The sequence below is a fragment of the Pseudomonas migulae NBRC 103157 genome (assembly GCF_002091715.1).
Taxonomy (GTDB): Bacteria; Pseudomonadota; Gammaproteobacteria; order Pseudomonadales; family Pseudomonadaceae; genus Aquipseudomonas; species Aquipseudomonas migulae_A.
The window spans coordinates 1-50828 of sequence record NZ_BDAG01000046.1 but is presented as its reverse complement, the minus strand read 5'-3'; the positions used below and the strand labels follow the sequence as shown (position 1 = coordinate 50828).

Annotated in this window: 36 protein-coding genes and 2 pseudogenes; 22 read left to right on the top strand and 16 right to left on the bottom strand. The window is 60.0% G+C overall.

Going from position 1 to position 50828, the window contains the following annotated elements:
* Positions 1–151: 151 nt before the first annotated feature.
* The 7 genes and pseudogenes from PMI01S_RS32555 to pdxJ form a co-directional block, all read left to right on the top strand.
* Positions 152–259 (top strand): annotated as a pseudogene (locus tag PMI01S_RS32555) (hypothetical protein); the annotation flags it as partial.
* A gap of 261 nt (positions 260–520) precedes the next feature.
* Positions 521–2320, top strand: coding sequence for a translation elongation factor 4 (lepA, locus tag PMI01S_RS26455; protein WP_084323046.1), 1800 nt, complete (start codon positions 521–523; stop codon positions 2318–2320).
* A 5-nt stretch (positions 2321–2325) separates the two neighbouring features.
* Positions 2326–3180 carry a signal peptidase I gene (gene lepB / locus PMI01S_RS26450; protein WP_084323045.1) on the top strand — a complete coding sequence of 285 codons (855 nt, stop codon included), beginning with the start codon at positions 2326–2328 and terminating at the stop codon, positions 3178–3180.
* A 184-nt stretch (positions 3181–3364) separates the two neighbouring features.
* Positions 3365–4054, top strand: a complete 690-nt coding sequence (gene rnc / locus PMI01S_RS26445; protein ID WP_017340629.1) for a ribonuclease III — start codon at positions 3365–3367, stop codon at positions 4052–4054.
* Positions 4047–4949, top strand: a complete 903-nt coding sequence (gene era / locus PMI01S_RS26440) for a GTPase Era (protein WP_008026691.1) — start codon at positions 4047–4049, stop codon at positions 4947–4949. The genes rnc and era overlap by 8 nt, the downstream gene beginning before the upstream one ends.
* A gap of 171 nt (positions 4950–5120) precedes the next feature.
* Positions 5121–5807, top strand: a complete 687-nt coding sequence (gene recO, locus PMI01S_RS26435; RefSeq protein ID WP_084323044.1) for a DNA repair protein RecO — start codon at positions 5121–5123, stop codon at positions 5805–5807.
* Between the two features lie 49 nt (positions 5808–5856).
* Complete coding sequence (gene pdxJ, locus PMI01S_RS26430; RefSeq protein WP_084323043.1) at positions 5857–6600, top strand: pyridoxine 5'-phosphate synthase; 744 nt, start codon at positions 5857–5859, stop codon at positions 6598–6600.
* Between the two features lie 128 nt (positions 6601–6728).
* Here pdxJ and mltF read toward each other — a convergent pair whose 3' ends face one another.
* On the bottom strand, positions 6729–8189 hold the full coding sequence (gene mltF / locus PMI01S_RS26425; RefSeq protein ID WP_084323042.1) for a membrane-bound lytic murein transglycosylase MltF: 1461 nt from the start codon (positions 8187–8189) through the stop codon (positions 6729–6731).
* Positions 8190–8463: 274 nt separating this feature from the next.
* Here mltF and purL point away from each other — a divergent pair, with 274 nt between their 5' ends.
* Both purL and PMI01S_RS26415 read left to right on the top strand, forming a co-directional pair.
* Entirely contained in the window at positions 8464–12360 is a 3897-nt protein-coding gene (gene purL / locus PMI01S_RS26420; protein ID WP_084323041.1) for a phosphoribosylformylglycinamidine synthase, read from the top strand.
* Between the two features lie 5 nt (positions 12361–12365).
* A complete protein-coding gene (locus tag PMI01S_RS26415) occupies positions 12366–12677 on the top strand; it encodes a YqfO family protein (RefSeq protein ID WP_084323040.1) in 312 nt (103 codons plus the stop codon).
* 242 nt (positions 12678–12919) lie between these two features.
* Here the strand turns inward: PMI01S_RS26415 and PMI01S_RS26410 are convergent, their stop codons facing one another.
* Both PMI01S_RS26410 and PMI01S_RS26405 read right to left on the bottom strand, forming a co-directional pair.
* Complete coding sequence (locus PMI01S_RS26410) at positions 12920–15328, bottom strand: glucose/quinate/shikimate family membrane-bound PQQ-dependent dehydrogenase (RefSeq protein ID WP_084323039.1); 2409 nt, start codon at positions 15326–15328, stop codon at positions 12920–12922.
* A gap of 212 nt (positions 15329–15540) precedes the next feature.
* On the bottom strand, positions 15541–16923 hold the full coding sequence (locus PMI01S_RS26405) for a carbohydrate porin (protein WP_084323038.1): 1383 nt from the start codon (positions 16921–16923) through the stop codon (positions 15541–15543).
* A gap of 390 nt (positions 16924–17313) precedes the next feature.
* Between PMI01S_RS26405 and PMI01S_RS26400 the strand changes: the two genes are divergently transcribed.
* Positions 17314–17544, top strand: coding sequence for a VF530 family protein (locus tag PMI01S_RS26400; protein ID WP_007903672.1), 231 nt, complete (start codon positions 17314–17316; stop codon positions 17542–17544).
* Positions 17545–17546: 2 nt separating this feature from the next.
* Complete coding sequence (locus tag PMI01S_RS26395) at positions 17547–18200, top strand: Pr6Pr family membrane protein (RefSeq protein ID WP_084323037.1); 654 nt, start codon at positions 17547–17549, stop codon at positions 18198–18200.
* A gap of 108 nt (positions 18201–18308) precedes the next feature.
* On the opposite strand, the gene PMI01S_RS26390 is transcribed toward PMI01S_RS26395, so the two are convergent.
* From PMI01S_RS26390 to PMI01S_RS26380, 3 genes are all read right to left on the bottom strand, one after another.
* Positions 18309–19091 carry a siderophore-interacting protein gene (locus PMI01S_RS26390; RefSeq protein WP_084323036.1) on the bottom strand — a complete coding sequence of 261 codons (783 nt, stop codon included), beginning with the start codon at positions 19089–19091 and terminating at the stop codon, positions 18309–18311.
* Positions 19088–19663: a PadR family transcriptional regulator gene (locus PMI01S_RS26385; RefSeq protein WP_084323035.1), complete on the bottom strand. Its 576-nt coding sequence runs from the start codon at positions 19661–19663 to the stop codon at positions 19088–19090. Before PMI01S_RS26385 ends, PMI01S_RS26390 begins: the two co-directional genes overlap by 4 nt.
* A gap of 156 nt (positions 19664–19819) precedes the next feature.
* Positions 19820–22936, bottom strand: a complete 3117-nt coding sequence (locus tag PMI01S_RS26380; protein ID WP_084323034.1) for a transglycosylase domain-containing protein — start codon at positions 22934–22936, stop codon at positions 19820–19822.
* A 667-nt stretch (positions 22937–23603) separates the two neighbouring features.
* On the opposite strand from PMI01S_RS26380, the gene PMI01S_RS26375 reads away from it, so the two are divergent.
* The gene (locus PMI01S_RS26375) at positions 23604–25016 is read left to right on the top strand and encodes an amino acid permease (RefSeq protein ID WP_084323033.1); all 1413 of its coding nucleotides are present in this window, start codon (positions 23604–23606) and stop codon (positions 25014–25016) included.
* A gap of 67 nt (positions 25017–25083) precedes the next feature.
* Here PMI01S_RS26375 and PMI01S_RS26370 read toward each other — a convergent pair whose 3' ends face one another.
* Positions 25084–26232 carry an OpgC family protein gene (locus PMI01S_RS26370; RefSeq protein ID WP_084323032.1) on the bottom strand — a complete coding sequence of 383 codons (1149 nt, stop codon included), beginning with the start codon at positions 26230–26232 and terminating at the stop codon, positions 25084–25086.
* Between the two features lie 249 nt (positions 26233–26481).
* On the opposite strand from PMI01S_RS26370, the gene PMI01S_RS26365 reads away from it, so the two are divergent.
* Positions 26482–27423 (top strand): glycosyltransferase family 2 protein, encoded by a 942-nt coding sequence (locus tag PMI01S_RS26365; protein WP_084323031.1) that lies wholly within the window; start codon positions 26482–26484, stop codon positions 27421–27423.
* Position 27424: 1 nt separating this feature from the next.
* A complete protein-coding gene (locus PMI01S_RS26360) occupies positions 27425–28933 on the top strand; it encodes a glucosyltransferase domain-containing protein (RefSeq protein WP_084323030.1) in 1509 nt (502 codons plus the stop codon).
* 15 nt (positions 28934–28948) lie between these two features.
* Here PMI01S_RS26360 and PMI01S_RS26355 read toward each other — a convergent pair whose 3' ends face one another.
* Positions 28949–30568, bottom strand: a complete 1620-nt coding sequence (locus tag PMI01S_RS26355) for an FMN-binding glutamate synthase family protein (RefSeq protein WP_084323029.1) — start codon at positions 30566–30568, stop codon at positions 28949–28951.
* A 159-nt stretch (positions 30569–30727) separates the two neighbouring features.
* Positions 30728–31528, bottom strand: a complete 801-nt coding sequence (locus PMI01S_RS26350) for a helix-turn-helix transcriptional regulator (protein WP_008032237.1) — start codon at positions 31526–31528, stop codon at positions 30728–30730.
* A gap of 126 nt (positions 31529–31654) precedes the next feature.
* Between PMI01S_RS26350 and PMI01S_RS26345 the strand changes: the two genes are divergently transcribed.
* Together PMI01S_RS26345 and PMI01S_RS26340 are read left to right on the top strand one after the other, a co-directional pair.
* Entirely contained in the window at positions 31655–32476 is an 822-nt protein-coding gene (locus tag PMI01S_RS26345) for a carbon-nitrogen hydrolase family protein (RefSeq protein ID WP_084323028.1), read from the top strand.
* A gap of 224 nt (positions 32477–32700) precedes the next feature.
* A complete protein-coding gene (locus PMI01S_RS26340) occupies positions 32701–34026 on the top strand; it encodes an APC family permease (protein WP_084323027.1) in 1326 nt (441 codons plus the stop codon).
* A 117-nt stretch (positions 34027–34143) separates the two neighbouring features.
* Here the strand turns inward: PMI01S_RS26340 and PMI01S_RS32550 are convergent, their stop codons facing one another.
* The 6 genes and pseudogenes from PMI01S_RS32550 to PMI01S_RS26315 all read right to left on the bottom strand — a co-directional run bounded on the left by PMI01S_RS32550 (position 34144) and on the right by PMI01S_RS26315 (position 42494).
* The gene (locus tag PMI01S_RS32550) at positions 34144–34812 is read right to left on the bottom strand and encodes an ATP-binding protein (RefSeq protein WP_371850940.1); all 669 of its coding nucleotides are present in this window, start codon (positions 34810–34812) and stop codon (positions 34144–34146) included.
* A gap of 57 nt (positions 34813–34869) precedes the next feature.
* Positions 34870–34956: pseudogene (locus PMI01S_RS32545) on the bottom strand (hypothetical protein); the annotation flags it as partial.
* 590 nt (positions 34957–35546) lie between these two features.
* Positions 35547–37358, bottom strand: coding sequence for a DAHL domain-containing sensor histidine kinase (locus PMI01S_RS26330; RefSeq protein ID WP_084323025.1), 1812 nt, complete (start codon positions 37356–37358; stop codon positions 35547–35549).
* A complete protein-coding gene (locus PMI01S_RS26325; RefSeq protein WP_084323024.1) occupies positions 37355–38314 on the bottom strand; it encodes a cytochrome-c peroxidase in 960 nt (319 codons plus the stop codon). The genes PMI01S_RS26330 and PMI01S_RS26325 overlap by 4 nt, the downstream gene beginning before the upstream one ends.
* 44 nt (positions 38315–38358) lie before the next feature.
* A complete protein-coding gene (locus PMI01S_RS26320) occupies positions 38359–40233 on the bottom strand; it encodes a putative bifunctional diguanylate cyclase/phosphodiesterase (RefSeq protein ID WP_084323023.1) in 1875 nt (624 codons plus the stop codon).
* Entirely contained in the window at positions 40230–42494 is a 2265-nt protein-coding gene (locus tag PMI01S_RS26315) for a putative bifunctional diguanylate cyclase/phosphodiesterase (RefSeq protein ID WP_084323022.1), read from the bottom strand. Before PMI01S_RS26315 ends, PMI01S_RS26320 begins: the two co-directional genes overlap by 4 nt.
* A gap of 258 nt (positions 42495–42752) precedes the next feature.
* Here PMI01S_RS26315 and nosR point away from each other — a divergent pair, with 258 nt between their 5' ends.
* From nosR to PMI01S_RS26295, 4 genes are all read left to right on the top strand, one after another.
* Entirely contained in the window at positions 42753–44132 is a 1380-nt protein-coding gene (gene nosR, locus PMI01S_RS26310) for a response regulator c-di-GMP phosphodiesterase, NosR family (protein WP_084323021.1), read from the top strand.
* Between the two features lie 202 nt (positions 44133–44334).
* Positions 44335–44769, top strand: coding sequence for an NUDIX hydrolase (locus PMI01S_RS26305; RefSeq protein ID WP_084323020.1), 435 nt, complete (start codon positions 44335–44337; stop codon positions 44767–44769).
* Between the two features lie 24 nt (positions 44770–44793).
* Entirely contained in the window at positions 44794–45432 is a 639-nt protein-coding gene (locus PMI01S_RS26300) for a LysE family translocator (RefSeq protein ID WP_084323019.1), read from the top strand.
* Positions 45433–45434: 2 nt separating this feature from the next.
* Positions 45435–45932, top strand: coding sequence for a GNAT family N-acetyltransferase (locus tag PMI01S_RS26295; RefSeq protein WP_084323018.1), 498 nt, complete (start codon positions 45435–45437; stop codon positions 45930–45932).
* 116 nt (positions 45933–46048) lie between these two features.
* Here PMI01S_RS26295 and metR read toward each other — a convergent pair whose 3' ends face one another.
* A complete protein-coding gene (metR, locus tag PMI01S_RS26290; protein WP_084323017.1) occupies positions 46049–46966 on the bottom strand; it encodes a transcriptional regulator MetR in 918 nt (305 codons plus the stop codon).
* A 107-nt stretch (positions 46967–47073) separates the two neighbouring features.
* Between metR and metE the strand changes: the two genes are divergently transcribed.
* The gene (gene metE, locus PMI01S_RS26285; protein WP_084323016.1) at positions 47074–49386 is read left to right on the top strand and encodes a 5-methyltetrahydropteroyltriglutamate--homocysteine S-methyltransferase; all 2313 of its coding nucleotides are present in this window, start codon (positions 47074–47076) and stop codon (positions 49384–49386) included.
* 243 nt (positions 49387–49629) lie between these two features.
* Positions 49630–50664, top strand: a complete 1035-nt coding sequence (locus PMI01S_RS26280; RefSeq protein WP_084323015.1) for an alpha/beta fold hydrolase — start codon at positions 49630–49632, stop codon at positions 50662–50664.
* The last annotated feature ends 164 nt before the right edge of the window (positions 50665–50828 follow it).

The window sequence follows — 50828 nt, the reverse complement described above, 5'->3', positions numbered from 1 at the left end:
GGCGGGTGTCTTCCTGCTGCGCCGAGCCGGTTGATTGCACTCTATAAAACACACGAACTTGTAGGAGCCGGCTTGCTGGCGATGGGTGCTCGGCGGTCATCCAGACCCACCGCGGCGCCTCTATCGCCAGCAAGCCGGCTCCTACAGAGACCGCATCGTCCAGGATCTGCTGGGGCCTTGGAGTCTGGTGTTCGGTTTCTCGCCGCTGTTTACGGTGCTGGTGCCGGCGGGTGTCTTCCTGCTGCGCCGAGCCGGTTGATTGCGCTCTATAAACCACACGAATTTGTAGGAGCCGGCTTGCTGGCGATGGGGGCGCCGCGGTGGGGCTGGATGACCGCGGAGCGCCCGTCGCCAGCAAGCCGGCTCCTACAAAAGTCGTCTAAAACGCCCCTGTCGCAAGACCGGGGCGTTTTTGTAGGTGCCGTCTGACCTGCGAACGTGACGCTTGCGCCGTGGATCAGGTACAATTCCCGGCTATTTTTCGGCGGGCTATGCCTGCAGCCTTTTTGAGTGTTGATCCGTGAGTGATTTGAGTCATATCCGCAATTTCTCCATCATCGCCCACATTGACCATGGCAAGTCGACGCTGGCCGATCGCTTCATCCAGATGTGCGGCGGCCTTGCCGAGCGCGAAATGGAAGCCCAGGTGCTGGACTCCATGGACCTGGAACGTGAACGCGGGATCACCATCAAGGCCCACAGCGTCACTCTGTATTACACCGCTCGCGATGGCATCAAGTACCAGCTCAACTTCATTGACACCCCGGGCCACGTTGACTTCACCTATGAAGTCAGCCGGTCGCTGGCGGCCTGTGAAGGTGCGTTGCTGGTGGTCGATGCCGGTCAGGGCGTTGAAGCGCAATCGGTAGCCAACTGCTACACGGCCATCGAGCAGGGCCTGGAAGTGATGCCGGTCCTGAACAAGATCGACCTGCCACAGGCCGACCCGGAGCGCGTCAAGGAAGAAATCGAAAAAATCATCGGCATCGATGCCACCGACGCAGTCGAGTGCTCGGCCAAGACCGGCCTGGGCGTCGATGAAGTGCTCGAACGTCTGGTTCACACCATTCCTGCGCCGACCGGCAACATCGAAGATCCGCTGCAAGCGTTGATCATCGACTCCTGGTTCGACAACTACCTGGGCGTTGTTTCCCTGGTACGCGTGCGCCACGGCCGTGTGAAGAAGGGCGACAAGATCCTGGTCAAATCCACCGGCAAGATCCACCTGGTGGACAGCGTCGGTGTATTCAACCCGAAACACACCCCTACCGCTGACCTGAAGGCCGGTGAAGTGGGCTTCATCATTGCCAGCATCAAGGACATTCACGGTGCGCCAGTGGGCGACACCCTGACCTTGAGCTCGACGCCAGACGTCGACGTGCTGCCCGGCTTCAAACGCATTCAGCCGCAGGTCTACGCCGGTCTGTTCCCGGTCAGCTCCGACGACTTCGAAGATTTCCGCGAAGCCCTGCAAAAGCTCACGCTCAACGACTCGTCTCTGCAGTACACCCCGGAAAGCTCCGACGCCCTGGGCTTCGGCTTCCGTTGCGGGTTCCTCGGCATGCTGCACATGGAAATCATCCAGGAGCGCCTGGAGCGCGAGTACGACCTGGACCTGATCACCACGGCGCCGACGGTAATTTTCGAGCTGTTGCTGAAAACCGGTGAAACGATTTACGTCGATAACCCGTCGAAGCTTCCCGACCTGTCCTCGATCGAAGACATGCGCGAACCGATCGTGCGGGCCAATATCCTTGTGCCGCAAGAGCACCTGGGCAACGTCATTACCCTGTGCATCGAGAAGCGTGGCGTACAGCACGACATGCTGTTCCTCGGCACACAGGTGCAGGTGACCTACGATTTGCCGATGAACGAAGTGGTCCTGGACTTCTTCGACCGTCTCAAATCCACCAGCCGCGGCTATGCTTCGCTGGACTACCATTTCGATCGTTATCAATCGGCTAGTCTGGTGAAACTGGATGTGCTGATCAACGGTGACAAGGTCGACGCCCTGGCGCTGATCGTGCACCGTGACAACGCGAACTACAAAGGTCGCCAGTTGACCGAGAAGATGAAAGAACTGATTCCGCGGCAGATGTTCGACGTGGCAATCCAGGCCGCCATTGGCGGTCAGATTGTGGCGCGGACAACCGTCAAGGCACTCAGAAAGAACGTATTGGCCAAATGCTACGGCGGTGACGTCAGCCGTAAGAAAAAACTGCTGGAGAAGCAAAAGGCCGGTAAGAAACGCATGAAGCAAGTCGGCAACGTGGAAATTCCACAAGAAGCCTTCCTTGCAGTGCTCAGGTTGGATAGTTAGGTCCTATGTCACTAAATTTCCCGCTGTTGCTGGTCATCGCCGTGTTCGTCTGCGGCCTGTTGGCGTTGCTCGATCTGATTTTCCTGGCGCCGCGTCGGCGTGCCGCCATTGCCTCCTATCAGGGCAGCGTCAGCCAGCCTGATGGGATGGTGGTCGAAAAACTGAACAAAGAGCCGTTGCTGGTCGAGTACGGCAAGTCGTTCTTCCCGGTGTTGTTCATCGTGCTGGTGCTGCGTTCGTTCCTGGTGGAGCCGTTCCAGATTCCTTCCGGCTCGATGAAACCGACCCTGGACGTCGGCGACTTCATTCTGGTGAACAAGTTTTCTTACGGGATCCGCCTGCCGGTGATCGACAAGAAAGTCATCGAAGTCGGTGATCCGCAGCGCGGCGATGTGATGGTGTTCCGCTACCCAAGCGATCCGAACGTCAACTACATCAAGCGTGTGGTCGGCCTTCCGGGCGACCAGATCCGCTACACCGCCGACAAGCGTCTGTTCGTCAACGGCGAGTCGATTGCCGAGCAACTGGTCGGCTCCGAGCCGGGCACCCTGGGCAGCGCAGAGCTCTACAAGGAAAAACTCGGCGTCGCCGAGCACTTGATCCGCAAGGAAATGAGCCGCTATCGCGCATCGCCGGACCATACGTGGACCGTGCCTGCCGGGCACTACTTCATGATGGGCGACAACCGCGACAACTCGAACGACAGTCGCTACTGGGATGATCCGAGCATTCCCAAGGATCTGCTGGGCATGGTTCCCGACAAGAATATCGTCGGCAAGGCCTTCGCAGTCTGGATGAGCTGGCCGGAACCCAAACTCAGTCACCTGCCGAATTTTTCGCGGGTTGGCCTGATCAAGTAATCACACACGGCGCTGTTGAACACAGCGCCGAATGCATTTCTGGAACCGCCACAATCGGCGCCAGACGCATGAAAACAATGATATTCAGGACGTAATTTTTGAACACAGCGTTAATTGTCCCAAGCCTGCGCCACACCACGGCGATGGCGGTGGAATCCAGCCACGAACTCAGCGTGGGTAAACCGTGAGCGTCTCCTTAAGCCGTCTAGAGCGTCAGCTCGGCTACACCTTCAAGGATCAGGAACTGATGGTCCTGGCCCTGACTCACCGCAGCTTTGCCGGGCGCAACAACGAACGCCTGGAATTCCTTGGTGATGCCATCCTCAACTTCGTTGCCGGCGAGGCACTGTTCGATCGCTTCCCGCTGGCCCGCGAAGGCCAGTTATCGCGTTTGCGCGCACGTCTGGTGAAAGGTGAGACGCTGGCGGTACTGGCCCGCGGTTTCGATCTGGGTGAGTACTTGCGTCTGGGTTCCGGCGAGTTGAAAAGCGGTGGTTTCCGTCGCGAGTCGATTCTGGCCGATGCCCTGGAAGCGTTGATCGGTGCGATCTACCTGGACGCGGGCATGGACGTGGCGCGCGAGCGCGTGCTGGCCTGGCTGGCCGGAGAGTTCGAAGGCCTGACGCTGGTCGACACCAACAAAGATCCAAAAACCCGCTTGCAGGAATTCCTGCAGTCGCGTGGTTGTGAGCTGCCGCGTTACGAAGTGGTGGATATCCAGGGTGAGCCGCATTGCCGGACGTTCTTCGTCGAATGTGAAATCACCTTACTGAATGAAAAAAGCCGAGGTCAGGGTGTGAGTCGTCGTATTGCCGAACAGGTAGCGGCCGCCGCAGCACTGATTGCCCTGGGTGTGGAGAATGGCAATGACTGATTCAACCGCAACACGCTGTGGCTATGTTGCCATCGTCGGCCGTCCCAACGTGGGCAAGTCCACGCTGCTGAACCACATCCTCGGCCAGAAGCTGGCGATCACCTCGCGCAAGCCGCAAACCACCCGCCACAACATGCTGGGCATCAAGACCGAGGGCGCCGTTCAGGCGATCTACGTCGACACCCCGGGCATGCACAAGGGCGGCGAAAAGGCCTTGAACCGCTACATGAACAAGACCGCTTCGGCGGCGTTGAAAGACGTCGACGTGGTGATCTTCGTGGTGGATCGCACCAAGTGGACCGACGAAGACCAGATGGTCCTCGAGCGCGTCCAGTACGTGACCGGCCCGCTGATCGTGGCGCTGAACAAGACCGATCGCATCGAAGACAAAGCCGAGCTGATGCCGCACCTGACCTGGTTGCAGGAGCAGCTGCCGAACGCGCAGATCATGCCGATCTCGGCCCAGCACGGGCATAACCTCGACACGCTGGAGCGAGTGATCGCCGAGCACCTGCCGGAAAACGATCACTTCTTCCCGGAAGACCAGATCACCGACCGCAGCAGCCGCTTCCTCGCCGCCGAACTGGTGCGTGAGAAAATCATGCGTCAGCTGGGCGCCGAGCTGCCGTACCAGATCACCGTGGAAATCGAAGAGTTCAAGCAGCAGGGCAAAACCCTGCACATCCATGCCTTGATCCTCGTCGAGCGCGATGGCCAGAAGAAAATCATCATTGGTGACAAGGGCGAGCGCATCAAACGCATCGGCACCGAGGCGCGCAAGGACATGGAGCTGCTGTTCGACTCCAAGATCATGCTCAACCTCTGGGTGAAAGTGAAAGGCGGCTGGTCCGATGACGAGCGCGCCTTGCGTTCACTGGGTTACGGCGACTTGTAAACCCGATCGCCGCCGCACCGTATAACCCTGTGGGAGCGGGCTTGCCCGCGATGAGGATGTAACATTCAACAGAGACGTTGAATGTAAGTCCGCCATCGCGGGCAAGCCCGCTCCCACATTGGTTTTTGTTGTTTGTAAAACTGCGCTCTTTCATTGAGAACCCTGACTTTCATGTCTCAAGCACCCATCGGCCAACCCGCCTACGTCCTCCACTCCCGCGCCTACCGCGAAAGCAGCGCGCTGGTGGATTTCCTCACGCCGCAAGGTCGGCTGCGGGCGGTGTTGCGCAGTGCACGGGGCAAGGCAGGGACGCTCGCGCGGCCGTTCGTACCGTTGGAAGTCGAGTTCCGCGGCCGCGGTGAATTGAAGAATGTCGGGCGCATGGAAAGTGCCGGTACGTCGACATGGCTCATCGGTGAGGCGCTGTTCAGCGGTCTTTATCTTAATGAACTGCTGATCCGCCTGCTGCCCTCCGAAGACCCGCACCCCGCTGTCTTCGATCACTACGCCGCGACGTTGCTTGCGCTGGCCGAAGGCCGTCCGCTGGAGCCGTTGCTGCGATCCTTCGAATGGCGCTTGCTCGACGATCTCGGTTATGGCTTCGCCCTGACCACCGACATCCATGACGAACCCATCGCACCGGACGGCCTCTATCGCTTGCAGGTCGATGCGGGTCTGGAGCGGGTTTACCTGCTGCAACCCGGTCTGTTCAACGGCACCGAGTTGCTGGCCATGGCCGACGCCGACTGGTCAGCCCCCGGCGCGTTGTCCGCCGCCAAACGTTTGATGCGCCAGGCATTGGCCGTTCACCTGGGCGGTCGTCCCTTGGTCAGTCGCGAGTTGTTTCGCAAGCCCTGATCACCCCGTATGCTGTGCACCGAACTTTCTCTTCTTCTGGAGCGCTTCCGTGACCACCAGCAATCGCATTCTTCTTGGCGTGAACATCGACCACGTTGCCACCCTGCGTCAGGCCCGGGGTACTCGTTATCCCGATCCGGTCAAGGCAGCACTGGACGCGGAAGAGGCGGGCGCCGATGGCATCACTGTGCACCTGCGCGAAGACCGTCGGCACATCCAGGAACGTGATGTGCTGGTGCTCAAGGATGTGCTGCAAACCCGCATGAACTTCGAAATGGGCGTCACCGAAGAAATGATGGCGTTCGCCGAACGCATCCGTCCGGCACACATTTGCCTGGTACCGGAAACCCGCCAGGAACTGACCACCGAAGGCGGCCTGGACGTGGCAGGGCAGGAAGCGCGGATCAAGGCTGCGGTGGATCGCCTGGCGAAGATCGGTTGCGAAGTGTCGCTGTTCATCGATGCAGACGAGCGGCAGATCGAAGCGTCCCGTCGCGTGGGTGCTCCGGCGATTGAGTTGCACACCGGTCGTTATGCCGATGCCGAGACGCCGACGGACGTGGCTGAAGAGCTGAAGCGCGTGGCGGATGGCGTGGCGTTTGGCCTGGCCCAGGGGCTGATCGTCAATGCCGGCCACGGTTTGCATTATCACAACGTTGAAGCGGTCGCGGCGATCAAGGGCATCAACGAGCTGAACATCGGCCATGCACTGGTGGCACATGCGTTGTTTGTCGGGTTCAAGTCGGCGGTGTCCGAGATGAAGGCATTGATTCTGGCCGCCGCAAAAGCCTAAGCCGAACACAAAACCAAAATGTGGGAGCGGGCTTGCTCGCGAAGGCGGTATATCAGTCGACATCAACGTTAACTGACACACTGCCTTCGCGAGCAAGCCCGCTCCCACATTTGATCGTCGCTGTTTTGTTAAAGCTGCGGGGTTTCCTGATTCGGCTTGGTCTTGTCGACTCCCGGCACATGCAGATTGCCCTCGGCGACCTGATTGCCCTCCAGCTGCGGCTGCGTCACCCACGTCAGGATGTCGTAGTAGCGACGGATGTTCGCCACAAAATGCACCGGCTCGCCGCCGCGGGCGTAGCCGTAACGGGTTTTGCTGTACCACTTTTTTTCGGACAGGCGCGGCAGGATCTTCTTCACGTCCAGCCACTTGTCCGGGTTCAGCCCTTCCTTGGCCGCCAGTTTGCGCGCGTCATCCAGGTGACCGCTGCCGACGTTATAGGCCGCCAGTGCAAACCAGGTGCGGTCCGGCTCCTGGATCGATTCGTCCAGCTGCTCCTTCATATAAGCCAGGTACTTCGCGCCGCCCATGATGCTTTGCTTGGGGTCCAGGCGATTGGACACGCCCATGGCCTGTGCGGTGTTCTGGGTCAGCATCATCAAGCCGCGGACGCCGGTCTTCGAGGTGACGGCTGCTTGCCACAGCGATTCCTGATAACCGACCGCCGCCAGCAGGCGCCAGTCGACTTTCTCTTTCTTGGCGTAGGTTTTGAAGTGCTGCTCGTACTTGGGCAGCCGTTGCTGCAAGTGCTGCGCGAAGGTGGTGGCGCCCATGTAGCCGAGTACATCGACGTGCCCGTAGTAGCGGTCTTTCAGGCGTTGCAGAGTGCCGTTCTTCTTCACCTTGTCGAGGTAGTCGTTGATCTCGTTGAGCAGGCTGTTGTCGTCGCCGGCCGCGACGGCCCAGCTCTGGTTGCTGGCGTCACCGAGGTCAAAGGCGACCCGAATGTTGGTGAAGTAGACCTGGTTCATTGCCACTTCGTTGGAGTCGACCAGGGTCAGGTCGATCTGGCCTTCATCCACCATGCGCAGCAGGTCGACGACTTCAACCGCGTCGGACTCTTCGTACTCAATGCCGGGAAATTTCTGTTTCAGCTCCGCCAGTTGCCCGGCGTGGGTGCTGCCCTTGAGCACCATGATCTTCTTGCCGACCAGATCCTTTGCATCGGTCGGCCGCGACTGGCCATTGCGATAGATGATCTGCGGGGTGACTTCCAGGTAGGAGTGGGAAAACCGCACCTGCTTCTTGCGCGCTTCGCTGCTGACCAGGCCGGCTGCTGCGATGACCGGGCCGTTGGGCTTGCCCACCTGGTTGAACAGGTCGTCGAGGTTGTCGGCGGTTTCGATCTTGAGTTCGACCCCCAGATCCTCGGCGAAGCGCTTCACCAGCTCGTATTCGAAGCCGGTTTCACCGTTGCGATCCTGAAAGTAGGTGGCGGGGCTGTTTCGGGTAACCACCCGCAGCACGCCATCCTCCTTTACGCGCTCCAGCGTGTTGGGTTTATCAACACAGCCACTGAGCACCAGGAAGAGTCCGGTTGCGATCAGCCATTTGGCGTACCGCGGACGCAAAGCCGTTGGGGAAAACATCTGCGCAGTATACGCAAAGGACCACGAGCGCCATATCTCGACAGCGAAGGCCTTGTCTGCTAGAGAGCGAAAAACCACTCTGGAGCCCGCAGGAATGGGCCTGCTTCCCATTTTGTGACACAAAAAATAACACCTGGCGGACCGCTGTTGCAGGCCTGAATACCCGGCCCGACGTCCGGGTGACGCCGCCCGTACCGTTTCGGGTGATGTCGCGGGCGGTTTAGGCTAGAATGCACGGCCTCAAAGCACACCCCTTCCCGAGGCTGTCCCGAAGATGTTGATCCTGCGCGGCGCTCCTGCCCTTTCTGCCTTTCGCCACAGCAAACTCCTTGAGCAACTGAGCCAGAAGGTTTCGGCTGTCAGCGGCTTGTATGCTGAATTCGCTCACTTCGCCGAAGTTACCGGCGTCCTGACCGGCGACGAACAGCAGGTGCTCGCGCGCCTTCTGAAGTACGGTCCAAGCGTTCCGGTCCAAGAACCGACCGGTCGCCTGTTCCTGGTGTTGCCGCGTTTCGGCACCATCTCGCCGTGGTCCAGTAAAGCCAGCGACATCGCTCGCAATTGCGGGCTGAGCAAGATCCAGCGCCTGGAGCGCGGCATCGCGTTCTACGTGGCCGGCCAGTTCAGCGACGCCGATGCGCAGCTGATCTCTGACGCGCTGCACGACCGCATGACCCAGATCGTTCTCGGCAACCTTGAACAGGCCGCCGGCCTGTTCAGCCATGCCGAGCCGAAACCGCTGACCGCGATCGACGTCCTGGGCGGCGGCCGCGCCGCGCTGGAAAAAGCCAACACCGAGCTGGGCCTGGCCCTGGCCGAAGACGAGATCGACTACCTGGTCAATGCCTTCGTCGGCTTGAAGCGCAACCCGCACGACATCGAACTGATGATGTTCGCCCAGGCGAACTCCGAGCACTGCCGTCACAAGATCTTCAACGCCAGTTGGGACATCGACGGTCAGAGCCAGGAAAAAAGCCTGTTCGGCATGATCAAGAACACTTACCAGATGCACAGCGAAGGCGTTCTGTCCGCTTACAAGGACAACGCTTCGGTGATCGTCGGTAACGTGGCCGGCCGTTTCTTCCCGGACCCTGAAACCCGCCAGTACGGCGCGGTGCAGGAACCGGTGCACATCCTGATGAAAGTCGAAACTCACAACCACCCGACCGCGATCGCTCCGTTCCCGGGTGCGTCCACCGGTTCCGGTGGCGAGATTCGCGACGAAGGCGCGACCGGTCGTGGCGCCAAGCCAAAGGCCGGCCTGACCGGCTTCACCGTATCCAACCTGCAGATCCCGGGCTTCGAACAGCCGTGGGAAGTGCCATACGGCAAGCCTGAGCGCATCGTCACCGCGCTGGACATCATGATCGAAGGCCCACTGGGCGGCGCCGCGTTCAACAACGAATTCGGTCGTCCGGCCCTGACCGGTTATTTCCGTACCTTCGAACAGTCGATCACCACCCCGCGTGGCGACGAAGTTCGTGGTTACCACAAGCCGATCATGCTGGCCGGCGGCATGGGTAACATCCGTGCCGAACACGTACAGAAAGGCGAGATCACCGTCGGTTCCAAGCTGATCGTACTCGGCGGCCCGGCGATGTTGATCGGTCTGGGTGGCGGCGCGGCTTCCTCCATGGCCACCGGCACCAGCTCGGCTGACCTGGACTTCGCTTCGGTACAGCGCGAAAACCCTGAGATGGAACGTCGCTGCCAGGAAGTCATCGACCGTTGCTGGCAGCTGGGCGACAAGAACCCGATCAGCTTCATCCACGACGTGGGCGCGGGCGGTCTGTCCAACGCGTTCCCGGAACTGGTGAACGACGGCAACCGTGGCGGTCGCTTCGAACTGCGCAACATTCCAAACGACGAGCCGGGCATGGCCCCGCACGAAATCTGGAGTAACGAATCCCAGGAACGTTACGTCCTGGCGGTTGGCCCGGCGGACTTCGAACGCTTCCAGGCGATCTGTGAACGTGAGCGTTGCCCGTTTGCCGTGGTCGGCGAGGCCACTGCCGAGCCGCAACTGACGGTCACCGACAGCCACTTCGGCAACAGCCCGGTGGACATGCCGCTGGAAGTGCTGCTGGGCAAAGCCCCGCGCATGCACCGTTCGGCCGTTCGTGAAAACGAACTGGGTGACGACTTCGATCCGTCGACACTCGAGATTGCCGACTGCGTCGAACGCGTTCTGCATCACCCGGCCGTGGCGAGCAAAAGCTTCCTGATCACCATCGGCGACCGCACCATCACCGGCCTCGTGGCCCGTGACCAGATGGTCGGCCCGTGGCAGGTTCCGGTGGCCGACGTTGCCGTCACCGCCACCAGCTTCGACGTCTACACCGGTGAAGCCATGGCCATGGGCGAGCGTACTCCGCTGGCACTGCTGGACGCTCCTGCGTCGGGCCGCATGGCCATCGGCGAAACCCTGACCAACATCGCCGCGTCGCGCATCAACAAGATCTCCGACATCAAGTTGTCGGCGAACTGGATGTCCGCGGCCGGTCACCCGGGTGAAGACGCGCGTCTGTACGACACCGTTAAAGCGGTCGGCATGGAACTGTGCCCTGACCTGGGCATCACCATTCCGGTGGGCAAGGACTCCATGTCCATGGCCACGCGCTGGAATGACAATGGCGAAGACAAGACCGTCACCTCGCCGATGTCCCTGATCGTGACCGGTTTCGCGCCAGTGGCTGACATCCGTCAGACCCTGACCCCGGAATTGCGCATGAACAAAGGCACCACCGACCTGATCCTGATCGACCTGGGTCGTGGCCAGAACCGCATGGGCGCCTCGATCCTGGCCCAGGTTCACGGCAAGCTCGGCTCGCAAGCGCCGGACGTCGATGATGCCGAAGACCTGAAAGCTTTCTTCGCCGTGATCCAGGGCCTCAACGCCGACGGTCACCTGCTGGCGTATCACGACCGTTCCGACGGTGGTCTGCTGACCAGCGTTGTGGAAATGGCCTTCGCCGGCCACTGCGGCCTGAGCCTGAACCTCGACGGTCTGGCAGAAACCTCCGCCGACATCGCCGCGATCCTGTTCAACGAAGAACTGGGCGCCGTGATTCAGGTTCGTCAGGACGCCACCCCGGACATCCTCGCGCAGTTCAGCGCTGCTGGCCTGGGCGACTGCGTGTCGGTGATCGGTCAGCCGATGAACAACGGCGAGATCAACATCACCTTCAATGGCGACACGGTGTTCGAAGGTCAGCGTCGTCTGCTGCAACGTCAGTGGGCCGAAACCAGCTACCAGATCCAGCGTCTGCGCGATAACGCCGACTGCGCCGAACAAGAGTTCGACGTGCTGCTGGAAGAAGACAATCCGGGCCTGAGCGTCAAGCTGAGCTACGACGTCAACCAGGACGTCGCTGCGCCTTACATCAAGAAAGGCATCCGCCCACAGGTTGCCGTGCTGCGTGAGCAGGGCGTCAACGGCCAGGTGGAAATGGCCGCCGCGTTCGACCGCGCAGGTTTCAATGCGATCGACGTGCACATGAGCGACATCCTGGCCGGCCGTGTCGACCTGAACGACTTCAAGGGCATGGTCGCTTGCGGCGGTTTCTCCTACGGCGACGTGTTGGGTGCCGGTGAAGGCTGGGCCAAGTCCGCGCTGTTCAACAGCCGTGCTCGCGATGCGTTCCAGGGTTTCTTCGAACGTAACGACAGCTTCACCCTCGGCGTGTGCAACGGTTGCCAGATGATGTCCAACCTGCATGAGCTGATTCCGGGCAGCGAGTTCTGGCCGCACTTCGTGCGTAACCGTTCCGAGCAGTTCGAAGCCCGCGTTGCGATGGTTCAGGTCCAGGAGTCGAACTCGATCTTCCTGCAGGGCATGGCCGGTTCGCGCATGCCGATCGCCATCGCGCACGGTGAAGGTCATGCCGAGTTCGAAAGCGAGGAAGCGTTGCTGGAAGCCGATCTGTCGGGTTGCGTGGCGATGCGTTTCGTCGACAACCACGGCAAGGTCACCGAAAACTACCCGGCCAACCCGAACGGTTCGCCGCGCGGGATCACCGGTTTGACCAGCCGCGACGGCCGCGTAACGATCATGATGCCGCACCCGGAGCGTGTGTTCCGCGCTGTGCAGAACTCGTGGCGTTCGGAAGACTGGAACGAAGATGCACCGTGGATGCGTATGTTCCGTAACGCTCGTGTGTGGGTTAACTAAGCGCCGTGTACAAGCTTAGCTTTTTTGTTCCTGACAGCCATGTCGAGGTGGTCAAGAGCGCCGTATTCGCTGCCGGTGGCGGGCGGATCGGGGCTTACGATCACTGCGCGTGGCAGGTGTTGGGCCAGGGCCAGTTTCGCCCATTGGACGGCAGTCAGCCGTTCATTGGCGAAGCGGGGCAGGTCGAACGGGTCGAGGAATGGAAAGTTGAGCTGGTGGTGGCGGATGAGTTGATCCAGTCGGTGGTGGCGGCTTTGAAACAGAGCCATCCCTACGAGACACCGGCTTACGAAGTGTGGCGGCTGGAGGATTTTTGATCCTCTGGCTGCTGTAATGAAAAACCCGCTTCGGCGGGTTTTTTGTTGCCTGCAATTCATCGAACCTACACCGCCCTTGTAGGAGCCGGCTTGCTGGCGATGGCGGTTTAACAATCAACGTTGAGGGTGGCTGTTCAACCGCTTCGCCAGCAAGCCGGCTCCTACAAGGGATAGCGTTCATTCATCCACAAAAAAGGCGACTTCCCTCGCGGGAGTCGCCTTTTCTTTACCGCCGCTAAAACTTACTCGGACAGTTTGTACGCAATCACATAGTCACCTTGCTTGGTGCCCAGCGAACCGTGACCGCCCGCAACGACCAGCACGTATTGCTTGCCGTCCTTGCCGGTGTAGGTCATCGGCGTGGTTTGCGCGCCTGCAGGCAGGCGACCTTCCCACAACTGCTTACCGTTTTTCACGTCGTAGGCACGCAGGTACTGGTCAAGGGTGCCACTCAGGAAGCCAACGCCACCACCAGTGGTGATGGTGCCACCCAGGCTAGGCACGCCCATGCTCAGCGGGATCGGAACCGGCGAGCTGTCGCGCACGGTGCCGTTCTTGTGCTTCCACAGGACTTTGGCGGTGGTCAGATCGATCGCCGCCACATAGCCCCACGCCGGTGCCTGGCACGGCAGGCCCATTGGCGACAGCAGTGCTTCGAGGACCACGCCGTACGGCGCGCCTTTGTTCGGCTGCACGCCTTCGGTTTCGCTTTTACGCGGGCCTTGGGCAGCGATTTCGGCGGCCGGGATCATTTTCGATTTGAACGCCATGTAGCTCGGGTTCACGAAAGCGATCTGGCGCACCGGGTCAACCGAGATGCCGCCCCAGTCGAACACGCCGAAGTTGCCTGGGTACACGATCGAACCCTGCAGCGACGGCGGGGTGAACGGGCCGTCGTAGCGCATGGACTTGAAGTCGATCCGGCAGATCAGTTGGTCGAACGGCGTCACGCCCCACATGTCGCGCTCTTGCAGAGGCGGCGGCATGAGGTTGAGGTCGGATTTCGGTTGGGTCGGCGAGGTGTGATCACCTTCGACAGCGCCTTGCGGAACCGGCACTTCGTTGATCGGCACGATCGGTTGGCCGGTGCTGCGATCCAGCACGTAGATGCTGCCTTGCTTGGTGGACGCGAGAACCGCCGGCTTCACGCCGTCAGTGGTTTTCAGGTCCATCAGGGTTGGCTGGCCACCGACATCCATGTCCCACAGGTCATGGTGGGTGAACTGCATGTGCCAGCGCACGTGCCCGGTGTTGATGTCGAGCGCGGTCAGGCCGGCGGCGTGCAGTTCCGATTCAGGGGTGCGCGCACCACCGAACTGGTCCGGGGTCTGGTTGCCCATCGGCAAGTAGAGCATGCCGAGTTTTTCGTCGACGGCGAACATGGACCACATGTTCGGCGAGTTGCGGGTGTAGACCTTGCCTTCGGCAATCGGCGTGGTGTCGTCCGGGTTGCCGCTGTCCCAGTTCCACACCAGTTTGCCGGTGTGCACGTCGAACGCGCGGATCACGCCGCTTGGCTCGTCGGTGGAAACGTTATCGGTGACGTGACCGCCAATCACCACCAGGTCTTTGGTGACGGCTGGAGGCGAGGTGGAGTAGTAGCCACCGGCGTTGAAGCCGCCGATGTTGGCGCTCAGGTCGACCTGGCCTTTGTTGCCGAAGTCTTCGCACATCTTGCCGGTGTCGGCGTTCAGGGCGATCAGACGGGTGTCGGCGGTCGGCAGGAAGATACGGCGCGGGCAGACGCTGGCGACGGGAGCGCTGGCAGTGCCGGTCGGGCTCTGCTCGGACGCGTAAACGGCGTCATCGTGATACGACACGCCACGGCAGGTCATGTGCGCCCAACCCTTGAAGTTCGCCGCGTTCTGCGTGGAGAGCTTCGGATCGAAACGCCAGATTTCCTTGCCGGTGTCCGGGTCAAGCGCGATCACCTGGCTGTGCGGCGTGCAGACGTAGAGCATGCCGTTGACTTTCAGCGGGGTGTTTTCGGCGGTGGTTTCACCCGGATCGTTCGGCCCCGGCAGGTCGCCGGTGCGGTAGGTCCAGGCCGGAACGAGCTTGTTCACGTTCTGCGGGGTGATTTGCGCCAGTGGCGAGTAACGATCACCGTGGGCGCTGCGGCCGTAGGAATTCCAGTCGCCATCCGGCATGGCTGGCGCGGTGTTGGTCATGCCCGGGACGCTGTCGCGGTCCAGTTGGCCCTTGATTTCACCGGGGTTGGTGAACTGGCTGGCCAGTGCGGCAACGCCCGCCAGCACCACGGCGATGCTCAGTGCGCCGGTGCCCATCGGTGCGGGACCGGTGATCAGCAGTGGGCGACGGAACCATGGCAGCAACATGACGATGCCAAGGGCGAACAACATGGCCAGGCGCGGCACCAGTTGCCACCAGTCCAGACCGACTTCCCACAGGGCCCACACGGTACTGGCGAACAGCACTAATGCGTAAAGCCCCAGGGCTGCGCGACGGGCAAGAATCAGCAACACCCCGGTCAGTGCCAGGCCGATACCGGCCAGCAGGTAATACAGCGAGCCGCCGAGCATGCTCAGCTTGATCCCCCCGGCCAGCATGGCCAGGCCCATTAGCAGAAGCAGAATGCCGAGCAGGGTCGGCAATAGACGGCTTCGACTCAAAGCACCATCAGTGCTCATAGTGTGGTTCTCCGTGAAGTTTCAAGTAGTCCCGCGCAAGTTCACTGTAGATGACGATCCGGCGCGGGCGTGGTTCATATAAAAAAGGTTCGGTTAATGCAGTCCCTGTAGGAGCCGGCTTGCTGGCGATAGCGGTGTGTCAGGCGATAAATGTTTGACTGAGATACCGCTATCGCCAGCAAGCCGGCTCCTACAGGGGGTTGCGTTGTTCTTTAGAACGATGACTGGATCTTGATCCCGCCAATCAGCGCGTCATCGACCTTGTCCACGCCACCGGGGTGGCGGATGTATTGCAGGTTCGGGCGCACGGTCAGCCAGTTCGTGACGTGCACGCCGTAATAGAGTTCGGCGCTGTATTCGGTGTCCTGCGGCGGCAGGAAGCTCGGGTCATCGAAGTCGTAGACCGCGCGTGCCTGGTTGCTTGCCTCGGCGTTCTTGCGGTACGCCGGATTGACGTGAACCCGGGCCATGGCGAAACCGATGTCGTCCTTGGCGCGTGCATCGAACACGCCTTTGTAGACGACACCTGCCTGCACATAGTTGTCGATGGCGTTGGTCTTCTTGTCGTGCATCGTGCCGTTGGCGAACACACTCAAACCGCGCGAGTGATCGCTGGCAAGGCTGGTGATCTGCTGCTGAATACCGAGCCACACGCCATGCTTGCTCGACGCGCTGCGATAGGCTTCGCCGCTCAGGGCAGCGGGCTGGCCATTGCTGTCCTTGTAGGCGTCGGTCGCGTTGGCATTGCTGTAGTAATAACCGGCGCGGTATTCGCCGGGCAGGCCGTTGAGTTTCGGCGTCCACACCAGTTCCACTGGCAGGATCGCGCCCTGGGTACCACTGCCGCTAAGCTTGAAACCATTGCCGCGATCGAGGTTCGACGGGTTTTGCTCATACGCGCCGACTTGCGCATACAGCTGCGGCGTCAGGTGATATTTGACCCGCACCGCCCATTGGCTGACCGGCCAGTTGTACCAGATGCCACCGACCCAGTTGCCAACCTGAGAGCCGCAGAACGCCAGGTTCTGGAAGTCGCAGGGGAAACTGTTGAAGTCTTCGCCTTCGCCGAAACGGCCAACTTTGATGTCGAGTTTGCGGTCGATGAATTTCTGCTGATACCACATTTGCGTCAGGCGCCAGGTTTGCCCGCGGCCCCAGACTTCCTGAGCTGAAGTGAAACCACCGACTCGCGGATCGTTGATGCGGTCGTTGCTGATGTTGTTGCCGTTGCGCTCAGTGATGGTCAGCTGAAATTCTGCGTCATGCCAGCCCAGAATCTTCTGCAAGTCCAGATGAGCGCCGAGGCCGAACTGATCGCTGTAGCGGGCGGTACGATCGTGGTCGTAGCCACCGTGCAGATTGCTGCCCATTTCGCCGGTGTAATCGACCTTGAAGTCGTAGCCTTTTTCCGAAAGTTCGGTGCGAGTGCCGTTCCAGTCGCCGAGCATCCAGGGTGATTCGCTATCGAACGCGGGAGCGGCCTGGGTGCAAGTGGCAAGGCTCAAAGCGGTAAACCCACCGATCAGATTCAGGGCTTTTCGGTTGGCAACAGCAGTGCAGACAGCGCTGTCTCGCGGAGTTTGAAAATAAGGCATAAGGAAGAAATTCTGGGTCTTTTTCTGAGGAATGAACGGATACAGCAGAAGTGAAGCAGGTAGCGGAAGCGTTTCAGCTTAACGGGCGCAAGGATAATGTTCTGTTACAAATAGAGAAAGACCTTTTGCCGAGATGAATTCTTTCGGATTTGGTAACAGTCAGAACACCCTGTAGGAGCCGGCTTGCTGGCGATGGCGGCGCATCAGTCAACGCTGATATCGCCTGACACTTCGCTATCGCCAGCAAGCCGGCTCCTGCAATGAATTGCGTTCAGATGATCCGTCACCTTTGACCTACATTTATCAGATAGCGCACAGAACCCTTCCACCCGACCACCCCCTCGGCTAAGGTGCGCGGCTTCCCATCCTTACATCGCTCGAAGGCCCGGCATGACCGAACAGAACAACAACCCGCTGCACGGCGTGACGCTGGAGCAGATCCTTAACGCTCTGGTGGAACATTACGAATGGTCGGGCCTGGCCGAGCGTATCGACATTCGCTGCTTCAAGAGTGACCCGAGTATCAAGTCGAGCCTGACGTTCCTGCGCAAAACCCCGTGGGCGCGGGAGAAGGTTGAACGCCTGTATGTGAAGTTGATGCGCACCAAGCGTCCGCTCTGAACATGGTCAACCTGTCGACGCCAGGTGCTGCCGCGAGGCGTCGTTTTGTTGCGGTGTCCGCGGTGCTGGGCTGGACGGGGCTGGCCATTCAGCTGTACCTGATTCTCTACTCGCGCTGGAGTCTGGAGGCCAGTCTGCTGGGGGGGCTGGTGAGCTTTTTCAGTTACTTCACGGTGCTGACCAATACGCTGGTGGCGACCGTACTGACCTGCGAATGGACGTCCCGCGACTCGGCGGTGCGACGCTGGTTTTTGCAGCCTTGGGTGAGCAGCGGGATTGCGGTGAGCATCGCCGTGGTCGGCCTTGCCTACAACATTCTGTTGCGCCATCTGTGGCATCCCGAAGGCTGGCAATGGCTGGCCGATGAGCTGATGCATGACGTCATGCCGCTGCTGTTTCTGGCCTGGTGGTTTTACTGTGTGCCGAAGGGCACGTTGCGTCTTTGGCACATCGCACTGTGGGTGATCTACCCGCTGGTGTACTTCGCCTATGCATTGTTGCGTGGGCATCTGCTGGCGGCTTATCCGTACCCATTCATTGATGTGGACACGCTGGGTTATCCACAGGTGTTTGCGAATGCAGGCGGATTGTTGGCGGGGTTTTTGGTGATTGCCTTGGTGCTGATCGCACTGGATCGGTGGCGGCGATACGCCTGAATCACACGGACCTGTAGGAGCCGGCTTGCTGGCGATGGCGTCCTTGAAATCGATGCAGGGTTCAAGGGACCTATCGCCAGCAAGCCGGCTCCTACAGTTTGTATGGCGTTATTCCTCGTCGCTGTCGTCCAGGCGCCAATAGCCGACGGCCTTGACGAACTGTTCATTCAACCCGTGCTCATCCAGCAACACCCGACGAATCTGTCGTGACACTTTCGTCTCGGTCGCCACCCACGCGTACAGATTGCCGCTGGGCACCTGCAACTCTTTCACGGTGGTCAGCAGATTGTTCCTGCCGCCCTCGCGCAACACCCAGATGACGTTGACTTGCGCGGCGCTTTCCAGGCGCTGCTGCTCGGCGCCGTTTTCCACTTCCACAATCACCAGCGCACGACGATTGGCCGCCAGCCCTTCCAGGCGACGGGCGATGGCGGGCAGGGCGGTTTCATCGCCGATCAGCAAATAGCTGTCGAAGATGTCCGGCACGATCATCGAGCCCCGTGGCCCGCCGATGTGCAGGAATTGCCCCGGTTTGGCCTGTTCGGCCCAGGTCGAGGCAGGGCCGTCGCCGTGCAGCACGAAGTCGATGTCCAGTTCCAGCGTGTCCAGGTCGTAGCGGCGCGGCGTGTAGTCACGCATCGCCGGCATCGGCCCATTGTCCTTTCCGGCGCCAAGTACCAGGGTTTCCAGCGCCGCTTGTTCCGCCGCGTTCTGCGGGAACAACAGTTTGACGTGGTCATCGGTGCCGAGGCTGACGAAGCCAGCCAACTCTGGCCCACCCAAGGTAATCCGGCGCATGCGCGGGGTCAGGTCGACCACGCGCAGCACTTGCAGGCGACGGCGTTTGATCTCGTGCATCACACGGTGAATGGTTTGGATCACTTCAGTCATTCGGCTTGCTCCGATGCGGTTGGAACGGCTGGGCCGTCGACGATGGCTTTGGCGGTGTCGTTGAGCAGGGCGGCGACGCGCTGGATTTCTTCAACGCTCCAGCGGCCGTGGTGCAGTTGCAAGGCATGACGCAGGTTGTGCACCGCTTCGTGAATTTCCGGCGGGCGATCATGGCCTCGCAGCGAACGTTTGCTGACATCGATGCGCACCCGCACACCTTCGAGAGCGACGGATTGCTCGCTCAATGACAGACGTCCGGCGTCGGTCACGCTGTAGCGTTTTTTGCCACCCTCGGCGTCACCCAGAATCATTTCGCTTTCTTCCAGAAACGTCAGGGTCGGGTAGATCACGCCGGGGCTGGGGCTGTAGGCGCCGTCGAACATGCCTTCGATCTGGCGGATCAGGTCGTAGCCGTGGCAGGGCTGCTCGGCAATCAGTGCCAGCAGCAGCAATTTCAGGTCGCCGGGGGCAAATACCCGTGGCCCGCGACCGCCGCGCTCGCGGCCGGGACGTTTTTCGAAGCCGTCGCGGCCATCGCCGTGTTCGCGGTGGGGGGAATGATGGTCTCTCATTTTTCCTTCTCTCTGTCGTGTTTAGATACAACTTAAGATATATCTTATTGAGAAGGCAAGGTAGGGCGACCAACGGTCGAAGAGGCCGCGACCGGCCGCGTTTGAGCGACCTCTGTGCAGAAGGGGGATATATCTGGGGGGATCAGGAAGGCAGTGTCAGCGCCGGGCGACCTCAACCGGCAGGCATCCGGTGTGACTTCCCGGTTGCAGGTACGGTGTCAGAATTGGCGCCATGCCTTTGAGCACTTGTACCGGCAATGCGGAGGTGAACTTGAAGGCTTCGGCCGTGCGTCCCGGCACGAAGGCGGTCAATGTCCCGAAGTGGGTGTCGCCGATGTAGAACACGAAGGTCGCCGTACGGTTGATCGACTTCGAACTGAGAATCCGCCCGCCGGAACCGATGGCTTCGATGCGGTTATCCCCGGTGCCGGTCTTGCCGCCCATGGCCAATGGTTTGCCATCGGACGTGATGAAACTGCCGGACACGCGTTTCGCCGTACCGGCATCCACCACTTGCGACAGGGCCTCGCGCATGGCTGCGGCCACTTCGGACGGCATCACCCGTTTGCCGGCGTCCGGGTCATTGATCAACTTGGTTTCATACGGTGTATTCGCCGCGAAGTGCAGGGTGTCGATGCGCAGTGTCGGCATGCGCACGCCGTCGTTGAGGATGGTGCCGATCAGCTCGCCCAGCGCCGCCGGACGGTCGCCGGAACTGCCGATAGCGGTGGCCAGCGACGGCACCAGGTGATCGAACGGGTAGCCGACTTTCTGCCAGCGCGCGTGAATGTCGAGAAACGCCTCGATCTCCAGCATGGTGCGGATACGGCTGTCGCGGGCGCCCTTGTGACGACTCTTGAACAGCCAGCTATAGACTTCCTGACGCTCGAACTGACTGGCTTTGACGATCTGGCTCCACTTGGCATCCGGGTTGTTCAGCAGGTAGCCCATCAGCCACAAGTCCAGCGGGTGAACCTTGGCGATGAAGCCCTGGTCCGGCAAGTCGTAGATGCCGGGGCTGTAATTTTCGTAGAGCCGTTGGAGGCGTTCATCCGTGAGTTTTTCGGTGAGTTTGACGCCTGTGAGGTGCGCGCGCACAAAGGCGTTGAAGCTTTCCTGGCTGGCTTGCGGCAGCAGATAACGATGCACGGCGGCGATGCGAATCGGCGTCGGGCGCATGCTGTCGAGGAACGTTTCGAGGCGTGCCTGGGTGTCCTTGTTTTTGTATTTTTTCCAGAACTTGAGCAGGAACGAGGTGCCCTCGCGGTCGGCGAATTCGGCCAGGTATTCCTGACGCCGAGGGTCGCGGTCGTCCCCGAGCAGTGCAGCGCTGTTGTTCGGGCCGGAGTAGGTGGTATAGCGCACCAGATCCCGCATCAGCCGAATGAACGGCAGGTTGATCGATTCACGCAGGGCATCGCGCAGGGTCGGTATGCGGCCGTTGTCTTCCTTGCGGAAGTTGACGAAGGTGTGCAGCCCGCCACCGGTGAAAAAAGCTTCGCCAGGGCTGGCCGAATACTTGCGGTCCAGGGCGGCGCCGAGCATGGCCGGCAGATTGCGATCCTTGTTCTCGATCAGGTAATCGACGGCCCAGCGGCTCAGGCGATCCTGATCCGGAACGTCGACTTTCTTCAATTCCGGTACGGTCATCTCGGCGTACTTCTCGTGCAGCTCGGCGATGATTTGCAGGTAAGTCGTCAGCACGCGCATTTTCGCGGTGGAGCCCAATTCCAGCTTGCTGCCTTCGTTGATGTCGAACGGCTGATCGGTGCTGTCGGTCTGCACTCGCACCCGTGAGCCGTCCGGGGTCAGTTCGAACAGCGTGAAGCTGTAGCGCACTTGCGTGGTGCTGGTGGGCGTGAGCAGGCGTTCACCCATCAGGCCGATTTGCGTTGCAAAGACCGGGTCGGCCAGATGCTTGAGGTATTCGGTGGCCTGGGTTTGCAGGTCGCCTTGCAGGGTGGTGGTGGCCGACAGGTCGAGGCGATCGAGGTCGTACAGCGGCCGATTGAGCAAGCCGCCCAGTCGACTGCGCGCCACGCTGATGCCTTTGTTGGTTTCGATCGGTTGAATGGTTGGCTGGGTCTGCCAGTCGCGGTAGGTCACTTTACTGGCCAGTGCGGCCGCCGCAAACGGCGCATCGATCACGTTGTTCTGTGCCAGCAGACGAATGTGACTGTCGGTGAGGTCGGCCAGTTCGTCACGGCCCTTGGTCAGGTAGTGGGAAGGGCGGCGCTGGGCGATCATCAGCGACAGCATCTCACGCAAGGCCAGGCCTTTTTCCGCCATGCTCTTGGGATCCGTATCGGTACTGGCCAGCCGTTCATTGGCTTTTGTGAAATCGGCGCCGTACCAGACGCGCAAACCTTCGGCCATGCCGTGTACTTCGCCGTGCCCCGGCACGGCCGACAGCGGTACGCTGTTGAGGTAATCGCGCACCACGTTTTTGCGAACCTCAAGGGTTTCCGGGCCGGCCTGATAGGCGCGCACGGTCGCGGAAATCATCTGGCGGATTTTTTCCGCCCCCGACACCGTCAAGCCATCCGGTGAGTGACGGTACTTTTCCAGTTGCGTCGCCAGGGTACTGCCGCCCGCAGACTGGCCGGGCATGTGCAGCAATTTGGCAACCTGCGACCACGCGGCCATGCCGAACCGCGGCCAATCCACGGCGGGGTTGGCCCGGGGTTGACGAGGGTCGAGCAGGAAGCGGTTTTCGATGAACAGCAAACTGTTGACCACCACGGGCGGGATCGCATCGAAGCTTGAATAGAGTTGTTGCGGATATTTGTACTGATACAACGGCGCGGCCCGGCAATCGGTGATCAGCAAACCGGCCTGGATCTTCTCCGGATAGGGCACGAAAAAGCCCTTGTCGCTGTAGTCCATCAGCGCCTGGGAGAAACGGGTCTGGGCCGAGATGACGTAATCACGCTTGAGCAGCCGCGGCAGGAATTCACCCAGCGAGCTATAGCCCAATCGCAGATCGAACGGCCCGGCACCGGGGTAGCGAATGGCGTCGCTGGGGCCGGGTTGCAAATCGTATTTCAGGGTCGCGGCAAATTTGCTGACTTCCCGGGATTGAAGTTTCGAGGTGCGCATTTCCTTGGCGGCAGCCAGACCCACGACAATCGCGATTATCAACAGCAACAACCAGAAGGCACCCCAGCCGTGTTTCGTGCGACTACGGCGAGGTTTTTCGGGTAAAGGCGCTTCATCCACACGTTCAGTCGGAACCACAGTTTTACTCGAATCGGTTTGCCACAAAGCACCCATAGTCGACTGATCCATTCACGCAGATTGATCGGACTTGTCTGAAGCTTAGTCGGTGGTTGGCAATGGGGAAAATATTGTGAATACACAAATATCATGGATCCACTGCGACTGATGGCGAGGACGCTTTTGTGGCGAGGCGGCTTGCCCCCGTTCGGCTGCGCAGCAGTCGTAAACCCTTCAAACGCGATCTCTTTGAAAGAACGGGGATGACTGGTTTGGGGCGGCTGCGCCACCCAACGGGGCGGTGCGACGTTTCGCTAAATCCCCTCGCCACAAAGGCACCTCCACCCAAAAGGCAATGTGATGCTCTGGAATGCTTGAACTAGAGAGGTCGACGGGTAAATGCCGCGCAGGCAGGGGCATGACGTTGCACCAATACCGTGCAATACTCGGCGGCGTGTTAAATGGCGAAAAATCCTACAAAACCAAGACAATTCATCTCCTGAAATCGCGTTTTTATCGAGATGTACGCCTGAATTTTGTGATTTATAGAGTGAAATTCTCTGACGTCAGCTTTTTATACTGCACGCCCCGCTGATCCTGAAGGTTTTGTCCTACAGGACGGTTCTGCCCACGAAGCAGTACCGGTTCAGTCAAGCAATGGTTTATCAGCCAGCGCTTCGACACTCGGTGGTCATATCCAATAACAAGACGAGGTTGTACCCCTATGCCAGTCGGCAATCACCTGCCCCACGGCGAGACCGCTCAAGGCGGCCCGCTTAAACGCGAACTCGGCGAACGGCATATTCGCTTGATGGCGCTCGGTGCCTGTATCGGCGTCGGTCTGTTCCTCGGTTCGGCCAAAGCCATCGAAATGGCCGGCCCGGCCATCATGCTGTCCTACATCATCGGCGGTCTGGCGATCCTGGTGATTATGCGCGCCCTCGGCGAGATGGCGGTGCACAACCCGGTCGCCGGCTCCTTCAGCCGTTATGCCCAAGACTACCTCGGCCCCTTGGCGGGTTTCCTGACCGGCTGGAACTATTGGTTCCTGTGGCTGGTGACCTGCGTTGCGGAAATCACCGCGGTGGCGGTTTACATGGGCGTCTGGTTCCCCGAGGTGCCGCGCTGGATCTGGGCACTGGCGGCGCTGGTCAGCATGGGCTCGATCAACCTGATCGCGGTGAAAGCCTTCGGTGAATTCGAATTCTGGTTTGCCCTGATCAAGATCGTCACCATCATTGCGATGGTGGTTGGCGGCGTCGGTGTGATCGCGTTCGGTTTCGGTAACGACGGTGTGGCGCTGGGGATTTCCAACCTCTGGGCCCACGGCGGCTTCATGCCCAACGGCGTGCAAGGCGTGCTGATGTCCCTGCAAATGGTGATGTTCGCTTACCTCGGCGTCGAGATGATCGGCCTGACCGCGGGTGAAGCGAAGAACCCGCAGAAGACCATCCCCAATGCAATCGGCTCGGTGTTCTGGCGGATTCTGCTGTTCTACGTCGGCGCGTTGTTCGTGATTCTGTCGATTTATCCGTGGAATGAAATCGGCACCCAAGGCAGCCCGTTCGTGATGACGTTCGAGCGCCTGGGCATCAAGACCGCCGCCGGTATCATCAACTTTGTGGTGATCACCGCAGCGCTGTCGTCATGCAACGGTGGCATTTTCAGCACCGGGCGCATGCTTTACAGCCTGGCGCAGAATGGCCAGGCCCCGGCCGGTTTCGCCAAGACGTCGAACAACGGCGTGCCGCGTCGTGCATTGCTGCTGTCGATTTTCGCCTTGCTGCTGGGCGTTCTGCTCAACTACCTGGTGCCTGAGAAAGTCTTCGTCTGGGTGACGGCGATTGCCACCTTCGGCGCCATCTGGACCTGGGTGATGATCCTGCTGGCCCAGCTCAAGTTCCGCAAAGGCCTGAGTGCCAGCGAACGGGCCGGCCTGAAATACAGGATGTGGCTGTACCCGGTCAGCTCGTACCTGGCGCTGGCGTTCCTGGTGTTGGTGGTCGGTCTGATGGCGTACTTCCCGGACACCCGCGTGGCGCTGTATGTAGGCCCGGCGTTCCTGGTGTTGCTGACGGTGTTGTTTTATGTGTTCAAGCTGCAGCCGACTGGTGTTGCGGTGCGCTCTGCGGCCTAGGGATTGGATATGTACACCCGAAAGAAAATGGCCGCCGGATAGATCGCTATCACCGACAAACCAGCCCCTACAAAGAGATCCGTTCAGCTACCGAACGCTGCGACCTGTTGACCGACTGGTTCAACCGTTTATTGAACTCCAGCCAGGCCCCCAGCAACGCCATCAACCCCGCCCCCACCAAGGCTGTGAATATCTGCATGGCAAACGCATCGTCGGTCATGGCATTGACCATGTCCGCCAACGGCGCCAACAACACGCCGAGGCAAAAGATTTCCAGCGAATAACGCCCCATGCGACAACTTTGCTGCGCCAGCCAGTTTTGCGTCCAGCCGGTATCGGGCAACAGCTTCGCCGTGACATACGCCAGCGCCAGAAAGTGCAGCAACCGCACCGGCGACAAGTCAGTCTTGCTGATCGGGTACAACAGGTTGCTCAGCCACGCAGGCATCAGCGCGTCATGAATTTCCGGCCACCGCCAGGAGACGGTCAGCATGCCGGTAACCACCACATACACCACGGCACTGACAAACAACGGCCGGCGCAGCAACGGGCGCGCGTCAGGTAACCGGGGGTGCTGCCCGTAAGTCGCCGCCGCGCCGCCCAACACAAACAGCAGTTGCCAGACCACGGGATTGAAATACCACACGCCATCCTTGATGGCCGCCAGGTTCCAGCCGAACCACGGCGCCAACAGGTACACGGTCAACGACACGGCCACCACCGCCCACGGTTTACGCACCAGCATCGGCAACACCAGCGGCAATCCGGCCAGCAGCACGATGTACAACGGCAGCGGGTCCATGAGGTTGGGTTTGAAGCGCAGCAGCAGTTCATCCACCAGGGCTTGCTGCGGGTTGGTGATGAAATGGTGCATGCCCATTTCTTCCACCAGATCCCGGGTTTCCACATGGCTGTTGGCGAAGAACACGATGCCCATCAGCATCGCCAGCAGGAAAATATGCACCACGTAGAGCACCCAGGCGCGGCGCAGGATCTTCACGCAGGCGATCAGATAACCATCGCGCTGAAGGATTTTGCCGTAGGCCAGGACCGCCGCATAACCAGCCAGAAACACGAAGATTTCGGCGGCATCGCTGAAACCGAAGTTACGCGGGGTGATTTGACCGAGGGGGTTGTGAGGCACGTGATCCCAGAAGATGAAGATCAGCGCCAGGCCTCGAAAAAAGTCGATTCGGTGATCGCGTTCAAACGTCATGACAGCGGGGCTCGTGAACGGGTGTTGTATTAAGAATGGATGGAGGCGCCGAAGGTTGCGCGCCGCGCAGGGTGGCGTGATTCGTGGGCAATTGCAAAACCCCGATATTACTGGATGTCTCAGATGCCCGCCCTGACCTAAGCTGGTTGTAAGGGGCCGCCCACTGGTCTGGCAGACCGATGGCGCGCAAGAACAACGGCGGACGGCCTCTGTCGAACAGTTACACGGCATTGTTCAGGAGCGTGAAACGTGAAGGTTTCGCTGATCGTTCCGGTCTTCAACGAAGAGCAGGCGATCGTCCTGTTCTATCAGGCGGTGCGCCGCGAGTTGAGGCTCGTCGGCAGTGAGGTCGAGATCGTGTTCATCAACGATGGCAGTTCCGATGGCACGGCAGAGCAGGCCAAAGCGCTGGCGCAGACCGACGCACTGGTGCTGCTGATCAACTTTTCGCGCAACTTCGGCAAGGAGCCGGCCCTGTTCGCCGGCCTGGAATATGCGACGGGCGACGCGGTGATCCCCATGGATGTCGATCTGCAGGACCCGATCAGTGTCATTCCGCGGTTGATAGACGAGTGGCAGAAAGGCGCGGATGTGGTGCTCGCCAAACGCCGCAATCGAGCCACCGATGGTTACCTGAAACGCCACACCGCCTCGCTGTTCTACCATGTGCTGAACCGTATTTCGTACACCCGGATAGAGGAAAACGTTGGCGATTTCCGGTTGATGGATCGCAAGGTGGTCGACGTCATTCGTACCTTGCCCGAGCACCAGTTGTTCATGAAGGGCGTGCTGTCGTGGGCCGGGTTCAACACCGTGGTGGTGGAGTACGAGCGCGAAAGAAGGGTGGTGGGGAACAGCAAGTTCAATGGCTGGAAACTCTGGAACCTGGCCCTCGAAGGCGTGACATCGTTCAGTACGGTGCCGTTGCGCTTGTGGACGTACATCGGCGGCAGCATTTCGATCTTCGCGGTGCTTTACGCGGTGTACATGGTTCTGGACAAGATTTTCTTCGGCAACAACGTCCCCGGTTACCCGTCGCTGATGACTGCCATTCTGTTTCTTGGCGGTGTGCAGTTGATCGGCATCGGCATCCTCGGCGAGTACGTCGGGCGGATCTACATCGAAGCCAAGCATCGGCCGCGCTATGTGGTGAAAGACATCGTCGGTGGCAAAGACCGGCTCGGGCTATAGCATGGGCCGGCTCAGCGATTTTCTCGGTAAAGAACTCGGGCCACGCCAGGTCTGGCTGTTTTTTCTGCTCGCGACGTTGCTGTATGTCGTGCCGCTGATTCTTGCGGACTTCCCGTACATCGATGACAACTGGCGTTCGCTGTCGGCCGGCATGGCCTGGGCAGAGCAGGGACGCTTGTTCACCCAGCTGTTCTACAACCTGCTGACGTTTGGCAACGCCGCGCCGAACATCTTTCCGTTGCCCCTGTTGATCGCCACGCTGGCCATGGCCTCGGCGTTGACCCGGCTGACATTTCATTACTTTCCACAACCGACGATTGCCTGTTGCCTGGTGCCGCTGCCACTCTGGTACAACCCGTTTTTTCTGCAGAACCTGTCTTATCAATACGACGGTCCCGCCATGGCCTTGAGCCTGGTGGCGGTGATCTATGCGATCACTTTTCGTCACCCCTCGCGCAGCCGGCAATGGTTGGTGCCGGCACTGCTGATTGCACTGGCGCTGGGGCTGTATCAGATCAGCCTGAATGTGTTTCTGGGCTTGTGTTGCCTGGAACTGCTCAGGGGCGTGAATGACCGAGTGGCCTGGCCGCAGTTGTGCGGGTTGATCGGCTGGAAACTGGCGCAGGTCACCCTGGGCTGGCTGATTTACTGCGCCAGTGCCGTGGCCTTCATGAGTCAGGATCGCGCGTTGTTATTGAACTGGGCCGCCGCGCCGCTGCTGCAATTGCACGTCAACATCGGCAGAGTGCTGGAAAAGGTCGTGTTGCTGTTTCACGGCGGATTCGCCTGGGTGTTCGCTGCGCTGTTGCTCTGCGCGATTGCCGGTGCAATCCAGGTGGGACTGCAGGTGCGAGCGCGTCCGGACAGCGGACTGAAGAAAGGCCTGATCGGCCTGCTGTGTCTGCTGACCTTGCCGGCTGTGACGCTGTTGGTGTCGGGTGTCGCGCTGTTTTTCCGTGACTTCAACGAGGGCGCCCGGACCTTGATGGGTTTCGCCGTGCTGCTGGTGCTGTTGTTCTACTTGAGCCACCTGGCGCTGGCGCAGATCCATGAACGGCTGCCGTTGTTGCTGGTGCTGCCATTGCTGGCGATGTTGTCGTTGTCGTTCGCTTACGGTCGGGTGCTGACGGTGCAGAAAGCCTTCTCGACCAGTGCGCTGTTCAGCCTCGAGCACGACATAGCGGCTCATCGACAACTGCGCGAGGCCAAGCGGATCTACATGTCGGTGACGTACTCCGATCACTGGTTGCTGGCTGCCGCAGGTTCGTTCAAGCAGATGCCGGTGTTGCACTATCTGCTCAACATCGACTTTTTCATGTTGGCCGAGAACCTGCCGAAAGTGGGCATCACCAACGTGGTCGCGGAGAAGGAGCATCGCAATGCGACGCGCGTGGGGTATCTGGGGTATCCGGCGCTGGTGGAGCGCCAGTACTACCGGATTTATCTGTTGGGTGATTACGGTTTCATCGTCATGAAAGAGCCAGCCCCGATCAAGGCGCTTCGCTGGTGAAGCGCCTCGCTGGTCTCAAGCCGCTGCCATTTCATTGGGCTCAAAGCTGTCCGCCCGCGCCATCTGCCACATGCGCGAATAGAACTCGCCGTTCACCTCGCCAGTGAGCAATTCCCCCGGTTTCAAGAATACATGCAGCTGCGAGAACAGCTTGATCTCGGTGGCCGACATGCGCCGCACCAGGTGCTTGGCGGACAACTGCGACGGATGTTCGAGACCGGCGGCGGCGAGCATTTCGGCCAGGGCCTTGAGGGTATTGCGGTGGAAGTTGAACACGCGCTGCGCCTTGTCCGGGACGACGAGTGCGCGCTGGCGCAAGGTGTCCTGGGTGGCGACGCCCGTCGGGCATTTGTTGGTGTGGCACGACTGCGACTGGATGCAACCGATGGCGAACATGAAGCCGCGCGCCGAGTTGGCCCAGTCGGCGCCGATGGCCAGCACGCTGGCAATGTCGAAGGCGCTGACGATCTTGCCGCTGGCACCGAGTTTGATCTTGTCCCGCAGGTTCAGGCCCACCAGCGTGTTGTGCACGAACAGCAAACCTTCGCGCATCGGTACGCCGATGTGGTCGGTGAATTCCACAGGCGCCGCCCCCGTGCCGCCTTCCTTGCCATCGACGACGATGAAGTCCGGGAGGATGCCGGTTTCCAGCATGGCCTTGGCGATGCCCATGAATTCCCAAGGATGACCGAGGCAGAACTTGAAGCCCACCGGCTTGCCGCCGGACAGTTCACGCAGTTGCTGGATGAAGTGCATCAGTTCGATCGGCGTGGAAAACGCGCTGTGCCGCGACGGCGAGATGCAGTCTTCGCCCATCAGGATGCCGCGGGTTTCGGCGATTTCCCTGGTGACTTTGTGCTTGGGCAGAATCCCGCCGTGGCCGGGTTTGGCACCCTGGGACATCTTGATCTCGATCATCCGCACCTGCGGCGTTTGCGCTTGTGCGGCGAAGCGTTCCGGGTCGAAGCGTCCGTCTGCGGTGCGGCAACCGAAGTAGCCGCTGCCGAGTTCCCAGGTCAGGTCGCCGCCGTTTTCCCGGTGATAGGCACTGATGCTGCCTTCACCGGTGTCGTGGGCAAAGTTGCCGAGTTTGGCGCCCTGGTTCAACGCGCGAATGGCGTTGGCGCTGAGGGAGCCGAAACTCATGGCCGAGATGTTGAACACCGATGCCGAGTACGGCTGAGTGCACTGCGGGCCGCCGACGAGGGTGCGGAAACTGCTCGGATCACTCAACGGGGCCGGGCGCATGGAGTGGCCGATGAACTCGAAGCCCGATTGGTACACGTCGATCAATGTGCCGAAAGGTTTATCGGCGCTTTCATTCTTGGCGCGCGAATAGACCAGCGAACGCTGGGCCCGGGAGAAGGGCAGGGCGTCGCTGTCGGATTCGAGCAGGTACTGGCGGATTTCCGGACGAATGCCCTCCACCAGGTAGCGGATGTTGCCGAGGATCGGGTAGTTGCGGCGCACCGCGTGGGGGCTTTGCAGCAGATCGAACAGGCCGATCAGGCTGAGCACGCCCGTGACGGCGGTGATCGGCCAGAGCCAGTCGTGTTCCAGGAAGGGCAGGCTGGCGAGGGTGAAGATCACGCAAGCGGCAAAGAAGGCGTAGCGGCTCAGGAGTGACAGGCTCATACGGTTTCCTTGGGTTCGGACTCAATGTAATGGCTAAACAAAAATCACTGTGGGAGCGGGCTTGCTCGCGAAATCGATCTTTCATTCAACATTGATGTCGACTGAACCAGCGTTTTCGCGAGCAAGCCCGCTCCCACAGAAAAGCATTGCAGCACGGTGTCAGGCATTTTGCGCCTGAAGAAAAATCGAAAACAGCTCGGACTGGGACTTGATCCCCAGCTTGCTGTACATGTGTTTCTTGTGGACTTTCACGGTTTCGACAGAGATTTCCAGCTTACGGGCGATTTCTTTACTGGAACAACCGCTGAGCATCAAACGCCCGACATCCAGCTCGCGCGCGGTCAGTTGCGCGCCTTTGAGTTGCTGCACCGAGGCTTCCAGCTGAACCCGCCAGTCACCCTGGACCGGCGCCGGCGCGAGGGCCACGACTTCGTTGATTTCGTACGGCAGGCGCTGGCGCAACAGGCCGAGCACCCACGGCTGGATCAACGACAGCAAGGCGATCTGCTGACCGCTGAAACGCTGTTTGCTGCCCAGTGACAGGCACAGCGTTCGGTCGCCTTCGAGCTGGCAATTGAACTGGATTTCGTCGGCCACCACATTCAGACGAAAGTAGCGCTGGTAATACTCGGTCAGCTCGAAGTGCTCCGGCGCCACTTCCGACAGGCGATAGAGCCCGGTGCGCGACTGCTCGCGGCAGGCGATGTAGAACGGGTCGAGCAGGTACAAACCGCGCAGGTAATCCTGGAACAACTGATCGGGGCTGCCGTCTTCACCCGGGCATTCGGCGAACACTTGCGGGTGCTGATCGGCGCTGAAAAGCAGCGCCACCCAGCTGTCGAAGGTCACGTACTGATCCAGCAGGCGCACCAGCTGCGTCCAGAAATTGGGCTTGTCGAGGGCGTCGATCAGTTGCCCGACCGAACGGTGCCAGGCGATGTCGTCTAACGAGAGTGTCATGGGTCTACCCCTATCGGGTTACCCCGGCCGCGTGATTCCCTGGCCGGTTGCTTGCTGCGCATACTGGCGCACAGACAACGGCCGGGCAATCTTTCTGCCGCCCGGCCACTAGAACAAGGACTACCCATGAAGGTCGAACTCGCCCAACTGGCGGGCCGTGACAACGACACGGCTTACAACCTCGAACGCGCATTGGCGACGATTGCTGCCTGCGCAGCCGACACGCAGCTGATCATGTTTCCGGAAAGCCACCTGATGGGATTCCCGTCGGCCGAGACGGTGGCGGCGGTGGCCGAACCATTGAACGGCCCCACCGTCAGCGCGGTCGCCGCCGTGGCCCGCGAGCGCAACATCGCCGTGGTGATCGGTACGGCCGAGAACGACAACGGTCGTTTTTTCAATACCACGTTGCTGATCACCCCTGAAGGCATCGCGCTGAAATACCGCAAGACGCACCTATGGGCGTCGGACCGCGGTGTGTACGAACCGGGCGACCGCTACGCCACGTGCCTGTGGAACGGCGTGCGGGTCGGCCTGCTGATTTGCTACGACATTGAATTCCCGGAAACCGCCCGCGCCCTGGCGCAACTGGGCGCCGAATTGCTGATCGTCACCAACGGCAACATGGACCCCTACGGCCCGACTCACCGCACCGCGATCATGGCCCGCGCCCAGGAAAACCAGGCGTTTGCGCTGATGGTCAACCGGGTCGAAGAGGGCGATGGCGGGCTGGTGTTTGCTGGCGGCAGTGCGCTGGTGAATCCGTTGGGCACGTTGTTGTTCGAGGCCGGGCGGGAGGAGGGGCGGTTTGCGGTTGAGCTGGACCTTAATCAGCTGACGGCGGCGCGGCAGGATTATCGGTATCTGGATGATCAGCGGCTGAAGTTGCCGGGGGAGATGGTCGAGCACGCATCCGGACTTCGGGAGCTGCTGATTCCTTCGCGCTGATTCGGATTTTGTGTCGCCCGGTCTGGCGCCTTCGCGAGCAAGCCCGCTCCCACATTGGTTTTTTGAACGCCCGAGATCAAATGTGGGAGCGGGCTTGCTCGCGAAGGCGTCAGACCGGGCGACACACCTGTTTGACGATTCACCCAGAACAACAAACGCAACACCTGTAATTTGCGCCGAACTCGGCTCTGCCATAAATCCAATAAAATTCGGAGTAGTCGCTCATGGCTCGTTTGCAACGCACCCTCTCATTAGGGTCGGTGGTGCTGTTCGGCATCGCCTACATGACGCCGATCATTGTGCTCGGCACGTTCGGCATCCTCGCTCAATCCACCGCCGGCATGGTGCCGGCCGCGTACCTCGCGGCGCTGGTGGCGATGTTCTTCACCGCCATGAGTTACGGCCGAATGGCTTCGGCATTTCCCGTGGCCGGCTCGGCTTACAGCTATGTGCGCAAGGCGATCAGCCCGAAACTCGGTTTCATCGCCGGTTGGGCAGTGCTGCTCGATTACCTGTTCCTGCCGATGGCGATCTGGCTGATCGGCGCGGCGTACCTCAACTCCGCGTTCCCGGCGGTGCCGCAGTGGGTCTGGGTGCTGGCGTTCATCGGCATCACCAGCGCGATCAACATCGTTGGCCTGAAACTGGCCAACGGCATCAACGCCTTGCTGATGCTGGTGCAGTTCCTGGTGCTGATTGCCTTCGTCGCGCTGTGCGTGCATTACGTCGGCGGCGATGCGAGCACGCCGTTATGGTCAGTCAAACCGTTCTTCAACGGTGACATGCAGATGCCACTGATCATGAGCGGTGCGGCCATCGCCTGTTACTCGTTTCTCGGTTTCGACGCGGTCAGCACCCTGACCGAAGAAACCCGCGACCCGCGCCGCACCATCCCGCGGGCGATCATGCTGATTACCCTGATCGGCGGGCTGATCTTCGTCGGCGTGTCGTACTTCGTGCAGATTGCGCATCCGTCTTTCCAGTTCGACAGTGTCGACTCGGCGGCCTATGAAATTGCCCGCAACATCGGTGGCGACCTGTTCGTGTCGATCTTCCTGATCGGCCTGATCGTCGGTCAATTCGCTTCGGGTCTGTCGGCACAGGCCAGTGGCTCGCGGCTGCTGTATGCCATGGGCCGCGACGGTGTGCTGCCGAAATCCTTCTTCGGTACGTTGCATGAGCGTTTCGGGACGCCAATCAACAGCATCCTGCTGTGCGCAGTGGTGGCGTTGCTGGCGCTGAAACTGGACGTCACCACCTCGACCTCGTTCATCAACTTCGGCGCGTTCCTGGCGTTCAGTCTGGTGAACCTGTCGGTGATCTTTCATTACTGGATTGGCGGCGAGAAAAAGGGGCTGCGTGAGTGGGTGCTGTTCCTGATTTTCCCGTTCATTGGCCTGGCGGCGGATTTATGGCTGATGGTCAGCCTCGATCACCTGGCGATTTACCTGGGCCTGAGCTGGCTGGCGATTGGCGTGGTGTACCTGGCGGTGCTGACCGGCGGATTCCGTCGTCAGCCCCCGGAGATGGATTTCCAGGAAGCCACATAACGCACGCGGAACACCTTTGCAGGAGCCGGCTTGCTGGCGATGGCAATCTCAAAAACAATGAAAGTCTTGAGGCCGCCATCGCCAGCAAGCCGGCTTCTGCAGGGGCTCGGTGGGTGTTCAGGCTGCGGGTTTTGATTGGTGGATCGGCAGTTCGACCCGAAAAGTGCTGCCGACGCCAACTTCACTCACCACCGAAATATCCCCCCTATGTTTCTTCACGATGCCATAGGACAGGGACAGGCCCAGCCCTGTCCCCTGGCCCACCGGTTTGGTAGTGAAGAACGGGTCGAAGATTTTCTGCAGGCTTTCCGGCGGGATGCCGGCGCCGGTGTCGGCGACTTCGATCCATACGGTTCCCCCTTCCGCCCCGGTGCGCAGGGTGAGGGTCCCACGTTCCGCGCCGATGGCCTGCGACGCGTTGACGATCAGGTTCATGATCACCTGGTTGATCTGCGAAGGCAGGCATTCGATATCGGGCAAGACCTGATAGTCCTTCACCACATCGGCCTTGTACTTCAGTTCATTGGCCACGATGTTCAGCGTCGATTCGATGCCGTGCTGCAGGTTCGCCCACTGCCACTCCTGGTTGGAGTCCACCCGCGAGAAGTCCTTCAGGTCCTTGACGATCTGCCCGACGCGGCTGATGCCGTCCTTGGATTCCTTGATCAGCAGCGGTATGTCGTCGCGCAGGAATTCAAGCTCGATCCGGTCACGCAGTTCATGCAGGCGCTCGACCAGCTCGCTGGAACCAATGGCCTCTTCTGCATCTCGATAGGCGTCGAGCATTTCCTGCAGCTGTTTGAAATAGCCATCAAGGGCGCCGAGGTTGGAGGAAATGAAGCCGATGGGGTTATTGATTTCATGGGCGACACCGGCCGCCAGTTGCCCCAGTGAAGCGAGTTTTTCCGACTGCACCAGTTGCGATTCAAGCTGTTTGCGCTCGTCGATTTCCCGTTGCAACGCCTCGCTGGCCTGTTTGAATTGGGTCGTGCGCTGGTCCACCAGATGCTCCAGATGGCTCATCTGCACAAAGGCCCTTTCGGTCATGTCCCATTTGGTCAGCAGGGTGTTGGCCATCTGCTGGACTTCAATGTTGTCGAACGGTTTTTTCAGAATCAGCAGCCGGTCATGGGCCTGCAACCGGTCCAGCAGTTCATCCCACGAATAGTCGGAATACGCGGTGCACACCACCACTTGCAGACGCGGGTCTTCCTGCCACAAATGCTCAATCGTCTTTGCACCGTCCCAGCCCTCCGGCATGCGCATGTCGACGAAGGCCAGCGCATAGGGGCGGCTTTCCTTCAAGGCATCGTTAAGTTTGCCCAGGCCCTCTTGCCCGCCATACGCCGAATCCAGCTCGAACGGGAGGCGGGTGGATTTCACTTCACTGCCAAACAGCGCCGCTTCCATTGCGTCCAGCTCGACAGTCGGCACCGGCGTCGGCGTGAGGATCTTGCGGAAATCCACATGAATGGACGGTGTGTCGTCGATCAGCAGAATGCGCCGGTTCGACTGTTCGCTCATGCTACCTCCGTGACAGGTTTCAGCGGGATCTGCAGGGTGAATTGCGCGCCCTTGCCCGGCCCGTCGCTGTGGGCGGTGAGGTGGCCGTTCATTTCGATGGCGGCCAGGGCACAGCTGTGCAGGCCGAAGCCGTGACCTTCCTTGCGGGTGGTAAAACCGTGGGCAAAGATGCGCGTCATGTTTTCCGCAGCGATGCCTTCACCGTCATCCTTGACGCTAACTTGCAGCGTCTCGTTGTCGACGATTTTGACCCCGAGGGTCATTTGCCGCGGACGATTGCTGAGGTCGGACATGGCGTATTTGGCGTTGCTGATCAGGTTGATCAGGATCAGCAGCAAGCGGTGTTTGTCGCCCATGACCTGCGGCACCTCACCGTACTCCTTGACCACCGTGACGTGATGGCGGGTCAGCGCGCCGGCGTTCATGCGCAGGGCGTCCTCGAGCAATTCGCTGATGTGCAGCGGCTCCATCAGGCTGTTGGCGCCCGCGTAGGATTGCTGGGTGGCGACGATGTCCTTGATGTGGTCGACACTTTTGCTCAATTGCGCGAGTTCGTCGGTCATGCTTTGTTGTTCGAGGGCGATGGCCTCCACCAGTTGATTGAGGTAGCCAGGCAGCAATTTGCCTTTGTCGTCCTGGGTGAGGAAGGTGCCAAGGTCGCCGGGGTGTTCGTTGATCAGTTGCATTGCCTTGCCCAACCCCTGGGCCTTGCTGGCACGCAGTTTTCGGCTGACCAGATCGGCCGAGATGTTGACGCTGTTCAGCACATTGCCGACGTTGTGCAGCACATTAGTGGCGATCTCGGCCATGCCGGCCTGGCGTGCGGTGTCGAGCAGTTCGCTCTGGGTGTCCTTGAGTTCGCGGGTGCGTTCTTCCACTCGCAGTTCCAGTTCGTCATTGGCGGTTTTCAAGGCCTTGTTGACGCGACTGATGGTGGTGAAACTGCGCATCAGGTGAATCGCCAGGTACACCAGCAGCAAGACCAGCAGCACAGAGAACACCAGCATGTAAAAGTGATAGCGCTGCTCGATGGCATCAGTCTGTTGCTGGTCCGTATTCAACAGGCTGGTGATCTCGTCCAGACGTTCGGCGACGGGAACTGCTTCGATGTTTTCCAGCAAGCGGTTGACCACCGGTTGTTCGCGCAGAATCAGCGAAATGTGGTTGCTCAGAATATCGATCGGGCTGTGAAACTGTTCAGGCAGGCGCAACTTGTTCACCCCGAGCTTGTTCAGTCCGACCAGAATGTCGGCGGCCCTGTCGTCGGAAGTGACCTGGGCGAATTCCAGGCTGCTGAGCAGCAGATCGTAAGTGTCGGTGGCGATATTCTGCAGTTGCAGTTTGTCGCCATCGACCAGCCGGGCCAGTTGCTCATGAATGTCATCCTCGGCAGTGGGCAGGAACGCCAGCGAGTTGCGCAGCACCGCGTTGTGGGATTTGAACTGCTCTACCAGCCGGGTCTTTTCCTGGATGGCGGTCAGGTATGCATCATGGCTGGCGCGCCAGATCGGCGAGTCGTTGCGACCGTGGTTCGACTCCAAGGTGTCGAACCGCTCCCAGAGTTCTGCCATCCCGGTCAGCGGCGTGACCAGCGGATCGTAGTTGTGGTTGGTGGCGATCCTGGCCTTGAGGATCTCGGTTTCCCATTGCGCGTTCAGCTGTTTGATCCGACCGATCAGGTCACGGGATTCAGCGTAGGTCGACGTCTCGTTCGAGTTCGATTTGAGGTACAGGAACGCCAGCGTCGAGGCCAGCATCACGGCGACGATGCCCAGCAATGCCAGGTTGCGACGGTTAGACATTTTCATAAAGGCTTGCCTCCCCATTCACCCGTCAACGTCTTGAGAAACTGGATGATCAGGGTTTTGTCCTCGATGGAAGGAACGCGCCCGAGCTGGAACCTGAACATCACGTCCACGGCCTCTTCGAGGGTCTTGGCCGAACCGTCGTGAAAATACGGCGCGGTCACCGCGACATTGCGCAGGCTCGGTACCTTGAACACGTTGCGGTCCTCTTCATCCTTGGTCACCAGATAGCGACCCAGGTCGGTGTCCGTCGGGTTGCCGCGAACCTTGAAGTAATCGCCCATGACACCGAACTTCTGGAACATGTTGCCGCCGATGTTCACGCCCTGGTGGCAGGCGATGCAGCCGTAGTCCTTGAAACGCTGGTAACCGTACTTTTCCTCGAGCGTGAGGATGTCGGTGTCGCCCAGCAGGTATTGATCAAACCGCGAGTTGCTACTGAGCAGCGTACGTTCGTAAGTGGCCAGGGCATTCTGCACATTGTTCATGGTCACGCCGTCCGGGTAGGCCTTGCCAAATGCGCTGTGGTACGCCGGGTCGGCGGACAGCACTTGCACCACATGTTCCCAGTTGCTGCCCATTTCGCTGGGGCTCTGCACCACGGCATGGACCTGGGTTTCCAGAGTGTCGGCGCGGCCGTTCCAGAACTGCCTGAAATTCAGGGTGGCGTTGAACACGCTGGGGGTGTTGATCGTTACTGGCACTCCGTTGAAACCGATGGAAAACGCCTGGGTATCGGCACCCCCTTTGTCCAGATGATGGCAACTGGCGCAGGACAGCGTGTTGTTGACCGACAGGCGCGGCTCATTGAACAACTGGCGACCGAGTTCGACCCGCAGCGGGTTTTGCTGTGGCACCGGGGGCAGCGGTTTGAGCGGTTCATCCAGAGGCGCGGCGCTCGCGCTCAGACAAAATCCGAACAGCGGCACCAGGAGCAGGTGGTGAATGGATGGCGACATCTGATAATTCCTTGGCTGAAAGCCCATGTGTCGTTACGCATCGTTCACGTGGCGGTAAATGGAGCCGGTTTCACGGACCACAGGTACTGGACGAAGCTGTCCGGTTCCACGGCTTTGCTGAAGTAGTAACCCTGGCCTTCCTCGCATTGATGGGCCCTGAGGAAATTCAGTTGTTCGAGGGTTTCAACGCCTTCGGCGATGATGGTCAGCTTGAGGCTGCGCCCCAGGCTGATGATGGCGCTGACCAGGGCGGCGTCGCTGCTGTCCTTGCTCAAACCGCGAATGAACGACTGGTCGATTTTCAGTACGTCGATCGGAAAGCGCTGCAAGTAACTCAGGCTGGAGTAGCCGGTGCCAAAGTCATCGATGGCCAGACGCACACCCATCGCCTTGAGCCGGTTCAGGGAATTGACGGTGGTCTCGATGTTTTGCATCAACACGCCTTCGGTGATTTCCAGCTCCAGCAAGGACGGCTCCAGGCCTGTCTGTTCGAGGATCTGTTCGATGCCATCGACAAAGTCACGCTGACGGAAATCGATGGCTGACATGTTCACCGACATGCAGATTTTTGGCAGCCCGAGGGCCTGCCAGGCACAGGCTTGTCGGCAGGCCTCGGCCAACACCCATTTGCTCAGCGGGACGATCAGACCGCTGTCCTCGGCGACCCCGATGAACGCCGATGGATAGACCAGGCCGTGCCCCGGCTTTTGCCAGCGGATCAAGGCCTCGGCACCGACCACCTGGCCGTTGCCCAGATCCAGTTTGGGTTGGTAGTGCAGGACAAACTCATTGCGCTCCAGCGCCAGGCGAATGCCGGTCTCGATGCTTTGGTGATCGCGCGCGCGCTGGTTCATTTCGTCGATGAAAAAACTGAAATCGTTCGGTCCGCTTTCCTTGATGTTGCGCATCGCGGTTTCGGCTTTCTTGATCAGCTCGATGGCGTCGAAACCGTCATCGGGATAAATGCTGATGCCCAGGCTCGCGGTCACGCTCAGGTCATGTCCGGCGATGTGCAGGGGCGCGCGAATAGCGTTCAAGAGTTTGTCGGCGATGCCCTTTGTCTGCTGTGGATGGCGGATATCGGCGAGGATCACCACGAATTCGTCGGAGCCGTAGCGAAACACCGAATCGGACTCGCGCACGGTAGCCACCAGGTTGCGGCTGACCTGTTTCAACATTTCGTCACCGGCCGGATGGCCGAGCGCATTGTTGATGCGCTTGAAGCGATCGAGCCCCAGAAACATCACCGCCAGTTGCTTGTCATGGCGTCGGGACAACGCCAGTGACTGGTTCAGCCGGTCACCCAGCAACGTGCTGTTGGGCAACTCGGTCAATACGTCGTACTGCAACAGGTGAGACACCTTGAGCAATTCGTGAACCCGCGCTTCGATGGTTTGCTCCAGGCTCAGCACCTTCATCGCCGCGTCCTGGGCCATCTGCCATTTCCAGGTCAGGGCGCTGGCCATCTGGCGGATTTCCAGGCTGTCGAAAGGTTTTTTCAGCACCAGCATCTGGTCGCCAAACTCCAGCCGTTCGGCCATGGCTTCCCAGGTGTAATCCGAATACGCCGTGCACAACGCGATTTGCAGGTGTGGATCGGCCTTCCACAGTTGTTCAATGGTCTCCAGCCCGTCCCAGCCCGGAGGCATGCGCATGTCAGTAAACACAAGGGCGTAAGGATGACCTTCGTCCAATGCACGCTTGACCAGCTCAAGGGCTTCCTGACCCTGAAAGGCCGAGTCGAGCTGGAACGTCTGCCGATCATTCTGCGGCGTGCCGAACAGTGCTGCTTCAGTGCCCGCCAGGCTCTGTTCGTCTTCGGTTTCGGGGCCGAGGATCTTGCGGAAATCCTCATGAATCGAAAGCGTGTCGTCGACGATCAGGATGCGCCGGTTGGTCCGCACGAAAGGCGCTTTCATCCCTTGTCCTCCGTGGATGGCATGATTCTCCCGGCTTTGAGCAGCTCGGCGGCCTGCTGGCTGCTGACGGCCTTGCTGAAGTAATAACCCTGGGCGTTCATCGGTGACCCGGTGGCCATCAATGAACTGCGCTGTTCCTGGGTTTCGACACCTTCGGCAATGATGCCGATCCCTACGTCCCGAGCGAAGTTGATGATGGCGCGCAAGGTGTTGGCGCTGGACGGATCGTGAGCGGCTGTGTCGATGAAGGCCTGGGCGAGTTTCAGGTGATTGACCTGATAGGTCTTGAGGTAATCGAACGAGGAATACTCGGTGCCGAAGTCGTCGATGGCGATTTTCACACCCAGATCACGCAAGCGTGGCAACACGTCGTTGTGGGTCCATTTGGTCTGGGCCAGTGTCGCTTCGGTGACGTCGAACCGCAGGTCCCCGGCGCAGAGCTCCCAGCGCGCGGTGGTGCGCAGCACGTCATAGATCAGTTCGGGACCACTCTTGAGCTGGGCCAGGGACAGCTTGATCGCAATCACCGGTGGCGCGACACCCTCATCACGCCACTGGCGCATCTGCCGGCAGGCTCGATCCAGCACCCAATGACCGAGTGCGATGATCGTGCCGGTCTTTTCGGCGGCAGGCAGAAACGCCGGCGCTTCCAGCAAACCACGATCGCGGTGATTCCAGGTGACCTGCGCTTCCATCCCGAGGATCTGGCCGCTGGTCAGGTCCACTTCCGGCCAGTAACGCAGTTCGAGTTCATTGTGCTCGATGGCCTCTCTCAACTCGCTGGCGATGGTCATGCGTTCGACCACTTCCTGATTGATCTCCTCGGAGTGGAAGTGGTACTGGTTGCGGCCCTTTTCCTTGGAGCGATAGAGCGCCATGTCAGCCTGGGTCAACATGCCGTCGGCGCTGGTGATGGTCGGGCTGTAGCTGCTGATGCCGATGCTGACCGATACCCGTACATCGTTGCCGGCCAGGGAGTAGGGCAGCACAAGTGCATCGCGGACCTTGGTGGCGAGGGCGGCAGAGTGGGTCGGGTCGCTGACGTCCAGTTGCAGGATCGCGAACTCGTCGCCGCCGAGACGGGCGACCACATCGTTTTCCCGCACGCAGGCCTTGATGCGCCGGGCGACTTCTTGCAGCAACAAGTCGCCCACCGGGTGACCGAGGGTGTCGTTGATACGTTTGAAGTGGTCCAGGTCGAGATAAAACATGGCGAATGCTGTTGCGCCGCGACGTGCGGCGGCGAAGGCCTGGTGCAGCCGCTCGATCAGCGTGGCGCGGTTGACCAGCCCGGTCAGTCCGTCGGTGCGTGCCAGCAGGAAGATTTTTTCCTCGGCCACCTTGCGTTCGGTGACGTCGATGATGATGCCTTCGACTTCCTGCAGGCGGCCTTCGTCGTCGCGTACCGGGATGTAGCGGTTTTCCACCCAGCGCCAGTCACCGTTGCCGGTGCGCATCCGGAATTCGATGGAGGCGCCTGCGGCATGGCGGTCCAGCACCCGGGCCATGGCCGCGTCGACTTTCGATTGATCCTCGGGATGGATCAACTCCTTGGCCCAATTGGCCGAGGCCACCAGTTTCGCCGCGACATGACCGTATTTGGTGATGTTGTGCGAGATGTACATCAACGGAAACGATGGCTCGCCCCGCAGTCGATACAGGATGGTCGGGCTGTTCTGCACAATGATGTTGGCATCGGACAGTTCCCGGGTGCGCTCCTCGACCGCTTGCTCGAGCAGCGACATCTTCAGCGCCGCATCTTCGGTCATCTGCCACTTGGCGGTCAGCGCGCTGGCCATCTGGCGAATTTCGATGGCATCGAACGGCTTCTTGAGAATCAGCAGGCGGTCGCCCAGCTCCAGGCGTTCGTCGATGTCTTCCCAGGAGTAGTCGGAGTAGGCCGTGCACAACGCCACTTGCAGCTTGGGGTCGACTTGCCACAGGCGTTCGATGGTTTCCAGGCCATCCCAGCCCGGTGGCATGCGCATGTCGATGAACGCCATCGCGTAGGGCATGTCGTTGGCCAGGGCCGTTTCGACCTTGTCCAGCGCTTCGAGGCCCTGGAATGCCGAATCGAGTACGAAACACTGAAGTGTGGCCGTCACTGTCGTGCCGAACAGGGCTTGTTCAGCACTGGTCAGGCTGTCGTCATCGGATGAGGGCGGGCTGAGGATCTTGATAAAGTCCTCATGGATCGAAGCCGTGTCGTCGACGATGAGAATCCGCCGGTTGGTCCGCGCCAGCAGCGTATTCATCGCCATTTCCCTGGACCGGCAGCAGTTAGATGCACAGTGTTCATAAGGGTCATCCTTTTCCCTGACCACCTGGCCGAACGTACAGATTATGGATCCGAGTGAACTGAGCATAGTCGCCCGGAAGCGACTTCGCGCAACTGACTGAAACGAATCATTGCGGTGACGGGGCGAAAATCATCTAGCCTGTAGGTCAGGATCCGGCAATAGGGGATGTTTGCCCGGTTCCCGACATGATGCTGTACCGTTTTAGCCTGAGGTAATGCCATGGAAGAGCAACTCCCCACAACGTCCACCGATAAACCCAAGGTGCTGCTGGTCGATGATGAGGAATCCATCCTCAACAGCCTGCGTCGCCTGTTACGCGGCCAGCCGTACGAGGTGCTGCTGGCCACCAGCGGCGCCCAGGCCCTGGAAATCATGGCGCAACAACCCATAGATCTGGTGATGAGCGATGCACGGATGCCCAATATGGACGGGGCCACGCTGCTGGCTCACATCCACAAGCTTTATCCCGATACCGTCCGGATCATGCTGACCGGTTATGCCGATCCGTCAGCCATCATCAAAGCCATCAATGACGGGCAGATCCACCGTTACATCAGCAAGCCCTGGCACGATGAGGAAATGCTGCTGATTTTGCGACAATCACTCGCGTATCAGCATTCCGAGCGTGAACGGTTGCGTCTCGTCCAGGAAACGTGGGATCAGAACCAGCAATTGAAGCTGCTCAACATCACCCTGGACAAGCGTGTCGCCTCCCGCACCGCTGAACTGCAACAGACCGCCGACATGCTCGACCTGGCCTACGAAGAGCTCAAACGCAGCTACGTCACCGGCACCGAGATGTTCTCGCTGCTGGCCAACCTGCGCATGCCGCCAGCCAAACAGACCAACCGCCAGATCATCGAGTTGGTGCGGGTGTACTGCAAGCTCCATGGTCTGGACGAAGGCACCAGTCGCGACCTGACCATGGCGGCGGCGCTCTACAACATCGGCAAGCTTAGCTGGACCGACAGCATGATGACCGCCCCCGCGGACCTGTTGCATCACAATGATCGTGAGCGTTATCGCAATTACCCGAAGCAGAGCGAATCGCTGTTGATGACGCTCGACCCGATGAAGGATGCCGCCCGTCTGATTCTTCACCATCAGGAGCGTTGGGACGGCACCGGTTTCCCCGACCGGCTCAAGGGTGAGGCGATTCCCGTCGGTTCGCGGTTGCTGAAACTGGCGGTGGATTTCATCGAGTTGCAGCGCGGGTTGATCCTGGAACGGCAGATGAACAGTGATGAGGCGCTGGTGTATATCCGCAGCTATGCCGGAAAACTCTACGACCCCGGGATGGTGGAGGACTTTATTCAGGTGTGTGCCGCCTACCTGAGCGATGTGTCGTTGGCCGATCCGGCGGTCAAGGTCATGACCACCCGGGAATTGGCACCGGGGATGATCCTGGCGCGCAACCTCAATGCCGACAACGGCATGCTGCTGCTCAATGCCGGCAAGGTGTTGAACGGACCGCTGGTGGATAAGCTGATCGCATTCGAAGCCATGGAGGGGGCGAAATACAGCATTTTTGTGAAGGTGCCGGAAGAGGTGGAGGTCGCTCTCCTGGAGGCAGGTCAGGCATCCCCGGCGCTGCACTGATCCCCTGTCGGAGCAAGCTTGCTCGCGAAAAGCCAGAGAACGCTGCGAGCTGCCAGGCCTACAGCGTTATCGTTGACGATTATCGCGAGCAAGCTCGCTCCTACAAGAGGTGAGCACTGCTCTGCCAGAAGTTTTTCGGCGTGACGACGCGCTGATACTCATGTGATCCTTGCGCCTTTTCAGCCAAGGCCAATCTTTGTTCATGACCTCTTCATCTCCCGCCTCACCCCGCATCATCCGCATCGCCGCCGCCCTGTTGATCGGTCCCGACGGTCGTACCCTGCTGGTTCGCAAGCGCGGCACCGAGGCCTTCATGCAACCGGGTGGCAAGATCGAGGCCCACGAACAACCGGCCTGCGCGCTGGCCCGTGAGCTGGACGAAGAGCTGGGACTGGTCATCGATCCGGCACATGCGATCTATCTGGGGCAATTCTCGGCACCGGCCGCCAATGAGCCAGGATTTATCGTACAGGCCGAACTCTTTCAGCTGACGATTGATTCAGACGTGTCCCCGGCAGCGGAAATCGAAGAAGTATGCTGGATCGATCCGGCGACCGACGGCGATGTCACCCTGGCGCCATTGACACGAGACCTGATCCTGCCGTTTTATCGAGCCTCGCTGACCGCGATCGCTTGATTATTCACGGACCAAGGACTGCCCATGATTCCGCTTCAAGACTTGCTGATTTTCGCCGCTGCCGCGTTGCTGATGGTACTGACGCCGGGGCCGAACATGATCTACCTGATCTCCCGTTCGATCTGCCAGGGCCGCAGGGCCGGGGTAACCTCGTTGCTCGGTGTGGTCGCCGGATTCTTCGTGCATCTGTTCGCCGCAGCGGCGGGGTTGACCGCGGTGTTCCTGGCGGTGCCAATGGCCTATGAAGTGTTGAAGTGGGCCGGTGCGCTGTACCTGATATGGCTGGCCTGGCAGGCGGTCAAACCGGGCGCGCGGTCGCCGTTCGAGGCGCAGCAGTTACCGGCGGATTCGTCGCGCAAACTGATCACCATGGGGTTTCTGACCAGTGCCCTGAACCCGAAAATCGCCGTGTTCTACCTGTCAGTGTTTCCACAGTTCATCACGCCTGAGCATGGCTCTGTGTTCACTCAGAGCGTGGTTCTCGGTTTGACCCAGATCAGCGTCAGTTTCTGCGTCAATCTGTTGATCGCGGTGTTTGCAGCAAGCATCGCGTCCTGGTTCGTCAACAACCCGACCTGGCTGTCGATGCAACGCTACTTCATGGGGTTTGTCCTGTCGGCGCTGGCGGTGCGGCTGATGCTTGAGCAACGAAGGGCAGCGTGAACATGTGGATTGAGCGGCTTGATGCCAGCCATGCTCTGGACTATCGGGCGTTGATGCTCGAAGCCTATGACTTGCACCCTCAGGCGTTCACATCCAACGTGCGCGAACGCGCGACGATGCCGCTGAGTTGGTGGGAATCGCGCCTGACCAGCAAGCTGGATGTGGTGTTCGGCGCATTTGAGGAGGGGCAATTGGCGGGCATCGTCGGCCTTGCCTTCGAACCCCGTGAAAAGGCCCGGCACAAGGCGACGCTGTTTGGCATGTATGTGTCCGGTAAGGTCCGTTTGCGCGGGATCGGTTATCAACTGGTGCAGACGGTGTTGGCCGAGGCGCAAACCCACAAGGGCCTGAGGCTGGTTCAACTGACCGTCACCGCGGGCAACGAAGCGGCGTTCAACCTTTACCAGCGTTGCGGCTTCATCCAGTTTGGCCTGGAACCGATGGCGCTGCGGGTTGGTGAAGACTACTTCGACAAGATCCACATGTGGCGCGAGATCTGAACCCACCACAACCCTCTAGGAGCCGGCTTGCTGGCGATGGCGGTTAATCCGGCCACATAAAGGTTGACCGACTATCGCTATCGCCAGCAAGCCGGCTCCTGCAGGTCGGTGTTGCTTTAACGGACTGCGCTGACCCCATCCAGCGTAGAAAACGATGTGTCCTTCGCCGTCAGCAGAAAATCACGCATGTACGGCGCATCCAGCATGTCCGCGCGAATCCCCGCGTACAACGTCGCAAACAAGCCTTTCTCACCCAGCCGCTTGGCCTTCACATAGCCCCGTGAGCTGTATTCATGCAGCGCCCAGTGCGGCATGCCACACACGCCACGGCCGCTGGCCACCAGTTGCATCATCATCACCGTCAGCTCCGAGGTGCGGACCTGGGCCGGTTCGATGTCGGCCGGTTCGAGGAAGCGGGTGAAGATGTCCAGCCGATCACGCTCCACCGGGTAAGTGATCAGTGTTTCCGTAAGCAGATCTTCAGGAACGATATACGCCTTGCTCGCCAAACGGTGCTGATTGGCCACCGCGAGCATCGCTTCATAAGTGAACAGCGGCACATACGTGATGCCGGCGATTTCCAGCGGATCGGAGGTCACCACCAGATCCAGATCCCCACGGGCCAGGGCTGGCAGCGGGGCGAAGGAGAAACCCGACGCCAGGTCCAGTTCCACTTCCGGCCAGGCATCGCGAAACTGGTCGATGGTCGGCATCAGCCACTGGAAGCAACTGTGACACTCGATTGCCATGTGCAGACGGCCTGCGGTGCCACCGGCCAGCCGCGCGATATCGCGCTCGGCACCGCGCAGCAACGGCAAGGTGGCGTCGGCCAGTTGCAGCAGGCGCAAACCGGCGCTGGTGAAGCGCACCGGTTTGGTCTTGCGCACGAACAACGGCATGCCCATGCGCTCTTCCAGCTCTTTGAACTGATGGGACAGCGCCGATTGGGTCAGGTGCAGACGGTCGGCGGCATCGACCAGGCTATCGGCTTCGCGCAAGGCGTGCAGGGTCTTCAAGTGGCGGATTTCAAGCACCGGAGGCTCCATGAGGAAAACTTGTGATCAACACGAAAAGGTTGAGTTTGTCTCATGTTGGGTCGGCTGTCGACAATAGGGCCATCTTTTACAGGGAGAAACTCACCATGGCTCTGGCCCACACACTTGGTTTTCCGCGCATCGGCGCTGACCGTGAATTGAAAAAAGCCCTCGAATCCTACTGGAAGGGCGATCTCGATCAGGACGCGTTGAAAAGCGTCGGTCGCCAACTGCGTGCCACCCACTGGCAATTGCAGAAAGACGCCGGCATCGACCTGCTGCCGGTCGGCGACTTCGCCTGGTATGACCAGGTGCTGACCCATTCCCTGACCTTCGGTGTGATCCCGGAGCGTTTCGACAGTGCCAAAAACGCCAACGGCCTGCCGACGCTGGACACGCTATTCGCCATGGCCCGTGGTGCTACCGCAGCCTGCTGCGGCGGCGAACACACCAAAGCGCAATATGCACAGGAATTGACCAAATGGTTCGATACCAACTACCACTACCTGGTCCCGGAATTCACTGCTGACCAGCCGTTCAAACTGAGCTGGGAACAGCTGTTCGACGAAGTCGATGAAGCCAGGGCACTGGGCCACAACGTCAAACCGGTGATCATCGGCCCGCTGACTTACCTGTGGCTGGGCAAGGCCAAAGGCAACGACTTCGACAAACTCGACCTGCTGGAACGCCTGCTGCCGATCTACGGCGAAATCCTCGGCCGCCTCGCCGCCCAAGGCGTGGAGTGGGTGCAGATCGACGAGCCGATCCTGACCCTCGATCTGCCGCAAGAATGGAAAAACGCCTTCGAACGCGCTTACCACATCCTCCAGTATTCGCCGCTGAAAAAGCTGGTGGCGACCTATTTCAGTGGTCTGCAAGACAACCTCGGTCTGGCCGTCGGTTTGCCAGTACAAGGTTTGCACATCGATGCGGTGCGCGCCCCCGACCAACTGCTCCACGTGCTCGATCGTCTGCCGACCTACAAGATTCTCTCGGTGGGTCTGGTCAACGGCCGCAATGTCTGGCGTTGCGAACTGGAGCCAGTGCTCGCACAACTGCAATTTGCCCAGGAACGCTTTGGCGACAACCTGTGGGTCAGCAGTTCCTGCTCGCTGCTGCACAGCCCGGTAGACCTGGAGCGTGAAGACAAACTCGATCCGGAACTGAAAAGCTGGCTGGCGTTTGCCGTGCAGAAGTGTGGCGAAATCGCTGTGCTGCGTGATGCGCTTAACGATCCGCAATCGCCGAAGGTGCAAACCGCACTGGCCGAGAGCCGGGCGATTCAGGCCCGCCGTGCCGAGTCTCCGCGTATCCATAAACCTGAAGTGCAAGCCCGCATCAACGCCATCGGTGCAGCCGACAGCCAGCGCCAATCGCCGTTTGCCAAGCGCATCGAGCAACAGCGTGCGCGGCTGAAGCTGCCGGCGTTTCCGACGACCACCATCGGTTCGTTCCCGCAGACCGGTTCGATCCGTCTGGCGCGTCAGGCGTTCAAGCAAGGCAAGCTGTCGGCCAACGATTACACCGACGCCATGCACAGCGAAATCCGCCACGCCGTGCAAGTCCAGGAGCGTCTGGGGCTGGATGTGCTGGTGCACGGTGAAGCCGAGCGCAACGACATGGTCGAGTACTTCGCCGAGCAACTGGACGGCTACCTGTTCACTCGGTTTGGCTGGGTGCAGAGCTACGGTTCCCGTTGCGTGAAACCGGCGATCATCTACGGCGACCTGAGCCGTCCTGTCGCCATGACCGTCGACTGGATCACCTACGCGCAAAGCCTGACCGACAAGGTCATGAAAGGCATGCTCACCGGGCCGGTGACCATGCTGATGTGGTCGTTCCCGCGTGAAGACGTCTCGCGCAAAGTCCAGGCGCAGCAGTTGGCGTTGGCCCTGCGTGACGAGGTGGTGGACCTGGAAAGCGCTGGCATCAAGATCGTGCAGATCGACGAAGCGGCGTTCCGCGAAGGTTTGCCGCTGCGTCGGGCGCAATGGCAGGAATACCTGGACTGGGCGGTGGAAGCGTTCCGCTTGAGTGCGTCCGGTGTGCGCGATGAAACCCAGATCCACACCCACATGTGCTACAGCGAATTCAACGATGTGATCGAGGCCATCGCGGCGATGGATGCGGACGTGATCACCATCGAAACCTCGCGTTCGGACATGGAATTGCTGGAGGCCTTCGAAGCGTTCGACTACCCGAACGACATTGGCCCGGGGGTGTATGACATTCACTCGCCACGGGTGCCGGACACGGCGGAGATGGTCAAGTTGATGAGTAAAGCCGTGCAGAGGATTCCGGCGCAGCGGTTGTGGGTGAACCCGGATTGCGGTTTGAAGACCCGGGCTTGGCCGGAAACTGAAGCGGCTCTTGTCAACATGGTGGCGGCGGCGCGGCAGTTGCGTAGTCAGTTGGCTTGAATCTGCGGCGTCTGTCCGGACGCCATCGCGAGCAAGCCCGCTCCCACAGGTACGATGTCGATCACAAATTTTGTGTACGGCTGAATCCTGTGGGAGCGGGCTTGCTCGCGAAGAACGATAACGCGGTCTCGAACATGACCGTTCAGCACTCTTCATCAAACTGTCACGTAACTGTGGCAGCGCGCTTGATCAAACTTCATCAGACTCGCGCTCTACTGGGGTTCTGCGTTTCGGTGTTTTTTCATGTGTGCACGATTTTTTTCGACAGTGGTTTTCCTGGCCGCGTTGTTGTTCGGCCTGCCGTCTTTTGCGGCTTCTCGATGTGATGTCAATGTTGCGACGGAACACGTCGATCTGGCGCAGGTGAGCCTCGCGTACCAGAGCATCGGCCGTGCCTCGGATCCGGCACTGCTGCTGGTGATGGGCCTTGGCGGGCAGTTGATTCACTGGCCGGACGAGGTGGTGGTCGCGCTGTGTCAGCAGGGCTTTCGGGTGATTCGTTATGACAATCGCGATGTTGGCCTGTCCACTTGGCGACAGGCGCCTGTCGATGCCAATCTGACTTTCGAAGTGCTGCGCTACAAACTCGGTTTGCCGGTTTCCGCGCCGTATTCCCTCACGGATATGGCCGACGATGCGCTGGGTTTGATGGATGCATTGCACGTCGATCAATTTCATGTGCTGGGTGCGAGCATGGGGGGGATGATCGCCCAGCATATGGCGGCCATGGCGCCGCAGCGGATCGAGAGTCTGACGTTGATCATGACCACCTCCGGCGCCGAAGGCTTGCCGGCGCCGAGCGCAGCGCTGGTGCAATTGCTGTCGCGCCGGGGCGCACCGAATCGTGAAGTGGCGCTGGAGCAGCAGGCTGACTTGCTCGCGGCGCTGGGCAGTCCGACGGTGAGCGATGATCGGCAGGCATTGTTGCATCAGGCGGCGCTGTCCTATGACCGGGCGTTCAATCCTGAGGGCGTGAAGCGTCAGATCATGGCGATCCTCGCGGAGCCGAGTCGGGTGGCGTTGCTCAATCAGTTGCGGGTGCCGACGCTGGTGGTTCATGGCACTGCCGACCCGTTGTTGCCGGTGATGCATGGGGTGCATTTGGCGGCGCATATTCATGGTAGTCAGTTGAAGCTGATTCCCGGGTTGGCCCATCGTTTTCAGGAGGCGTTCAAGGCGCCGTTGCTTGCGGCTGTGTTGCCTTATTTGCAGGCTCATCGTGAAGACACCTCGCATTGGGCGCAGATCGATCCTGGGGTCGAACATAACCTTCTGTAACGTCGCAATCCGTCTGAACTGTCTTTTGTTGACCGAGTACATATCCGTTCCTGCGGTAACGGCGGCTGGCGGTTTCGCCCTTACGGCGAGTCCCTTTTGGCAAACGCCCCAAAAGGAACCAAAAGGTCTCGCCCCGAGCGTCCGGCCCCTCGCTAAGGCTCGGG

Excerpts from the sequence above, each read along its gene's own strand:
- lepB (WP_084323045.1), top strand. The coding sequence starts at position 2,326 with ATGTCACTAAATTTCCCGCTGTTGCTGGTCATCGCCGTGTTCGTCTGC.
- era (WP_008026691.1), top strand. The coding sequence starts at position 4,047 with ATGACTGATTCAACCGCAACACGCTGTGGCTATGTTGCCATCGTCGGC.
- recO (WP_084323044.1), top strand. The coding sequence starts at position 5,121 with ATGTCTCAAGCACCCATCGGCCAACCCGCCTACGTCCTCCACTCCCGC.
- mltF (WP_084323042.1), bottom strand. The coding sequence starts at position 8,189 with ATGTTTTCCCCAACGGCTTTGCGTCCGCGGTACGCCAAATGGCTGATC.
- purL (WP_084323041.1), top strand. The coding sequence starts at position 8,464 with ATGTTGATCCTGCGCGGCGCTCCTGCCCTTTCTGCCTTTCGCCACAGC.
- PMI01S_RS26410 (WP_084323039.1), bottom strand. The coding sequence starts at position 15,328 with ATGAGCACTGATGGTGCTTTGAGTCGAAGCCGTCTATTGCCGACCCTG.
- PMI01S_RS26405 (WP_084323038.1), bottom strand. The coding sequence starts at position 16,923 with ATGCCTTATTTTCAAACTCCGCGAGACAGCGCTGTCTGCACTGCTGTT.
- PMI01S_RS26400 (WP_007903672.1), top strand. The coding sequence starts at position 17,314 with ATGACCGAACAGAACAACAACCCGCTGCACGGCGTGACGCTGGAGCAG.
- PMI01S_RS26395 (WP_084323037.1), top strand. The coding sequence starts at position 17,547 with ATGGTCAACCTGTCGACGCCAGGTGCTGCCGCGAGGCGTCGTTTTGTT.
- PMI01S_RS26390 (WP_084323036.1), bottom strand. The coding sequence starts at position 19,091 with ATGACTGAAGTGATCCAAACCATTCACCGTGTGATGCACGAGATCAAA.
- PMI01S_RS26385 (WP_084323035.1), bottom strand. The coding sequence starts at position 19,663 with ATGAGAGACCATCATTCCCCCCACCGCGAACACGGCGATGGCCGCGAC.
- PMI01S_RS26380 (WP_084323034.1), bottom strand. The coding sequence starts at position 22,936 with ATGGGTGCTTTGTGGCAAACCGATTCGAGTAAAACTGTGGTTCCGACT.
- PMI01S_RS26375 (WP_084323033.1), top strand. The coding sequence starts at position 23,604 with ATGCCAGTCGGCAATCACCTGCCCCACGGCGAGACCGCTCAAGGCGGC.
- PMI01S_RS26370 (WP_084323032.1), bottom strand. The coding sequence starts at position 26,232 with ATGACGTTTGAACGCGATCACCGAATCGACTTTTTTCGAGGCCTGGCG.
- PMI01S_RS26360 (WP_084323030.1), top strand. The coding sequence starts at position 27,425 with ATGGGCCGGCTCAGCGATTTTCTCGGTAAAGAACTCGGGCCACGCCAG.
- PMI01S_RS26355 (WP_084323029.1), bottom strand. The coding sequence starts at position 30,568 with ATGAGCCTGTCACTCCTGAGCCGCTACGCCTTCTTTGCCGCTTGCGTG.
- PMI01S_RS26350 (WP_008032237.1), bottom strand. The coding sequence starts at position 31,528 with ATGACACTCTCGTTAGACGACATCGCCTGGCACCGTTCGGTCGGGCAA.
- PMI01S_RS26345 (WP_084323028.1), top strand. The coding sequence starts at position 31,655 with ATGAAGGTCGAACTCGCCCAACTGGCGGGCCGTGACAACGACACGGCT.
- PMI01S_RS26340 (WP_084323027.1), top strand. The coding sequence starts at position 32,701 with ATGGCTCGTTTGCAACGCACCCTCTCATTAGGGTCGGTGGTGCTGTTC.
- PMI01S_RS32550 (WP_371850940.1), bottom strand. The coding sequence starts at position 34,812 with ATGCTCGACGCCTATCGAGATGCAGAAGAGGCCATTGGTTCCAGCGAG.
- PMI01S_RS26330 (WP_084323025.1), bottom strand. The coding sequence starts at position 37,358 with ATGAAAATGTCTAACCGTCGCAACCTGGCATTGCTGGGCATCGTCGCC.
- PMI01S_RS26325 (WP_084323024.1), bottom strand. The coding sequence starts at position 38,314 with ATGTCGCCATCCATTCACCACCTGCTCCTGGTGCCGCTGTTCGGATTT.
- PMI01S_RS26320 (WP_084323023.1), bottom strand. The coding sequence starts at position 40,233 with ATGAAAGCGCCTTTCGTGCGGACCAACCGGCGCATCCTGATCGTCGAC.
- PMI01S_RS26315 (WP_084323022.1), bottom strand. The coding sequence starts at position 42,494 with ATGGCGATGAATACGCTGCTGGCGCGGACCAACCGGCGGATTCTCATC.
- nosR (WP_084323021.1), top strand. The coding sequence starts at position 42,753 with ATGGAAGAGCAACTCCCCACAACGTCCACCGATAAACCCAAGGTGCTG.
- PMI01S_RS26305 (WP_084323020.1), top strand. The coding sequence starts at position 44,335 with ATGACCTCTTCATCTCCCGCCTCACCCCGCATCATCCGCATCGCCGCC.
- PMI01S_RS26300 (WP_084323019.1), top strand. The coding sequence starts at position 44,794 with ATGATTCCGCTTCAAGACTTGCTGATTTTCGCCGCTGCCGCGTTGCTG.
- PMI01S_RS26295 (WP_084323018.1), top strand. The coding sequence starts at position 45,435 with ATGTGGATTGAGCGGCTTGATGCCAGCCATGCTCTGGACTATCGGGCG.
- metE (WP_084323016.1), top strand. The coding sequence starts at position 47,074 with ATGGCTCTGGCCCACACACTTGGTTTTCCGCGCATCGGCGCTGACCGT.
- PMI01S_RS26280 (WP_084323015.1), top strand. The coding sequence starts at position 49,630 with ATGTGTGCACGATTTTTTTCGACAGTGGTTTTCCTGGCCGCGTTGTTG.